Origin of the sequence: Methylorubrum sp. B1-46, from assembly GCF_021117295.1 — a bacterium.
GTDB lineage: Bacteria > Pseudomonadota > Alphaproteobacteria > Rhizobiales > Beijerinckiaceae > Methylobacterium.
This window is the reverse complement of sequence record NZ_CP088247.1, coordinates 5168062-5224043: the sequence shown is the minus strand read 5'-3', so window position 1 is coordinate 5224043 and position 55982 is coordinate 5168062. Positions and strand designations below refer to the sequence as shown.

The following is a 55982-nucleotide window of genomic DNA, read 5'->3' as shown; positions in this document are numbered from 1 at the left end:
GGGTCTGCTTGTCGGGCGAGCCGACCACCGCGACGAAGCGGCGCGTGACGGTGCCGTTCTCCACCGCCTCCACGGTGGCGGAGGGGATATTTACAGTGACGTAGCGCTCGCCGAAGCCGAAATTAGAGCCCATCAGCCGCTGCGCCGAGGCGCGCAGCTGCCGCTGGCGCACATCGGCCGGCACGTTGAGGGCGTTCAGCGTCAGGCGGCCGAGGATGCCGGCATCCGGCAGGCCGTGCCGGGCCTGGAACGCCTTCACCGCGGCCACCAACGGCGGATCGTAGCGGTCGGAGGGCGGCGCGTCGGCGGGGAGGTCGCCCGTCAGCGTCAGGTGGTGACGAAGCGAGGGAATGGCGGGGTGGCTGTCGCCGGGCTTCGGCGCGAAGTCGGCGGGCAGGGTCTTCCAGCCGCCGGCCTCGGCATAGATCTGATAGCGCTCGGCGGCGCGCATCGTGTCCATAACGGTCTGCGCCGTGTAGGTCGGCAGGGGATCCTCGGAGACGCGGGCGTAGACCACCGGCGGCAATTCGCGCGAGGCCTTCTTCGGCGGCGGCGCCTCGATCGGGACGGCCACCGTGTCGGCGGTCGGGCGCTCCAGCTTCGGATCGGCTTTGGGGTCGGGTTTGGCGTCCGCCTTCTCCGCCTTCTCCGCGCGCGGCTCCGCCTTGGGGTCGGCCCTCAGCTCGCGCTTCGGCTCGGCCGCCTTCTCGGCCTTCGGCTCGATCCGCAGGTTGATGCGGGAATCGGGCTGCGCATCGGGCACGGGGGTCGGCTCGGCCCGGAGCGGGGCGGCGAGCAGAAGGGCCAACGCCGCGCCGGTCCCGCCCAGGAGCCGGGCACGGCGGGGCCCGCGCGGGGCGAGGGAAACGTTCGGCATCGCGGTTCTCGACGGGAGCACGCGGCGATCATCGGCGGTGTTGGTTACCAACTCGCTGACACCCTCCCGCGTGGCGTGTGCCGCGGCACGTCGTCCCCGCTCTCCGGAGCCGATCAACCGCGGTGGCCCCGGCGCGCGGGATGTGCAAAACGCGAGGGCAGACGCCGCCCCGCGAGACCCCCGTGAGCGAAGACAGACCCTCGAAGCCCGGCAAGACCCTGTTGAACCCCGAGCGCAGGGCGGACGACGTCGATCAGTCGATCCGCCCCTTGAGCCTCGGCGAGTTCATCGGCCAGCGGGCGGCGCGCGCCAACATGAACATCTTCATCGAGGCGGCCAAGAAGACCGGCCAGGCCCTCGACCACGTCCTGTTCGTCGGCCCGCCGGGGCTAGGCAAGACGACGCTGGCGCAGATCGTCGCCCGCGAACTCGGCGTGAACTTCCGCTCGACCTCCGGTCCGGTCATCGCCAAGGCCGGAGACTTGGCGGCTCAGCTCACCAATCTGGAGGAGCGCGACGTCCTGTTCATCGACGAGATCCACCGCCTCAACCCGGCGGTGGAGGAGATCCTCTACCCGGCGATGGAGGATTACCAGCTCGACCTCATCATCGGCGAAGGGCCGGCCGCCCGCTCGGTGAAGATCGAGCTGCCGAAATTCACCCTCGTCGGCGCCACCACCCGCGCGGGTCTCCTCACCACGCCGCTACGCGACCGCTTCGGCATCCCGATCCGGCTCGAATTCTACGAGATCGACGAGCTCGAACTCATCGTCCGGCGCGGCGCGCGGGTGCTCGGCCTCGGCATGTCGGAGGAGGGCGCCAACGAGATCGCCAAGCGCGCCCGCGGCACGCCGCGCATTGCCGGACGCCTGCTGCGCCGGGTGCGCGACTTCGCCATCGTCGAGGACGCGCAGACGGTGAGCCGCGCCATCGCCGACCGGGCGCTGCAGATGCTCGACGTCGATCCCGTCGGCCTCGACGTGATGGACCGCAAGTATCTCACCCTGATCGCCGCCTCGTTCGGCGGCGGCCCGGTCGGCATCGAGACCATCGCCGCCGCACTCTCCGAGCCGCGCGACGCGATCGAGGACATCATCGAGCCCTATCTGATCCAGAAGGGCTTCGTGCAGCGTACCCCACGCGGCCGGGTGCTGACGCCGCACGCCTTCCGCCATATGGGCTTCGCCGAGCCTCGGCGCGACCCGAGCACCCAGTTCGGCCTATTCAGCGGCAGCGACGACCCGGATGCCTGAATCGGACGACCGCGCTCCTGCGCGGAGAAGGTCGCCCGTCTCCGTCACCCGCCGTACGGTGCTGCTCGGCCTCGGCGTGACGGCGCTGACCGGCGCTGGCACGGGCGCCTACGCGGTCGGCATCGAGCCGATGCGCCTCACGATCACCCGCTACCGGCTCCGGCCAAAGGGGCCCTGGCCGGAGGGCTTGCGCCTGCGGATCGTCGCGCTGTTCGACATCCATGCCTGCGAGCCGTGGATGTCGGCGGCGCGCATCGAGGGCATCGTCGCCGCCGCGAACGCCCTGAACGGCGACGTGACGGTGCTGCTCGGCGACTACGTCTCCGGCATGAACCTCGTCACCCGGTACGTCGATGCCGCCGAGTGGGGACTGGTTCTCGGCGGGCTGCGGGCGCCGCTCGGCACCTACGCCATCCTCGGCAATCACGACTGGTGGGAGGACCGTGCGGCCCAGGCGCGCGGCAGCGGACCGACGATCGCGGGCGAAGCCCTGCGGCGCAATGGGATTCGGGTGCTGCAGAACGAGGCGCTGCCGCTCTCGGTGCGCGGACATGAGGTCTGGCTCGCCAGCCTCGGCGACCAGCTCGCCTTCCTTCCGAGCCGGAAGACGAGCGGTCTCGCCCGGATCGGCGTCGATGACCTGCCGGGGACGCTCGCCCAGATCCCCGAGGGCGCGCCCGCGATCCTGCTGGCGCACGAGCCCGACATCTTCCCCGAAGTGCCGCCGCGGATCGCCCTCACGCTCTCGGGGCACACCCATGGCGGGCAGGTGCGTGTGTTCGGCTACGCGCCGGTCGTCCCGTCCCGCTACAAGAACCGCTTCGCCTACGGCCATGTGCGCGAGCAGGCGGATCTGATCGTCTCCGGCGGTCTCGGCATGAGCATCGCCCCGGTACGGCTCGGCATACCGCCGGAGATCGTCGTGATCGATCTCGGTGACGACCCAAACCCCGCCGCCTAGATATGCACTCGAAACATATCGGCCCGACGCGAGAATCAGCAAAGCGGTTGGTCGAGCCCGACGCCGCGATGTTCGCGACGGCCGCGCTGGATGTCGTTCATCCCTGATCCGTCAGGGTTTTCTCCACATCGCACACCTCTCGAAGGCACACGCGGCGCAGCTTGGAACCTGTGATCACAGGATTGTGCGGCGGCGGAACATGCATGGATCGCACAAGTTGGAGCCGCGAGCCTGCTCCTCGGGAGCGTCGGCCTCCGACAACGATCTTCGAACGTCCTTCAAGGAAATATCCGCCATGAAGTCGACCGTCCTGGCCGCCCTCGGCCTGTCCGTCACCCTTGCCGCGCCCGCTTTGGCTCAGGACGCATTGCCGCTGCGCATCGGTGCCGACGCGCCGATCGGCGCGGCCGCGACCGACACGCGGGAGTTCCGCGCCGAGGCCCTGCGCTCGGACGCATCCAGCATCGAGGCGAGCCGCATCGCCCTCGAACGCTCCCGTAACCCGCGGGTGCGCAACTACGCCAACCGCGTGCTGGTCGAGCGTGAGGCCACCACCCGGGCGCTGCTGCCCGAGGGCACCTCGCTCACCGCCTCCGGCCGCGTCGTCTCCGACAGCCAAGGCATTCCGACCCGCCTCGACAACCCGGTCGGCGTCGTGCTCGCCCCGGTGACGATTGCGGCCAACATCGGCACCGGCATCGTCGGCGGCGTGCTCGGCGGCGTCGGCCTGATCGACAACAGCCCCGGCGAGCCTGGGCGCCGCGTCGCCCTCGGCCCGAACGGCCAGCAGCGCCTTGAGCGCCTGCGCTCAGCCCGCTCCGCCCGCGAGTTCGACCGTGCCTACGTCAACGGGCAGGCCCGCTCGGACGCGCGCACGCTCGCGCTCTACAGCAGCTATGCCCGCAACGGCGACAGCGCCGCCGGCCGCACCTTCGCCAACCAAGCGCTGCCCTACATCGCCGACGAGCACGCCCATTCCGCGACGCTCGCCAACCGCATCGGCGGCTGATCGATCCGACCATGATGCGCCGGCAGGGGTGCCCTCCCAAGGGGCGGCCCTCGCCGTTTCAGGGCCTGCCCCTCGCCACCTCGGGCGGGAGCCGGTAAGAACCGGCACCCTCTCCATATCCGGATGCCCATGGATCCGATGACAGGCGCCGACGCGCATCGCCTCCCGCTGCGCGTCTATTACGAGGACACCGATTTCTCGGGCTTCGTCTATCACGCGAGCTATCTGCGCTTCATGGAGCGCGGGCGCACCGAGTTGCTGCGAACCCTGGCGGGCGATCAGTCGGATCTGCACGCCGAGGGGACTGGCCTCGTCTTCGTCGTGCGCAAGATGAACCTCGACTTCCTCAAGCCCGCCCGCATGGATGATCTGATCGAGGTGCACACGCGGTCGAGCGAATTGCGCGGCGCCTCCATGCATCTGGCTCAAGAGGTCCGCCGCGGCGAGGAGGTGCTGGTGCGCGCCGAGGTCGTGGTGGCCTGCGTCCGCAACGGGCGGGCGATCCGCCTGCCCGATGCCCTGCGCCGGGCGCTGACGCCGACGGAACTCAGATCCGCCTGACCTCGACCAGGAAGTCCTGTACCGCCCGCGTCACCTGCGCCGTCTGCTGGTCGAGGATCGTCGTCGCCGACAGGACCGCCTGAGCCGAGGCCGCGGAGGTCTCGGCGGTGGTGGCCACCGCACCGATGCTGCCGCTCACGCGGCCGGTGCGCTGCGCCGCCTCACGGGCGCTGCGGCTGATCTCGTCCGCCGTGGCCGCCTGCTTCTCGACCGCGGCGGCGATGGTGGTGGCGCCCTCGTCGAGCCCGCGGATCACGCCGGCGATCCGCTCGATGGCGCCGACCGTCTGCGAGGTCGCGGCCTGGATCATGCCGATCTGTTGCGCGATCTCGCTCGTGGCCTTCGCGGTCTGCCCCGCCAACGCCTTGACCTCGGTGGCGACGACCGCGAAACCGCGGCCCGCTGCGCCCGCCCGTGCCGCCTCGATCGTGGCGTTGAGGGCCAGCAGGTTGGTCTGGTTGGCGATCGACGAGATCAGACCAACGACCTCGCCGATGCGCTGCGAGGTCTCGACCAGCGCCCTGACGCTCTCCATCGCCGCCCCGGCCTCGGTCACCGCCTCGCCGGTCGCAGCGCTGGAGCGCGTGACCTGCCGGGTGATCTCGGCATTCGAGGCCGTCAGTTCCTCGACGGCGGCGGCGACGGACTGGACGTTCGCCGCCGTGTCCGACGCGCCGGTCGCGGCGGTCTCGGCCGCGGTCGAGGCCGCGCCGGTGGCGGACAGAACGCGCTCGGCCGCCCCGCGCATCGCCGTCGTAGCCTCGGCGGTCTCGCCGAGCGCGGTGCGGATCAGGGCGTCGAAACTGGCGATCGACTCGGTGAACGGCGTGACGTCGGCCCAGGACAGGACGGCTGCGACGTAGCGGCCATCCGCGTCGCGAACCGGAGAAACGTGGAGGTCGAGCGTCTTCGGTCCGAGTTTGATCTTGGTGCGCCAGGGCAGACGGGACGGATCGGCGACGATGCTGCGCTGGTGGGCCGGGTTCTTGTGAAACACATCCATGGAGAGGCCGACCATGGCATCCGGGTTCACGGAGGCCGGCAGGTGCTCGCGCAGGCTGCGCAGCGTCTCGACGCTTCGGCGATTGGCGAAGGTGATCGTCGCCTCGGTCGGGTGAAGAACCAAAACGTTGACCGGGAGGGAATCGAGGATCGCCTCGAAATCGACGGCGGTCGATTGCGTGGGTGCCGCGAAGGGCATGATGGAAGCGGGGACCTGCGCTGACGCGGACCGGAGGCTGCGACGGAAGATCAAGGGAGCATACTCGCCGATAAAACGGTTGAGGAGGCATTCGCCACCGCGTCAAAAAACAACATATGTATATTTATGAGCGGTAAACACGCTCAGCACTCGGGCGGTCCTGCGTACTCAAAATTGCAAAGTTATCGAACATCAGGGTCTTCGATTGTCGCTCAACACTATGCCGTATTGCCGCATCGCTGCCTCGGCATGCTGCGCCTCCCAGGGGCTGGAGATCGGCGCCCAAACGATTTCTTAACCCTATCGCACGCTTAGACTCGTGCGAGGGCGTCGCCGCGTCAGGCCGTTCGAGCCTGGGCTCCGACCCTTACTTTCGACAGATTCGCGAGTGATCTCAGGTCTCATCGCTCAAAGGATCAGTCGGCAGTCCGGTGCGCCCCAGCGCGGCCCTGACGACGCGAGGATCGTTCGATGACTCCAGCCGATGCCATGCAGGCCGCGCCCGTCGCAGACATGAGCCTGTTCGGCCTGTTCTGGCAGGCCCACTTCGTCGTGAAGATCGTGATGGTGGGCCTGCTCGGTGCCTCGGTCTGGTGCTGGTCGATCATCGTCGACAAGACACTGCTGTTCCGCCGCGTGGAAGCCGAGATGGATGCCTTCGAGGAGGCGTTCTGGTCCGGCCGCTCGCTGGAGGAACTCTACCGCTCCTTCAACGACCGCCAGCCGACCGGGCTCGGCGCCCTGTTCGTCGCCGCCATGCGGGAGTGGAAGCGCTCCTTCGAGGGCTCGGGCCGGCAGATCCACTCGCTGTCGCAGCGCATCGACAAGGTGCTCGACGTCACGATCCAGCGCGAGGTCGAGCGGCTCGACTCGCGCCTGCTGTTTCTCGCCTCGATCGGCTCGGCCGGCCCTTATATCGGCCTGTTCGGCACGGTCTGGGGTATCATGACCGCCTTCACCTCGATCGCGGCCTCGAAGAACACCTCGCTCGCCGTCGTCGCGCCGGGCATCGCGGAAGCGCTGTTCGCCACCGCCATCGGCCTGTTCGCCGCGATCCCGGCCGTGCTCGCCTACAACAAGCTCCAGGCCTCCGTCGCCAAGTCGCAGTCGCGGCTCGAGGGGTTCGCCGACGAGTTCTCGGCGATCCTCTCGCGCCAGATCGACGAGCGCCTCTCGGTCGCCGCCTGATCGATCGTTGCTGAAGCGGGAGCCGAGACTATGGGCATGACGCACGGCGCGGCGCAGGGCGGCGGCAAGCGCCGCCGCCGCGGACGGCGCGGGCACGGCGCCATCAACGAGATCAACATGACGCCGTTCATCGACGTCGTGCTGGTGCTCCTCATCGTGTTCATGGTGGCCGCGCCGATGATGACGGTGGGCGTGCCCCTCGATCTGCCGCAATCGAAGGCGAGCCCGCTCAACTCCGACGTCAAGCCGATCACGCTCTCGATCCGCCGCACCGGCGAGGTCTATCTCGGCGAGGTCGAGCTGAAGGATGACGACATCGTGCCCCAGCTCATGCAGACGGCCAAGACCGGCACCGAGGAGCGCGTGTTCGTGCGCGGCGACAAGCGCGTCGATTACGGGCGCGTGGCTCAGGTGATGGCGATCGTGACAGGCGGCGGCTTCAAGAAGGTCGCCCTCGTCACCGAGCCGGAATCGAATTAGCGGAGCAAGGCAGAAGTGGCTCTGCGCTGGCCCAACTCTCTCTCAGAGTCTCTCCGGAACCGTGAGCCGGGCGTCTGGATCTCCGCCGGGGCACACGCGGCCGTGCTGGGCCTCGCGCTGTTCGCGGTCGCAGCCCCGGCGCTGCCCGACGCGCAGGAGGGTGTGCCGGTCGAAGTGCTGACCGAGCAGCAATTCTCGGAGATGACCCGCGGCGAGCGCAATGCCGAGAAGCCGCAGAAGAATCCGAACCGGGCCGACCGTGTCTCCGAAAAGATGGAGGAGCGTGAGCCCGAGAACGCGAAGACCGACGCGCCGGCCGCGCCCACCCGCACCGCCGAGACCAAGCTCGCCGCCGTCGATGCGATGCCGCTGCGCGCCGACACCGCGGACCCGGTGAAGGAGGAGGCCGAGGCCGCCGCCGCCAAGGCGGAAGCCGCCAAAGCCGAGGCGGAGAAGGCCGCTGCCGCCAAGGCCGCCGAGACGAAGGCCAAGGCGGAGGCCAAGGCGAAAGCGGAGGCCGCGGCCAAGGCCGACGCTGCTAAGGCGGCCGAGGCAAAGGCGGCCGAAGCCAAGGCCGCCGCCGCGAAGGCGGAGGCCGAGAAGCGCGAGGAACTGCAGAAGCTGGTCGAGCGCGAGCAGGCGGAGGCCGAGGCCGCCGCCAAGGCTGCGGAGAAGGCCGCCGAGGCGAAGGCCAAGGCGCGCGCGGAAGCCAAGGCGAAGGCGGACGCCAAGGCCAAGGCCGAGGCCAAAGCGGAGGCAGAGGCGCAGGCCAAGGCGGAAGCCGAAGCGAAGGCGAAGGCTGAAGCGGCGGCGAAAGCCGCGGCGGAAGCTGAGCACCGCAAGCAGGTCGCCGAGGCCAAGGCCAAGGCGGAAGCCGAGGCGAAGGCCAAGGCCGAGGCCGCCGCGAAAGCCAAGGCGAAGGCAATGGCCGAAGCCAAAGCGAAGGCCGATGCCGAGGCCAAGGCGCGCCAGCAGGCCGAACTCGCCAACAGGACCAGCCCCGGCGACAGCCGCGAGACCCATACCCGTACGGCCTCGCAATCGACCGGCTCCACCGGCCGCGAAGTGCAGCGCACGGCCTCGCTCGGCACGTCGACCGGTACCGCGCAGAAGCTCTCGCCCTCTTTGCGCGACGCCCTGGTCGGCATGCTGCAGCAGCAGATCGAGCGGTGCTACTCGGCGCCGCCCGGCGCGACGCAGGGCGTGGTGCTGCCGATGCTCGACATCCGCCTCAACCCGGACGGTTCGCTCACGGCCGAGCCGCGGGTGATGCGCGCCGGAAACAACTCGGTCGATCAGTCAATCGCCCAGGCCGCGCTGCGGGCGGTGCGGCGCTGCGCGCCCTACAAGATCCCGGCCCAGTACGCGCCCTATTACAACGACTGGAAGGCTATCAACGCCGAGTTCGAGTTCTCGCCCGTGTGATCCGCCCGCGCCGATCACACCGCGTCATCGCGGCCTTCCCCTTCCGCATTCCCTGACCGACCTGGACTTGTCCCATGCCTGGAACAGCCTTCACCCGGCGCACCCTCCTGCCGGCGCTCACGGCCGCGCTCGGCGTCCTCGCCCTGGCGCTTCCCGCTGCGACTCCGGCGCAGGCGCAGCTCCAGCTCCGCATCGGCAGCGGCGCCTTCCAGCCGATGCCGATCGCGATCGCCGATTTCGCCGGTGACGCCAGCCTCGGCACGCTGGTGGCCAACGTCATCACCAACAACCTGCGCCGCTCCGGCTACTTCACGCCGCTGGAGAAGGGGCGTTTCCCTGAGAATCCGAGCTTCGACGCGGCGCCGAATTTCGAGGCCTGGAAGGGCGCGGGCGTCCAGGCGCTGGTGACCGGCCGGGTCGGACGCGACGCCTCGGGCCGGCTGACCGTCGCCTTCCGCCTGTGGGACGTAGCCTCGGGCCAGCAGATCACCGGACAGCAATACGGCACCGACGTCGCGAATGCTCGCCGCACCGGCCACCTCGTGTCAGACGCGGTCTACACCAAGGTCACCGGCCTCGGGCCCTGGTTCGACAGCCGCGTCGCCTATGTCGATGAATCCGGCCCGAAGGAGAACCGCCGCAAGCGCCTGATGGTGATGGATCAGGACGGGGCCAACGTGCGTGCACTGACCGGCGGCGGCGACGTTTCGGTGGTGGCGCCGCGCTACTCGCCGGCGGGGCAGGAGATCGCCTTCATGACCCAGGCGCAGGGCCAGCAGCCCAAGGTGCAGATGATAGACCTGGAAACCGGCAAGCGCCAGACGGTCGGCAACTTCGCTTCGATGAGCGCCAGCCCGCGCTTCTCGCCGGACGGGCGCCGCCTCGTGATGAGCGTGCAGCAGGGCGGCAATGCCGACATCGTCACCGTCGATCTCGCTTCAAAGGCGCAGACGCCGGTGACCCAGGGGCTCGCGATCGATACCTCGCCGAGCTATTCGCCCGACGGCAGCCAGATCGTGTTCGAATCCGACCGCGGCGGTTCGCAGCAGATCTACGTGATGGGCGCCGACGGCTCGAACCCGCGCCGGCTCTCCTTCGGCGAAGGCTCGGCCTCGCAGCCGGCCTGGTCGCCGCGCGGCGACCTCATCGCCTTTACCCGGCAGCGCAAGGGCGGCTTCGCCATCTGCGTGATGAAGCCCGACGGCTCGGGTGAGCGGGTGCTGACGGAGGGTTTCCACAACGAGAGCCCGACCTTTGCGCCGAACGGCCAGTACGTGATGTTCTTCCGCGATCCGGGCGGGCAGGGCGGCGGCAAGCTCTACATGGTCGACATCACCGGCAAGGTGGAGCAGCCGGTGCCGACCCCGTCCTTCGCCTCTGACCCGACCTGGTCGCCGCTTCTCTCGGGCAAGTGATCCGACCCGAAGCGGCCGGGCTCATCCCCACGAGGCCGGCCGCGAAACCCGTCGACGGATGACGCCGGCGCCGGCGACCCTGAATGCGCATCCGCTCCAGGCCTCTTTCGACCAGGCTGCTACGGACGGTCCGTCCCTCCGCAGGCTGAGGTGCAAAATGCTGAGGTGCCAAGCGCAAGCTCGGCCTCGAAACACGCCGGAACGGCGATCTCGTGATATCGATCGCTCGGGGAAGCGTCGCGGCGTGCTTCGAGGCTGCCGCCGCAGCACCTCAGCACGAGGAGCGTTGTGAAAGCCGCAACAGGTCGGCCGGCACGCCCCGATATCTCTTCGCCAGCACGATCGCCCGATCACCCATGGCGAAATTCGCGCGAGCCTCAACGGCCAGCACGGTGAAGGTCTTCCCGCTTGCAATAAAAACCGCGGCGGAAGCGGTCCAAAGGTGGGGCTGATGCGTGTTCGAAGTCGCGCCGTATAGGCCGCTTCTGCGCCCCTGGGGATCCGCTTCCGTCCGGTGTTCGTGGCGGGCCGCTAAGTCCGAGACCGAACGGGTTCTCAGGCTATCGTTGCGGCTTGACGCTGCGGTGGAGTCATCCCTGTCTCCTCCAGCTTTCGCCAACAAACCGTGCGCGGACCAGCGGTTTCTTGGCCGATGTGCTTGCGAATGCGAAGCACGCAGAGAGACTGCGTCCGTATTGGCAGGTCGTCAAGCGGAAATCTGCTGCCAAGCCGACTGTTTTTTGTCGGCACGAATGCTTGAATGGCAAAATCGTTCGCCGGCAACGGCTTACGTCGGGCGATGGCAAAAGTCCCGTGCGCATCGTGCAGGAAACAGGCCGTGCCGAAGCGGGAGTGTCTCAACGCACGTCTTCGCGGCGGAGCCGGACGATGCCCCGAGCAGCAGAAGGGCAGGGGCCCAGGCACAAAGCAGCATGGTTCGTCGGGGGAAACGGTGAGCCACGCCCTCGCTGCTGATCCCCCCGGCAGACGCGCCGGCCCGCGGTAGGACCCGTTCCGGTCCCGGCGCGTTCGGATCAGATCGCGGCGAGGTCGCGCTGCACCGCCGGACGGGCGAGGAGCGTTTCGAGCCAGCGCCGCACGTTCGGGTGCCCGTCGAGTTCGATGCCCTGCTTGCCGTGGAACTTGGCCCAGGTCAGAGCAGCGATGTCGGCGATCGAGTACGTGTCGGCGAGATATTCATGCGCCGAGAGCCGGCGGTCGAGGACGCCGTAGAGGCGCTTGGCCTCCTCCGTGAACCGGTCGATGGCGTAGGGGATCTTGTCCTGCGCGTAGATGCGAAAATGGTGGGCCTGCCCGAGCATCGGGCCGAGCCCGCCGACCTGCCAGAACAGCCACTCGTCCACCGCGGTGCGGGCGCGTTCGTCGCTCGGATAGAGGCAACCGGTCTTGCGCCCGAGATATTGCAGGATCGCGCCCGACTCGAACACCGAGATCGGCGTGCCGCCCGGCCCGTCCGGATCAACGATGGCTGGAATCTTGTTGTTGGGCGAGATCGCCAGGAAGTCGGGCGCCATCTGCTCGCCCTTGCCGATATTCACCGGAACGACCCGGTAGGGCAGCCCGCACTCTTCGAGCATGATCGGGATCTTCCACCCGTTCGGCGTGCTCCAGGTGTAGAGTTCGATCGGCTGCGCCGTCGTGACCGCCATGCTGGCATCCCGGGAAAGCGGGCCCGCGCCCATCCTCGGCTATGGAGGTAGCGCGGAACGGCCCGAAGGCTCAAGCCGAGGGCCAAGCTTGTCTGCAATCGTGCGCAAGTTGCAGAGAGAGCTTGCTCTTTGGCTGCCGATGCGGCTGTGATGCGGCCCACGGCGACGCTGCCGAATCCGATTCACCGGAGTTGCCTGATGCTCTCTCGTCTCCTCGCCGCCGCCGTGCTGGTTGCGCCGCTCCTTCTGGCTCAGGCCGCGTCGGCCCGAGAGGCATGGAGCGCGCCGAGCGCCAAGGAGACGACGAAGGAGCAGACGGCCAAGGAGCCGAGCGTGGCCCAATCCGCCGCGCGCGAGCGGCAGAAGAAGTGCGGTGCCGAATGGCGCGCGCTCTCGGCCACCGAGAAGGCGGCCCAGGGGCCGAAATGGCCGCAATATTACAGCAAGTGCGTCAAGCGCCTGAAGGAGCAGAAGGCCTGACGGGCTCAGAGGGCCTCTCAAAACTCCTGATCCCCAGCCGTTCTCGCTCTGGAGACGACAGCGCAGCGGGAGTTTTGTGAGAGGCATTCAAACGCCCGCTCGCATCGCTGGCGCCCGTGAACCGAACGGCGGCGGGCGTGTTGCCCCGCCGATCAGTTCTGAAACGCTCCCGAGCCGAAGCGGAGGCCGGTTCCGCACGGGAGCGCATCGAAGCGTGGACTCGAAGGCCTCACCGACATGGAGCGTGAACGCCGCATCCTGCAGCGCACGGTGGCGTTTGCCGCGGTCGTGCCGGTCCTGGCGGGCCTCTACGGCGTGCTGTTCGGCATCGACGGCATCGGTGGCGGCACACCGGTCAACGTCTCGGCCGACAGCCACTTCCGCTACCTGTCGGGCCTGCTGACCGGCATCGGCATCCTGTTCTTCACCTGCGTGCCGGGGATCGAGGACAAGTCGAGGTTGTTCCGCTTCCTCACCCTCGTCGTGGTGCTCGGCGGGCTGGCGCGGCTGCTCGGCCTCGCCCTCACGGGCGTGCCGTCATTGACCATGCTGGCGGCTCTCGCCCTCGAACTCGTCGTCACGCCGCTGCTCTGCCTGTGGCAGTTGCGGGTCGCGCGCCTCGCCCGGGATCAGAGGCAGGCTCTGGTGACGGGCACCGAGGTCGTCGGGTGAGGGGGGCGGCGCAGCGCGCCGGCGAGGCGGGTCCGGGCGAGCGCCTGCTCGATACCCTGGAGCGCTGGGTGCCGAAGCCCGCGGCCTTGGCCTTCGCCGTCCGGATCTGGCTGGCCATGATGCTGGCGCTCTATGCCGCCTTCTGGCTCCAGCTCGACAGCGCTTCCTCGGCGGCCGTCTGCGTGGCGATCCTGGCCCAGCCGAAGCGCGGCCAAGCGCTCTCGAAGGCCGGCTACCGCTTCCTCGGCACCGTCGTCGGCGGCATCGTCGGCATCGGCCTGATGGGTCTGTTCGGGCAGGATCGGGTGCTCCTGCTCCTCGGCTTCGCCTGTTGGCTCGGCCTCTGCGTCTTCGTCGCGCAGTTCCTGCAGGATACCCGCGCCTACGGGGCGATGCTCGCCGGCTACACCGTGGCGATCGTCGCGATCGCCCATATCGACGCGCCGCAGACGGTGTTCGATGCTGCCATCGGTCGCGTCGCCGCGATCGCCGTCGGCATCGTCGCGATCACCTTCATCAACGATGCGCTCGCCTCGCCGAGCACGTGGCAGGCCCTGCTGCCGCGCCTCGCCTACGCCCACGCGGCGGCCAGAGCCTTCGCCCGCGAGAGCCTGACCCAGGGCGATCCCGGCCCCGAACGCACCGCCGATCTGATCCGGCGGGTTGCGCCGATGCGGGCGGATGCGAGCGCCATCGCCGGCGAACTGGACGACGGCATCCACCGCGCCGCGGGGGCCCGCAGCGCCATCGCCGCGCTCTACGTCCTGGCCGCGGCCAGCCGCGCGCTGGCGGCGGCGCTGACGCGTGTCGACGAGACCGGCCCGCGGGTGCGCGAGGCACACGCGCTGGCTCTACGCTCGGTCTCGGAAGGCGAGGAGCCTCGTGCCGAGGCGCTCGCCCGCGACGGCGGCAGGCTGCGCGATCTCGTGGATGAGGCGATGCGCGATCCCGGCGCGTCGCTCAACGAGATTATGGCGCTTCAGCGCGCGCTGGACGTCGTTGAGGCCGCGACCTTCGCCGAAGACGGTGCGCGGGCACTGGCCGACGGCCACGCGCCTCTGCGCGATATCGCCCTGCCGACCCACCGCGACTTCCAGGTCGCCCTACGGGCGGCGTTGCGGGTGATGATCGCCTTCGGCCTCACGGCGGGGCTCTTCATCCTGCTCGGGCTGCCGCAAGCCACCTTCGCGCTCGTCCAAGTGGCGGCGACCTGCGCCCTGTCCTCGGTGACGCCCGATCCGCGCAAGTTCGCGCTCGGGGTGCTGATCGGGATGCCCCTCGCCGCCCTCTGTGCCGGGTTCGTCCTGTTCGTGATGCTCAACGGCAATCAGGGCTTTCCGCTGCTCGCGATCGCCATGGCCCCGGTCGTCTTCTTCGGCTGCCTCGTCTCTCTGCACCCACCGAGCTTCACCATCGGCTTCATCACTCTGGTGTTCACGCCGGTCCTGATGGCGCCGGACAACCCGCAATCCTACGATCCGCAAGCCTTTCTCATGAACGCGCTGCTGGTCGTCGCCGCGGCGGTGATCCTGTTCCTGACGATCCGGCTCGTCCTGCCGATCTCGGCCTCGCAGCACCGCGCCTTCGCCCTTGAGGAAGCCCGTCGCGACCTCGCCGGGGCGCTTGCGGGGGAGGGCGGCGACGCCACCACGCGCACCAGCCTCAATGCCGACCGGCTGTTCCAATTCTCGGCCTGGAATTCCGGCAGCGGTGCGGTGCGCCGGGCGAGCCTGCACCACGCCTTCGCCGTGGCGCAGTTGGAAGCTGCCGCGGCGCGGGCCCACGCGCACCTGCAGAGCTTGAGCGAGATCGGCGGCCTCGCCCCTCTGGTCGCTGAGGCACGAGAGGCGCTCGCCTCGGCCAACCCGGCGGACCTCGACCGCACGGCGCACGCCCTGATCGGCGAGGCGAAGCGCCATAACCGCCATGTACGCCTGCAACTCGCCCGCGCCGTAACCGACCTCGCGACCGCCTCGCGCGTTATGCGGCGGCACGGACGCTTCTTCCGCCGCCTCTTCCTTCCCGATTCCTGACCGCAGCCATGCAACACGACCTCACCATCGGCGGGATCCTGGTCTCGCCCTTCGTCGCCTACGCGCTGATCGCCTTCGCGCTGCTCGTGGGGCTGCGGGTCGTGTTTCGCCGGATCCGGTTCGGACGCTACGTCGCCAACGCGCCTTTGGCGGAAGCCGGGATCTATGTCTGCCTCCTCGCGATCGTGGTGGTGCTGCTGTGAAGCGCGCGGACGACGCAGGCGCCGACGACCGGAACCGGGATCAGTCCCCGCCCGACGACGTCTTCTCCGACGAGCCGCGGCGCGGGCCAGGGGCCGGCGCCAAGCGCGTTTCCGTCCGACGCCGCCACTGGGGCCGCCTGCTGCGGCTGGCCGTAACCGGCCTCATCCTCGCCTTCGCCGCAGTGGCGGCTTACGTGGTGTGGCAGTTCTACGTGACCGCCCCCTGGACCCGTGACGGGCGGGTGCGCGTGCAGGTGGTCAATCTCGCGCCGCAGGTGGCCGGCACCGTCGTCGAGCTGCGGGTCGCGGACAACCAGGAGGTCAAGAAGGGCGACGTCCTCTACGTCATCGATCCGTTCGACTATCAGGAGGCCGTGGTCTCGGCCGAGGCCGAGATCAAGAACCGCGAGGCCGACCTTTCGGTGAAGCAGGCGCAATCGGCGCGGCGCGCGGCGCTCTCCACCGTCTCGACCTCGGTCGAGGAGAAGCAGCAATTTGCCGGCACCGCCAAGATCGCTGAAGCCGCCCTGGAGACGGCCCGGTCGCAGCTCTCGCAGGCAAGGAAGAACCTGGAGCGCACGCAGGTGCGCTCGACGGTCAACGGCCGCGTGACCAACCTGCTCCTGCGGGTCGGCGACTACGCACAGACCGGCACCGCCAACATCCGGGTGATCGACACCGACTCCTTCTGGATCGATGGCTATTTCGAAGAGACCAAGATGGCCCATATCCGCCCCGGCGCCCCCGCCGAGATGGCGCTGATGGGCTACGGCGTGCCGCTGCGGGGCACGGTGGAGAGCCTGACGCTCGGCATCTCGACCGCCAATGCCGCGACGAGCACGCAGGGGCTGCCGAACGTCGATCCGGTCTATACCTGGGTACGGCTCGCCCAGCGGGTGCCGGTGCGCATCCGCATCGACCACGTGCCGCCGGAAGTGATCCTGGTCGCAGGCATGACGGCAACCGTCGTCGTCGGCGACGGGCGCGAGGGCCAACCGCTCTGGGTCGCGTCGCTGCGCGGCTGGCTCTTCGGCCGGCCGGATGGGACGCAGCCGGATAACGCGGGCAAGAACTGATGCCGCAGCGACGCGCGGACGGTGCGATGCCCACGAAAATTGGGTAAGGCGGCGGCATGGCCACTGCTCCTCTCGTCCGCTTCGCCCCCTCCCCGACCGGCTTCCTGCATATCGGCAATGCCCGGCCGGCGCTGCTGAATGCGCTGTTCGCTCGCCGCGAGGGCGGCCGCTTCCTGCTGCGGCTCGACGACACCGACCGGGAGCGCTCGACCGAGGAATTCGCGACTGCGGCGTCCGAGGATCTCGGCTGGCTCGGCATCGAACCGGACCTGTTCTTCCGCCAGAGCGATCGCACCGCCCTCTACGATGCGGCAGCGGAGCGGCTGAAGGCGGCGGGCCGGCTCTACCCCTGCTACGAGACGCCGGAGGAGCTGGACCGCCGCCGCAAGCGCCAGCTCGGCCGCGGTCTGCCGCCGCTCTACGACCGCGCGGCGCTTGCCCTGAGCGAGGCCGAGCGCGCCGCCCTGGAGGCCGAGGGCCGGCGCCCGCACTGGCGGTTCAAGCTCGATCACCGCGTCGTCGCCTGGAACGACCTCGTTCGCGGCGAGAGCCACGTCGATTGCGCGTCGCTCTCCGATCCCGTTCTGGTGCGCGCCGACGGCAGCTATCTCTACACACTCCCCTCCGTCGTGGACGATGCGGAGGTCGGCGTCACCCACGTGATCCGCGGCGAGGATCACGTCACGAATACCGGCGTGCAGGTGCAGCTCTTCGAGGCACTCGGCGCGCCGGCGCCCGCCTTCGGCCACCATAACCTGCTGACCACCGCCGACGGAGAGGGGCTGTCGAAGCGCCTCGGCCACCTCTCCCTGCGCTCCCTGCGCGAGGCCGGCTACGAGGCCGCCGCCGTGCGCTCGCTCGCGGTGCTCACCGGCTCGGCCGAGGCCGTGCGCCCGGTCGCCTCCCTCGACGAGTTGGCGAGCCTCGTCGATCTCGCCCACCTCTCGCGCGCCCCGGCCCGGTTCGACCCGGCCGAACTCGACGGGATGAATGCCCGCCTCGTCCACGATATGTCGTACGACAACGTCAGCGACCGGCTCGCTGCCCTCGGTGTCCCGACGGATCAGGCCGAAGCGTTCTGGCTCGCCGTGCGGGCCAATCTCGGCCGCGTCTCGGACGCCGCCGAATGGTGGCAGGTGGTGAACGGACCGGTCACGCCCGTGATCGCCGAGCCCGACTTCATCGCGACGGCTGCGCGCCTGCTGCCGGATGCGCCGTTCGGTGCCGACACGTGGAAGGCCTGGACCAACGCCGTGAAGGCAGCGACCGGCGCCAAGGGCCGCGCCCTGTTCATGCCGCTGCGCCTCGCGCTGACCGGCCTCGACCACGGGCCGGATCTCGCCGGATTGCTTCCGCTGATCGGGCGGGCGCGAGCGGTGCGACGGCTGGGCGGCGAGACCGCTTAATCCAAGACGCCATCGGGCTCGGCCTCGATCATCAACACGTCGAGGGTGAAACTGCCGTCGGCCTCGATTGCGAAATGCGACTGCACCGGCTCGGGGGCGCCGGACTGAAGTGTGCGGATCGCCGCGACGCTTGGCTCGGGCGTACCCATCCGCGCGACCCAGGACGGAAAGTCCATGCGCACCCGCCAGCGTTGGGCGGCGCCGGGCACGAAGCCGGCCTCCGCCAGCATCGCGCGCCACTCCGCCTCGCCATAATCGCGCACGTGGGAGGGATCGCGCAGCAGTTCCCAGGCTTGGAGATGGGTATCGAGCAGCGGAGGGCCCGGATGCACCACATCGACGAGGCCAAAGCGTCCGCCGGGTGCGAGCACCCGGTGCGCCTCCCGAAGGGCGGCGGGCACGTCGGCCCAATGGTGGGCGCTGTAGCGCGAGAGGACGCAGTCGAAACTCGCATCCGCGAAGGGCAGCGCCTCGACGCTGGCCTGCCGGGTGGTGACGTTTGTCAATCCGCGCCGCCGCGCCTCGGCCGAGACGGCGTCGAGCATGGACTGCGACAGGTCCAGGGCGGTGACGGAACGAACATGCGGGGCCACCGCGTAGGTGACGTGGCCGCCGCCGCAGCCGAGATCGAGCACGGCGGAGTGGGGGACGACACCGAAGCGGGCCAACGCCGCGAGGTCCTCGCCCGCCGCATGGACCGCGCTCGCGACATAATCGGCGGCGCGGGCGCCGAACTGACTTTCCGTGTGAGCGTCGTGGCTCAAAGTGGCGGTCACGGCGACGCTTCTCCCTCGGCGGCGCGTTCGAGGGCCGCAACATCGAGCTTCACCATGCCCTGCATGGCCGTGAAGACGCGGGCCGCCACATTCGGATCGGGATCGGCGAGGAGGCGCGGCAGCCTCTCCGGCACGATTTGCCAGGGCACGCCCCAGCGGTCGCGCAGCCAGCCGCAGGCGATCTCGGCACCGCCCTCGGCGGTGAGCGCCGACCACAGGCGATCGACCTCGGCCTGATCCCGGCAGGTGACCGAGATCGACGCCGCGGTCCCGTAATCAGCCGGCGCGCCGCCGTTCAGCGCCTGGAAACTCTGACCGCCGAGGGTGAAGACGATCAGAATCGGCTCACCGGCTTCGCCGCCTGGCCAGGGCCCCGGCGCAGACTGGACGTGAACGATGCGCGAATCGGGCACGAGGGACACATAAAGGCGCACAGCCGCCTCCGCATCCTTGGCGTACCAGAGGCAGGTGCTGACGTTGGCCATGGCGCGCTCTCCCTCTCCGCCGGCAGGATAACGGCTGCGGCCGCCGGAACTCAATCGGCGGCCTGCATGTTCGCGGGGCTCCGCACGCGGCCGGTCCCTTCTCGCCGCCCTTCCGGTTCGCTTACCGATGTCCGAAATGCCGGAGGCAGGATTGAACCGATCGCTCCGCCGGAAGCCGGATCACAGGGCCGACCCGCCGGCGGGCGGGAGCGGCGCGAGCCGCGTCAGGCGCAGCGCGATGAGGAGCGCCGCCACGTAGAGGCTGCCGAAGAACCCCGCGACGCCGGGCCAGCCGTAATGCAGGAAGAACCAGCCGCCCGCCGTGCCGAGCAGGGACGAGCCGAGATAGTACATGCAGAGATAGATCGCCGAGGCCTGCGCCCGGTCGCGGGAGGCCCGCCGCCCGACCCAGCTCGACGCCACCGAATGCGCGCCGAAGAAGCTGACCGTGACGACGACGATGCCGCCGATGATGAGGACGAGGTTGTCGGCGAGCGTGAGCGCGATCCCGCCGATGCCGAACAGGATCGCCAGCCACAGCACCTTGCGCCGCCCCAGCACCCCGGCGACATGGCCGGTGATGGCCGAACTCGCCGTACCCGCGAGGTAGACGACGAAGATCAGGCCGATCACCGTCTGGCTCAGCGAGAAGGGGGGATCGAGCAGGCGGAAGCCGATATAGTTGTAGACGCAGACGAAGCCGCCCATCAGCAGAAACGGCTCGACGAACAGCCAGGGCAGGCCGGCATCGCGGAAATGGTGGGTGAAGGTGCCGGGCACCTCGCGCCAGCGCATGCGGTGGGCGAGGAAGTGGCGGGAGGCGGGCAGGGCGAACTGAAAGGCGAGCGCGGCGAACAGCGCCAGCACGCCGATGATCCCGAGGCCCCAGCGCCAGGAGGCATGGTCGGCGATCACGCCCGCGAGCAGCCGCCCGACCATGCCGCCGAGCGCGTTGCCGCCGATAAGGAGCCCCATCGACAGGCCGATGGCGCGCCCGTGCATCTCCTCGCTGAGATAGGCCATGGCCACGGCCGGCAGGCCGCTCGCGGCGATGCCGGTGAGTGCCCGCAGCACAAGGAATCCGTGCCAGCTCGGCATCAGGACGGCGCCGATGGTGAGAAGCGCCGAGGCGAACAGCGAGGCCGCCATCACCCGCTTGCGCCCCCAGACCTCGGAGAGCGGGCTGACGATCAGCAGCGAGACCGCGAGCGTGGCGCAGGGCAGCGACAGCGCGAGGCTGCTCTCGGCCGGTGAGACGTCGAAGGTATCGTGAAAGACCGGCAGTAACGGCTGGACGCCGTAGAGCACGGCGAAGGTGGAAAACCCGGCCGCGAACAGGGCGAGCGTCGCTCGGCGGAAGGTCGGCGTCCCGGCCTCGATGAACCGGTCGCTGTCGTCCGCCATCGCCGTCCCGTGCTCTCAAGCCCACGCGTCACATCCCCCACCTGCGCCGCAGGTGGGGGAGGGTCAAGAGCGTCCGTTAACGCGGCGCCGCGGGCGGTTGTCCCTCTGCCTGCTGGAGCAGCGGGGTGATGCGGCGGACGGTGACGCGGCGGTTCTCGCGGTTCGCTTCCTGCGTGTTCACCTTCAGATATTGCTCGCCGTAGCCCTGGGTGGTGAGGTTCTCCGGCGGCACCTGGAAGTTCTGCGTGAGCACCGCGGCCACCGACTGCGCGCGGCGATCGGACAGCGAGAGGTTGTCGATGTCCGAGCCGACCGCGTCGGTGTAGCCCTCGATCAGGAAGACCTCCTGCGGGTTGTCCTTGATCGTCCGGTTGATCGCCTCCGCGATGGTCGAGAGGCGTTTGGCCTGATCGGGCGTGACCGTGAACGAGCCGGTGTCGAAGGTGATCGTGTTGATGTCCACCGAGGGCATGCGCGCGCGCAGCTGCGGGCTGTAGCGCACCTGATCCAGGGTGTAGCGCCGGTCGAGCTTCTGCACGGGCGGGGCGGAGAGCGCCTCGTAGACGGTGCGCTCGTCGGCCCCATCGTAATCGACCACATAGCGCTCGCGCGGAATGCGAATATCCGGCGGCGGCAGGTCCACCACGTCCTCGTAGATCGGCCGCGGCGCGCCGCCATAGGCGTTGTTGATGAGGATCACCTCCCGCCCGTCGCGGTAGCGACGGGACCGGCGCAGCAGCCGGCCGTCGTCGTCCACGACGGTGATGATCTGGCCGCCCGCCGGGCTATCGACGTAGCTGTAGATCTCGCCGCCGCGGCGTTCGCTGCGGTAGCCGCGCTCACCGTAGATCGTGCGGAAGCGCTCGTTCTCGTCGTGGCGGATATAGGTCGTGTCGCGGTCGCGCACGATGATGCGGCCGGGCTCGCGGTAGTAGGTGCGGCCATCGATGTCGTACTCACGGCGATCGCGGCGGATCGTGTCGTAGTCGCGCACGCGATCGTCGTCGGTGCGGAAGCCGCCGGGCACGTAGGCGGGTGTGCCGGGAACGTTGAAGCGGTCGCGGCGATCGGTCCGCCGGTCGTCGCGGCGATCGTCGTCACGGCGATCGAACCGGTCACCACGCCGGTCGTCGTCACGCCGATCACCGTCACGGCGATCATCGAGGCCGCGCTGATCCGAGCCTCTGTCGAGCTGGGTCGGCGCTGTCGAATCGGCGGGGGTGCCAGGGGGCTGAACCGGACGGCCCGGTACGCCAGGCTGCTGGTTCGGCGCCACCGGTCTGCCGGGCACGCCCGGCTGCTGGTTCGGCGCCGTGCGCCCGCCGGGAGCCTCGCGGGCGGCATCGGGCTGACCCGCCGTCGGCGGCGTCGGCTGATCCGGGCGGGCAGGCTGCTGCGCGTTCGGCGCCACCGGGCGTCCCGGAACGCCGGGCCGCTGGTTCGGCGCCGTCTCGGGCGCGGACGGATTCGGAACGGAAGGCGGCGTCGGACGGGTCGGACGCTCCGACGAAGGCGGCGTCGGCGCCTCCGGGGCTCGGCGTTGGCTCGGCGCGGCGTCGGGGCGGTCGGTGTCGCGATCGCGACCGGCGGGGCGGGCCGGACGGTCGGCGCCATCGCGGTCCGGCCGATCCGGCGCATCGCGACGGGCCGGTGCCTCGCGTTCGGGCGCTTCGCGGCGGGCGGGCGCCTCACGATCCGGGGCGCGCTCGCGGGCGGCGGGCGGGGTCGGGCGCTCGTCGGATCGATCCGGCCTCTGAGCGGGGGTCGGCGGGCGCTCGGGACGCTCCTGACGCTCGGGACGCTCTTGAGGGGCCGGCCGCTCGGGACGGGCCGGACGTTCCGCGGGCTCCGGTCGCTCGCGGCCGGCGGGCGCCTGACGCGGCTCCGGCCTCTCCGGCCGCTCAGGTCTATCTGGACGCTCGGGTCGATCCGGCCGCTCGCGTGCCGGCGGTCCGCCGCGCTCCGCGCCCCCCCGCTCGGCCGGACCAGCGCCGCCGGGCGCACCCGGACCGCCGGGGCCGCGCCCGCCGCCGCGCGGTCCCTCGCCGGCATCCTCGCGCTGTGCCAGCTCGACCCGCCCGCCATCGCCGAGCGACCGTGCTAGGGACAGATCGGACAGGACGAGCGCCGGCAAGATCGTGCCGGCCAAGAGCAGCGAGCGGGTTATCCGCATGAAGTCAGCCTCGTGAAACGCAATCGGCGGTTCCGAACACAACCGGACCGGATTGGTTCCCTATGCGCCCGCGCCGAAGATCGACGGAGACGGATCGAGACAGAGGGATCTTCTGCGCTTTTTCTCGGTCGGTGAGCGCGCCGGGCCGCAGCGGCGCTGCCTACGGGACGGGCGTCAGCGCCGGGGGCGGGAGGAGGCTCGGGACGATGACGCGGATGCCGCTGCGCGTCTCGCTGGTCGAGCCGGCCTGCTCGTCGGGCTCTTTCGAAAGCTGCACCGCGCCCTCACGGTTGGCCGCGTCGGCCGCGAGGCCCGCCGCCGTCCGGTCGGCCCGCCCGACCAGAGTGAGGCGTACCTTCGGCGCCCGCGAGAGCCTCTCGGCCGTCATCGGCGTGACGAAGATGTCGCCCTTGTGCCGCACCAGCATGCTCTCGGCCTTGGCGAGCGATTGCGCCCAGCTCTGGCCCTCCCGCTTGCAGGAGCAGTCCGCCGTGAAGCTCTTGCGGAACTTGAAGGCGGCCGGCAACGCCGTGTAGGCGCGGTTGCCCTTGATCGTGGCGGCGTATTTCAGCGCCTCGTCGCCGTGCGGCATCGAGTAGGCCACCGCCTCGGTGCCGGGGCAGAGCGCCTGGCACATCTCGTCGGCTCCCCCGCGACCGTCGGGCAGGTTCGCCATCGGGAAGTAGGATCCGTCGCAGGTCTTCACGCAGATCACCTGCGCGCCGCCGCGGGCGGTCTGGCTGCCGGCGACCTGTCCCTCCTGGCCCTCGCCGGGGATCAGGCCGGTGCAGGCGCTCGACACCGCTGCAATGAGCTGCCGCCGGCGGGCAGCCACCACCTCGCCATCGCCCCCGCCATAGGTGGCGTTGAGCGAGCGGATCCGCGCTTCGACGGCCCCGCATTGCGGGGGGCGCGTGTCGAAGAACAGGAACTTGCCGCCCTCGCAGTTGAGGCTGCGATAGTAGGTCTGCAGCCGCGCGACCTCGCTCTGCAGTGCGGAGGCGGTCGAGGCGCTCGCGTTGAGGTTCGCGAGCTCCGTGCGATAGCGCTGGCAGGCCCACACATCGGGCGCGGCCAGGGTCGGGGACGCCGTAGCCAGACTGAGCGCAGCGAGCGCGAGCACGCGGCGAAACTGCGTTCCGATCATCGGCATGGTGCGGATGCTGGGGATCTCGGGCAGGAGGTCGCGGGGGGATGACGGAGAGGATGCCGGGCCGCGCGTTGCGGCACAAGCGATCGTCGACATGTGTTAAAGCCCCTCGCCCTTTCGGGACAGAGACACCATGTCTCTGCGGCCAAGCTTTGAGGGGATTGCGTCGATGATGTGGCTCACGGGCACCAATGGGGATCGCGGTCGGAAGGCGGCGGCCGGATTGGCGGCAGGCATCATCCTCTGCCTCGGCTCGGCCGCGCCGGTCCTAGCCCAGGAGCCCGACCGGATCTTCGACAAGTCCACGGTGTGGCGGCCGCTGACCCCCAACGACAAGCTCGTGGTCTACGGCATCGACGACCCGGCGGTGGCCGGAATCGCCTGCTGGTACACACAGCCCGAGAAGGGCGGCATCAAGGGCACGCTCGGGATGGCGGAAGATGTCTCGGACATCTCGCTCGCCTGCCGGCAGGTCGGCCCGGTCCAGTTCAAGGACAAGTTCAAGCAGGGCGAGGTGGTGTTCAGCGAGCGCCGCTCGCTGATCTTCAAGTCGATGCAGATCGTGCGCGGCTGCGACGTCAAGCGCAACACGCTGATCTACATGGTCTATTCCGACAAGGTGATCCAGGGCTCGCCCAAGAACTCCACCTCCGCCGTCCCACTCGCCCCGTGGGGTACCGAGCCGCCGGCGAAATGCGCGGATTTCGTGAAGTAAGGGAAGACGCGACCCTCTTGTCTCACTCGTAGTGCCAGCGGCACTGGGCGATCTCGAGGGTCTGCTCGGTGCCCATCCCGCCAACGCGATACACAAGACGGTGCGAACCAGTGATCCGGCGCGACCACCATCCCTTCAGGTTCCCCTTCAAGGGCTCCGGCTTGCCGAGCCCGGTGAAGGGCGAACGGGAAGCATCCTTGATGAGCTCGTTGAGGCGCCTCAAAGTGCCCGGCTCGGTCGTTTGCCAGTAAAGGTAGTCCTCCCAGGCTTGATCGGACCAGAGCAGCCTCACTCTTCGATCAGAGAATGCTCCGCTCCTCCGCCCGCATCGAGTTGACGCACGCCCGCGATCAGACGGGCCGCATTGGCCGGCGTACCGAGCAGGTGCAGGGTCTCGCGCAGGCTCTCCAACTCGGCGAGAGGAATGATCGCGAGATCCTCGCGATTGCGACGCGACACGACGAGCTCCGCCCGATCGCTCTCGACCCGATCGAGATGCTCGGCCAGGTTACGTCGCAACTCCGTGTAACCGACATAGCCCATGTGACGCGCGCCACGCCTGTACCGTTTCCTGTACGCTTGAATAGCGATCCGGCGAACCAGCGACAAGCGGCGTGCGACGCTGATGAAGTGACCTCAGTCCTGGCAGGTGATGCGCAGCGGGCGCGGCGCGCTCTTCACCGGGGCGGCGTCGCCGATGGCGCCGGTATACTCGTCCTGTGCGGCGACACCGTAATTGGCGGCGCTGGCGAAGCCCTGCGACTCGCACCACGCGTTGGCGACGACCTGTCCGCACTCGCTCGGACCGCCGCTCAGGCACTCGCCGACGCCGTAGCCGTCCTCGGCCGGGATCAGGAACGTCTTCTCGACGGATTTGCGCGCGGCCGCTTCGGCACCGGCGCGCGCGGGCAGGGCAGCGGTGGCGACAATGAGGGCGAGAAGGACGGCGACCGGTCGGCGCATGGTGAAGACCTTGTGAACGGGTTCGTTCGAGTGCGGAGTGTTCGGACGGCGCGGTAAACAAACTCTTGCCGGTCCGGTCACAGTCGGTCGAGAAGCGGCAGGGCGGCCGTTCTTCTCGAATTCATCACCGTTTTGGGGTAGCTCAACCTCGTGGCGGCGGCCGTCGCGGCGGCGCAACAGCGGTGACCGGCGGCTTGGACGAGACTGTGGCAGCGCCACCGTTCGCGGCCGCAGACCGGCCGGTGGAAAGTGCTGCGCCGCAACGACAAATGACGAGGGCGGCAAGCGCCGCAGGGGAGGCCGGGTGAACCCGGCGGGAACGCAGTCGATGACGCCGATGTTGCGCCTCTACAACACGCTGACCCGCCAGAAGGCGGCCTTCGCGCCGATCGATCCGGCGAACGTGCGGATGTACGCCTGCGGACCGACGGTCTACGACGCGGCGCATATCGGCAACGCCCGACCGATCATCGTCTTCGACCTGCTGTTCCGGCTGCTGCGCCATCTCTACGGCGAGGCGCATGTCACCTACGCCCGCAACGTCACGGACGTGGACGACAAGATCAATGCCCGCGCGCTGGAACGCGGCATCTCCATCCGCGACCTCACCGACGGCACGCTGGCGCAGTTCCACCGGGATATCCGCGACCTCGGCGTGCTGATGGCCGAGGATGTGAACCGGGTGGGCGCGCCGGCGCGCTTCATCGAGCCACGGGCGACCGACCATATCGCCGAGATGCACCGGCTGATCGAGGGTCTGGTCGCGGCCGGCCATGCCTATGTGGCGGAAGGGCACGTGCTGTTCGACGTACCCTCCATGCCCGATTATGGCGCGCTCTCGAAGCGTCCTCTCGATGAGATGGAGGCGGGTGCGCGCGTCGAGGTCGCGCCCTACAAGCGCTCGCCGCTCGACTTCGTGCTGTGGAAGCCCTCGAAAGCGGGCGAGCCCTCCTGGCCTTCTCCTTGCGGGATCGATGCACCCGGCCGGCCCGGCTGGCACATCGAGTGCTCGGCCATGTCGTGGAAGCACCTGGGACAGACCTTCGACATCCATGCCGGCGGCATCGACCTGATCTTCCCCCACCACGAGAACGAGGTGGCGCAGTCCCGCTGCTGCTTCGGCACCGACGTGATGGCCAATGTCTGGCTCCACAACGGCTTCCTGCAAGTGGAGGGAGAGAAGATGTCGAAGTCGCTCGGCAACTTCATCACCATCCGCCAGGTGCTCGACGACTGGCCGGGCGAGGTCGTGCGCCTCAACATGCTGAAGACCCACTATCGCCAGCCGATCGACTGGACCCTGCGCGGGCTGGAGGAATCGAGCCGGATGCTGGACCGCTGGTACGAGGCGGCCGGCGAGGCTGCGCCCGATGCGCAGGCGCCTGCAGGCGTGGTCGAGGCGCTCAGCGACGACCTGAACACGCCGGCCGCCATCGGCGAGCTGCACCGTCTGGCTGGCACGGACGCGGGTGCGCTCAAGGCCGGCGCGGGGCTGATGGGCTTTCTTCCGGCGACGAGGGCGCAGCGCGAAGCGGAGCGGGTCGGCGCGGCGGGCATCGACGTGGCGCGGGTCGAGACGCTGATCGCCGAGCGCAAGGCGGCCCGAGCCGCCAAGGACTGGGCCGCCTCCGACCGGGTGCGCGATGCACTCTCGGCCATGGGCGTGATCGTGAAGGACAACAAGGACGGCAGCACCACCTGGACGGTCGCGGGGTAGAGCCCTACCCGACCTGATCGTTCAGGCCGGGCAGGTCTCGACGGACCCGACCCCGTCGGCTCGACCCTGGGGAACTCGGCGAAGGGTCGGCGACAGAACTTCGGTGCTCATTCCAAAACGGACGTTCGGTCTTCGACCCATCAGAGTCCCGCGCACGGCCGCCGTCTTCGCTGATACCGCGACTTCTCGTGCCGAAAGCCGTAGGCTTAACCGGTCAATGGAGTGCCGCGCGTCCCGCGAACGACACTCCGAAACCGGCACGCTTGTCCAAAAACGACCTTTTTTGCGCAAAAAGCAACTATCGGCTCGACTTAATAATTTCCCAGCCCACTGCGCTTTTACACAAACTTAATCTCAATCGTCAAATTTCCAGATGTGAATTTCGCTCCTAGGGCAAATTTGGTGATGCCGAATATTATAACTCGCCGCCTATCCAACAAACTTATGACGATCGCAGGATCTGCCGTCAGTCTGACGCTCATCGGCTTTACAGGCTTCGCCGGATGGAAAGCAGCTGAACGCACGAACACGGAAATCTTGACGCTCGCGAGCGAGAAGGCCGCAAGTACAGCCGGGCAGGTTTCGGTCCACCTCACCGAGGCGATGTCGGCCGGCCGATCGCTGGCAGCCACGCTCGCGGGTTATGCAGAAGGCGGCAACGCCAAAAGGTCCGATGTCGTCGTGGCGACCAAGGCGCTCCTCGCTGACTATCCCAATTTGTTCGGGGCCTGGATCTCCGACACCGTCGATGGTCACGCCGGAAAGCGGTTTTCCGGAACGGACAACAATAACGACAAAGGTCTCTTCACCCCGTACTGGACCCGAACGGACACAGGAAACTTGGAGCTATCGACGTTCTCCATCGACCCAACCAAGCAATGGTATGCAGCGTCGATCACATCCGGCATCAGTTTGCTCATCGAGCCCTATGTAACCGGCAAGGGTGATGTCGTGACCTCGGTCACGGTGCCGCTCAAAACCAAGGGCGCAATCGTCGGTGCCGCAGGTGTCGATATCAGCCTGCAGAAGATGTCCGACATGGTCGCGGCGCTGCGCCCCTTCGAAGGCGGGCGGGTGATGCTCCTTTCGAACGCCGGCAGATGGATCGTCCCTCCTCAATCCGACCTGCTGATGAAGACCTATGCCGGCGCCGGCGAGCAAGAGATCCAGGCGGCCATGGGCGACGGCCGGATGCGGGTGCTGACCGACCGCTCGGACGGTGCGGTCCGGTTGGTGTATCCCTTTGCCGCCCCCGGCATGAACACGACCTGGGCCCTTCTGCTCGACGTGCCGGCCAAGGCGTTCTCTCAGCCGATCTTTGCCCGTGTTCTGGAAACAGCTCTCGGGGGCGTCGCCATTCTCGTTGTCGTGCTGGGCGTGATCTTCGCATCGGCCAAGGTTCTGCTCACGCGCCCGCTCGGACGTCTGGTCGGCGCACTCCAACGGATGGCCGAGGGCCAGACCGACGCGGACATTAAGGAAGCGTCCCGCAGCGACGAGATCGGCGCGGTCGGAAAGGCGGTCGAGGGCATCAAGACCATGGTGGCGCGGAAGGCCGCCGAGGAGGCCGAGGTCAAGCGGATCGCCGAAGCCGCCGCTGCGCAGGAACGCAGGCGCACGATGATCGAGCTCGCCGACGGCTTCGAGCGTGCGGTCGGCGGGATCGTCGGGATGGTCTCGTCCGCGGCCACCGAGCTGCAGGCCACCGCCCAGCAGATGACGGCCACGGCCACCGAGACCGCCTCGCAATCCATCACCGTGGCTGTCGCCGCCGAGGAGGCCGCCGCCAACGTGCAGACCGTCGCAGCCGCGGCCGAGGAGTTGGGATCATCCGTCGAAGAGATCGGGCGACAGGTCTCCGGCTCGGCCCAACTCGCCCAGTCGGCGGTCGGCGAGGCCCGCGAGACCGCCAGCTTGGTTCGGGCGCTGAGCCAGAACGCGTCGCGCATCGGCGACATGGTCGGGATGATCTCCTCCATCGCCAGCCAAACCAACCTGCTGGCGCTCAACGCGACGATCGAGGCGGCGCGCGCCGGCAGCGCCGGTCGCGGCTTTGCCGTGGTGGCATCGGAAGTGAAAGCCTTGGCCGAGCAAACCGCCAAGGCCACCGAGGAAATCGCCCGTCAGATCGGCGAGGTGCAGGGTGTCACCGGGCAGGCCGTGACGGCGATCGGCGACATCACCACCCGAATTCGCGAGATCGACAACGTAGCCACGTCGATCGCCGCGGCGGTGGAGCAACAGGGCGCGGCGACCCAGGAGATCGTCCGCAATGTGAGCCAAGCCTCGACTGGGACGAACGCCGTGACCGGCAGCATCACCAGCGTCGCGCAGGCGTCCGAGGAGACGGGGGCGGCGGCCAGCCAAGTCCTGTCGGCGGCTTCCGAACTGTCACGCCAGTCCGAACATCTCGGCGTGGAGGTCGCCCGTTTCCTCGCGACCGTCCGAGCCGCCTGACCTGCGCTTCTCGAACCTATCGCTCGCGATAGAAGCCGATCGCCGCCCACAGGTCCGCTTCTTGCTCGATCGCGAGCGGAAGCGGATCTTCCCGAAAGTCGCGTCGGGTGGCACGCGGCCTTTTCACAAAGCCAAGATGAGTGGGCTTTGGCCCTGGGCCTCAGCCCCTCAATCGCTGCAGCCAACCGCCGCCATGGGCGAAGGAGCGCCCGCCCAGCCGGCGCAACGCCTCCTCCGTCGAGGTGAGCGGGTGCTCGGCATAGACCTGCGCGATCTCCTCCGCCGTATTGGGCAGCCGCGAGAACTCCTCGACGATCGCGTCGTAGTGGGTCTTCAGCGTGCGCGAGGACGGATCGAGCCCGGTGACGATGACGAGACCGGTGGGCGCGGCGTCCACGAGCATCACGTCGAGATCCGGCCGGTAGCGCTTCAGGATCGGGATCACCTTCCAGACATCGCCGGTCCACCAGTTCTCGAACGGCGTGCCGCGCCCGCGGATGCCGGCCTGCATCGGGTCGCGGTCGGCCATCGGTGCGGCCACCGGCAGGCAGTCGTGCATCACGATGATCGAGTCGCGCCGGCAGATCGCTTCCGTGTTGAAGAAATCCCGCAGCAGGAACTCGAACAGGTGCATGCCGTCGAGGAAGGCGAGATCGATGCGGCCACCGACATGGCGGCGCAGATTCAGGTTCGCGAAGAAGACGTCGCTCATCACCTGGAACAGCGAAACCCGCGCCTTGTTGGCCGCGATGTTGGTCTTGAGCTGAAACCCCGGATCGACGGCGATGCCATGCCGACAGGCGATGCCGGAGAAGATGTCGCCGAAGGCGACGCCGACCTCCAGATAGCGCTGGACGGCGGCATTGCGTGAGAGGCGGGCCAGCACCGACCCGTAATGCTCGCCCCGGTGCTCGCCGGCGATGGTGTGTCCGGGCTCGGTCAATGCCGTCATCAGAAGCGCTTCTCGATCAGTTCGTCCGCCAGCGGCGCCGGCTCAGACCGGGCCAGAACTTCGCTCAGCGTCTCCACCACGCGGTCGGGATCTTCGCCGACGAGGTAGTTCAGGTCGAGGCCCTCGCGGATGAAACCGTGGGCGCGCATATGGTCGATCAGGGTGATCAGCGGGTCCCAGAAGCCGTTCACCGAGAGCAGCAGGATCGGCTTGCGGTGCTGGCCGAGCTGCGCCCAGGTGAGCTGCTCGACCAGCTCCTCCAGCGTGCCGATGCCGCCGGGGAGGGCGACGAAGGCATCGGCCCGGTCGAACATCAGCCGCTTGCGGGTGTGCATATCGGAGACGACGATGGTCTCCTGCACCGCGTCGAGCATGCGCTCGCGCGATTTCAGGAAGTCGGGGATGATGCCGGTGACGGTGCCGCCCGCATCGAGCGTCGCGCCCGCGACGGTGCCCATCAGGCCGACATTGCCACCGCCATAGACGAGCTTGATGCCCGCGCGGGCGAGCGCGGTGCCGAGCCGGCGCGCGGCGTCGGCGAAGGCCGGATCGCCGCCGAAGCCGGATCCGCAATAGACGCAGACGGAGGTCAGCTGGGCCATCACGCGTCTCCCCGACGGGGATCGAGGGATGCGTCCAGCCCCGACTTCCTGCGCCCGTCCAAGCGAAAGACTGCTGAGGTCCTGCGGGAAAAATGGGTAGGCGCGTGATCGAGCTTTGGTGTTCTTCTCATGTTCGTTAATATGTCACCGGATTTAGACGGGTTGTCGACAATCGGCGGCGCAGTGGTCTCGCCCGCGGCAGCCCGAGGCGTACGGGAGTGACCGGCCATGACGGCTGAGGTGCGGCGAAGCATCGTCCTCGCGGCGGCGGGGCTGCTCGGCGGCTTCGCCATGGTGGTCGCGCTGTTCGGGACCGGGGAGCTTCTCAAGCGCAACGCGGCGGTCAATCCTTCTGCCGAAACACCGGCCAAGCCGGGAGAACCTTCGGCCGGAACGGAGACCGGCGACCGTGCGGGCGAGGGACCGGCGAAGGCCCCTGCCAGGGACACCCCTCATGCCGCCCTCGGAGCCCTATCGCAAGAGGGCGCAAGGGCGGACGCGTTCCCGGCACGCGAGGCCCAACCGCGTACGGAAGACGGAACGCCGAGCTTCGACATCGTGCGGGTCGAGCCGGACGGGGCGAGCGTCATCGCGGGGCGCGCCGCTCCCAACAGCCGCGTCGAGCTCCTGCGCGACGGGAAAGTCTTCGCCACGGCGGAAGCAGATGCCGCCGGTCAGTTTGCCCTGACGCCGCCGGACCTGCCGACGGGCACGAGCGAGATCGCCCTGCGCACCACCGGCGCGGACGGAAAGCCGCTGCCGGGACGCGAGAGCGTCACGATCGTGGTAGCCGAGAAGCGCGATACCAAGCCGCTGATCGCCTTGAGTGCCCCCGATGCGCCGACCCGGGTGCTGTCCCAGCCGGACGCCCCCGAGGCCGCCCGCGAGCAGTCCGTGACCGCCCTGGCGGGAACGCCCGGCCCGGCGAAATCTGCACCGGTCGCTGGGGCGACTGAGGGTGGCAAGGCGGCGGGACCCGTCCGCATCGTCAGCGTGGACGCGCAGGAGGGCGGGCGCCTTCACGTTACCGGTCAGGCGACGGCGTGGAGCAGCCTGCGTCTCTATCTCAACGACACCATGGTGGCCTCGGGGCAGTCAGGGGCCGACGGGCGGGTCGCGTTCACCATCGGGCGTGGGGTGAAGCCGGGCGCCTACCGGATCCGCGTCGATTCCGTCGATCCGGCAGGCGGGAAGGTGAAGGCCCGCGCCGAAGTCGCCTTCGCCTATCCCGACAGCGTGCCGCCGACGCGCTATGCGGATGCGGGCTCAGCCGGCACCGCCAAGACCGAAGGTGTGCCGGCGGCTCCAAACCGAGAGCAGGCGGCGGCCGAACCGCGCTCCAGGGCACCGGAGCCTGACGGCGCAAACCGCCCGGCGGCGCCGGCAGCGAAAACCAAGACGGCGGAGGTCAGTCCCGCGCCGAGCCTCGCGGGCACCTCGCCCATGGCGGCCCGCACCGCGCCGGATCGTCCCACGGCACCGGGCACGCCGTCGCTGGCCGCGTCCTCTGGGGCCACGGCGCCGACACTGGGGGCGGATCGCAGGGCCGCCACCGAACTCGCGCCGAGCCTTCCGGGGGGAACGCCCCCCGCAGCTGAAGCAGGCGCCGTGTTCGTGCCCGAGGTCAACACCGCCCGGATCACCCGCGGCGACAGCCTGTGGCAGATCAGCCGGCGCGCTTATGGTCGCGGCAACCGCTACACCGTGATCTACGACGCGAACCAGGATCAGATCCGCGACCCGAACCGGATCTATCCCGGCCAGATGTTCGTGTTGCCGAAAGACGGACCCGCGAAGGAGGCGCCTTCAGCGCGAAGCGGCGCGGATCGCCGCACCTGACGGGAGGAACGGCGGCTCCGGCGCCGGGAGGGTGCGCGAACCTTCGCGAGCGCCTATATGCGCCACGCGACGGCCGCCTGGCGCCGAGAGAATTTTTCCGAACCTCACGATGGCAAAAGCACCTGCGCCGGCGGGGGAGGGTGCGTCCGCGCCCCTCGAACGCCCCGGCCTCCTGACGACCTATCGCCGGCTCTGGCCCTATCTCTGGCCGCACGGCCGCGCCGACCTCCAGCGGCGGGTGTTCATCGCCTTCGGGCTGCTCTTCGTCGCCAAGGCCGCGACGATGGTGATGCCGTTCACCTTTAAATGGGCGACCGACGCGCTGGTCGCGGCAGTGGGCGAGAAGGGTGCCGCGGCCGCCGTGCCGGCGGGCCTCGTCTCGGCGCCCTTCCTCTTGATCGGGCTCTACGGCCTGTCGCGCATTGCCATGGCCGGGCTGACGCAGGTGCGCGACGGCCTGTTCGCCAAGGTGGCGATGCATGCCGTGCGCAAGCTCGCGCTCCAGACCTTCGAGCACATGCACCGGCTGTCGCTCCGCTTCCATCTCGAGCGCAAGACCGGCGGCCTCACCCGCGTGCTGGAGCGCGGCCGTTCGGGCATCGAGGAATTGTCGCGCCTGATGGTGCTGACCCTGGTGCCGACCATCGTCGAACTGGTCCTCGTGCTCGGTATCCTCGCCTACGAGTTCGACTGGCTCTACTCGGTGGTCGTGGCGAGCATGATCGCCGCCTATCTCGGCTTCACCTGGAAGGCGACCGAGTGGCGCATCGGCATCCGACGCCGGATGAACAACTCCGACACCGAGGCCAACACCAAGGCGGTCGACTCGCTGCTGAATTTCGAGACGGTGAAGTATTTCGGCGCGGAGAATCGTGAGACCGCCCGCTACGACGCCTCGATGGAGCGCTACGAGAAGGCCTCGACCCAGACCTACGTCTCGCTCGCCGTGCTGAATGCTGGCCAGGCGGTGATCTTCACCCTCGGCATGACGGCGGTGATGTGGCTCGCCGCCCGCGACATCATGGCCGGACGCACCACGATCGGCGGCTTCGTGCTCGTCAACACGATGCTGGTGCAGCTCTCGATGCCGCTCAACTTCATGGGGATGATCTACCGCGAGATCAAACAGGCGCTGATCGACATCGACGACATGTTCCTGATCCTCCAGCGCAATCCCGAGATCGCCGACCGGCCGGGCGCAAAGCCGCTGAAGGTCGAGGCCGGCACCGTCCGCTTCGAGGACGTGCGCTTCGCCTACATCCCGGAGCGGCCGATCCTTCGCGGCATCTCATTCGAGGTGCCCGCGGGCCGCACGGTAGCCATTGTCGGTCCTTCGGGGGCGGGAAAATCGACACTGTCGCGCCTGCTGTTCCGCTTCTACGAGCCGAATGCGGGCTGCATCACCATCGACGGTCAGAACATCGCCAGCGTGCGGCAGGACAGCTTGCGGGCGGCCATCGGCATGGTCCCGCAGGACACGGTGCTGTTCAACGACACCATCGGCTACAACATCCGCTACGGCCGCTGGGACGCGAGCGAGGCCGAGGTGCGCGAGGCCGCGCGCCTCGCTCAGATCGACCGCTTCATCGAGAGCCTGCCGGAGGGCTACGACACGCCGGTAGGCGAGCGCGGCCTGAAGCTCTCGGGCGGCGAGAAGCAGCGCGTGGCGATCGCCCGCACCATCCTGAAGGGGCCGCCGATCCTCGTCCTTGATGAAGCGACCTCGGCGCTCGACTCGTTCACCGAGCGCGAGATCCAGGCAGCCCTCGACCGGGTCAGCCAGGGCCGCACCACGCTCGTGATCGCCCACCGGCTCTCGACCGTGATCAACGCCGACGAGATCCTGGTGCTCGATCAGGGCCGCGTGGTCGAGCGCGGCGACCATACCAGCCTGCTCGCCCGCGGCGGCGTCTACGCCGCCCTGTGGAACCGCCAGCGCGAGGCGGACGCCGCCCGCGAGGCGCTCAAGCGCGCCGAAGACGAGCGCTCGCTGGCCGAATCCGTCCGTCCGGTGCCGGAGACGGTGACCTGACGACCGGTTGACGGAACCGCGCCCCCCTGCCATCCGGCGGGGACGATTCGCCCCGCCGGAGTCCAACGGGAGCCCATGACCGACCTCATCGAGACGATCCGCCGGACGCTCGTGCCGATCCATAAGGAGGGCTACCCCTTCATCCTGATCGGCATCGTGCTCACCGTTGTGCTCGGCTACTTCTCGCAGTTCTTCGGCTGGATCTTCCTGATCCTGACCCTCTGGGTCTGCTACTTCTTCCGCGATCCCGAGCGGGTGGTGCCGGTCGGCGACGGGCTCATCGTCTCACCCGCCGACGGGCGTGTGAATCTGATCTCGACCGTGCTGCCGCCGCCGGAACTCGACCTCTCGCACGAGCCGATGCTGCGCATCTCGGTGTTCATGAACGTGTTCGACTGCCACGTGAACCGGGTGCCGGTCTCGGGCAAGATCGGCCAGATCCACTACACACCCGGCCTGTTCCTCAATGCCGAGCTCGACAAGGCGAGCGAGGACAACGAGCGCAACGGCCTCGTCATGGAGACGACCCATCGCGGCCAGCCTGTGCGCATCGGCGTGGTGCAGATCGCCGGACTCGTGGCGCGGCGCATCGTCGGATTCGTCTCGGCAGGCGACACCAAGCAGGTCGGCGAGCGCTTCGGCCTCATCCGTTTCGGCTCGCGGGTCGATGTCTACCTGCCGGTCGGCACCCGCGTGATGGTCGGTCTCGGCCAGAAGGCGGTGGCCGGCGAGACGGTGCTGGCCGATCTCGGCGGCGGGGCCGAGCGGGCCTTCCGCCGCATCTGATCTTTCGTGCAGAAGGGCGCCATGGGCAGAAGCGACGAGCCGAGAGACACGTCGAAAGACGAGTCGAGAGACGACATGGACGATCTGTTCCCGCCCTTCGCACCGGACGCGAACGATCGGCCGCGCCGGTTCCGGCCGGTGCCGTTCCGCCTGATCGCGCCGAACATGATCACCCTGCTTGCGCTCTGCCTCGGGCTGACCGCGATTCGGCTCGCTTTCGAGGGACGGTTCGAGCCGGCGGTGATCGCGGTTATCGTCGCCGCCGGCCTCGACGGCATCGACGGCCGCGTGGCGCGCCTGCTGAAGGGGACCTCGCGCTTCGGTGCCGAACTCGATTCCCTGGCCGACTTCGTCAATTTCGGCTGCGCCCCGGCGCTGATCCTCTACAGCTTCACCCTGCACAACCTGAAATCCGTCGGCTGGATCGTCGCGCTGGTCTTCGCCATCGCCATGTGCCTGCGGCTCGCGCGCTTCAACGCGATGCTCGACGATCCCAACCGCCCCGAGTGGAAGAAGGACTTCTTCGTCGGCATGCCGGCGCCGGCCGGCGCCATCACCGGCATGCTGCCGCTCTACCTGCATTTCCTCGGCCTCGATTTCAGCGCCTGGGGTCGGCCGGTGATCCTCGTCTACGTGCTGGTCATCGCGCTCCTCGTCGTCTCGACCGTGCCGACCTTCTCCGGCAAGACGTGGGGCAAGCGTGTGCCGCGCGACCTCGTGGTGCCGATCTTCCTCGTCGTGGTGGTCGGCTTCGGCCTCGTCATCAGCTTCCCGTTCGAGGCGATGGCGGCGGTCAGCGTCGCTTATCTCGCCGGCCTTCCCTTCGGCGCCGCGCAGTACCGCAAGCGGCTGAAGCAGGAGGCGAGCGCGCCGGTCGCCCCGGCCCAGGATAGCCCGACCGCTCCGAAGATTTAACACCGTCCCAAAAAGGGGCTGCCGGCTTTCGAAGCTCGTGAAATCCAAGCCATAGCTCGGAGTATCCAGGATCCGCCCTCCACGGCTGATCCAAGGATCGGGCTGGAGCCGCTGGCGCATCGGTCGCGGCTTTCCCGCACGCACCCACAGGATCGAGGAGGCCGCCGTGACCGGATCGACAGCGGGGCCGAGCATTGTCGCGGGTCTCTTCGGCATCGCCGTACCGATCATCCAGGCGCCGATGGTCGGGCCGAAAACGGGGCTCGCTGCCGCCGTCAGCGCCGCGGGGGGCCTGGGCTCGCTTGCCTGCGCCGCGCTCACGCCCGACCAGATCCGCACCGAGGTCGCGCAGATCCGAGCCGCGACGGCCGCGCCGTTCAACCTGAACTTCTTCTGCCACGCGCCCGCCGCGCCCGATCCGGGGCGCGACGCGGCGTGGCGTTCGGCGCTGGCCTCCTTCTACGAAGAGCTCGGTCTCGATCCGGCGGCGCCGGTCACGATGGCCAACCGTACTCCCTTCGATGACGCCATGGCGGAGGTGGTGGCGGAGCTGCGCCCGCGCGTGGTCAGCTTCCATTTCGGCCTGCCGGCCGAGCCGTTGCTGCGGCGGGTGCGCGAGGCGGGCTGCCTGATCCTGTCCTCGGCCACCACCGTCCGAGAGGCGCGCTGGCTCGCCGAGCGCGGCGTCGATGCGGTGATCGCACAGGGCGCGGAGGCCGGCGGTCACCGCGGCATGTTCCTCACCGACGCGCCCGCCTCGCAGGTCGGCACGATCGCCCTGGTTCCGCAGATCGTGGACGCCGTGGACGTGCCGGTGATTGCGGCCGGCGGCATCGCCGATCCCCGCGGCGTGGCGGCGGCCTTCGCCCTCGGTGCCGGCGCGGTCCAGGTCGGCACCGCCTATCTGCGTTGCCCCGAGGCCGGCATTGCCGCCCCCTATCGCGCCGCCCTGAACGCCGCGCGGGACGAGGATACGGCGCTCACCAACGTACTCACCGGCCGCCCGGCCCGCGGCCTACTGAACCGGGTGGTGCGTGAAATGGGCCCTCTCAGCGCGGCGGCTCCGGCCTTTCCCGGCGCCGCGGTCGCGCTCCAGCCCTTGCGTACGGCCGCCGAGGCGCGGGGCTCGGGCGATTTCTCACCGCTCTGGTCCGGCCAGGCCGTCGGACTCTCGCGGGAACGGCCGGCGGCCGAACTGACCCGCCTGCTGGCGAGCGGCGTTCCGGGTGTCTGACAACAAAAAAAGGCCGCCCCGAGGGGCGGCCCCTTCCGTTTCCGGAGAGGCTCCGGAAAGAAATCAGCGCGAGTAGAACTCGATGACGAGGTTCGGCTCCATCTGCACCGGATAGGGCACCTCGGAGAGGCCCGGGATCCGGGTGACGCGGGCGGTCATCTTCTGATGATCGACCTCGATGTAGTCCGGCACGTCGCGCTCGGCGAGCTGCGAGGCCACGACCACGATCTCGAGCTGGCGGGAGGCTTCCTTCACCTCGATCACGTCGCCGGCCTTGACCTGGTAGCTCGGGATGTTGACCCGACGGCCGTTGACCTTGATGTGCCCGTGGTTGACGAACTGGCGCGCGGCGAACGGGGTCGCGACGAACTTCGAACGGTACACCACGGCATCGAGGCGGCGCTCGAGCAGGCCGATCAGGTTCTCGCCGGAGTCACCGCGCAGACGGATCGCCTCGGCGTAATAGCGGCGGAACTGCTTCTCGGTGATGTTGCCGTAGTAGCCCTTGAGCTTCTGCTTGGCGCGCAGCTGCGTGCCGAAGTCGCTCATCTTGCCCTTGCGGCGCTGGCCGTGCTGGCCGGGGCCGTATTCACGGCGGTTCACGGGGCTCTTCGGGCGGCCCCAGATGTTCTGGCCCATGCGGCGATCGAGCTTGTGCTTCGCCTGGACGCGTTTTGACATCGCTGTTCCTCTGGAACAAATTTTTGAGGAACGCGCCCTCCTCTCCCTCTTCGCCGGAGCGGTGAGGGCGACAGGGCGGCTGTTACCGCCCACGGGTGCGCATGAAATGCGACGGGGCCCCAAACCGGAGCCCCGTACACGAGCGGGTGCCTAGACGAGAACGCCGGGACCGTCAATGCCGCGCGCGGACCGCGACGCGACCGCACCCCGAGGCTCAACCCTTCATTAACCCTGGTATCGCCTGAATCGCGCGAGAGAATCCCCCTGATTTCGACGGAGCGCCGACCCATGCCGACGCCAACGACCCGTGCCAGCCTTCTCGCACTTGCCATGACCGGCAGCCTTCTCGCCGGCCCGGCCCGCGCGAATTTCCAGTCCTGCCTCGCCGGCATCCAGGCGCAGGCCGCTGCTGCCGGCGTCTCGGCGCAGACCTTCCGGTCGGCGACGGCCAACATCGCCTACGACGACAAGGTGATCGAGCTGTCCCAGGCGCAGCCCGAGTTCAAGACGCCGATCTGGGACTACATGTCGGCGCTGGTGGACGAAGAGCGGGTCGAGGACGGGCGCGCGGCCATGCGCCAGCACGCCCAGGCGCTGGCGAATGCCGAGGCGCGCTACGGCGTCGATCGCCACACCATCGCCGCGGTGTGGGGCGTCGAGTCGAATTTCGGCAAGAACCTCGGCAAGATGCCGCTGGTGCAATCGCTGGCCACGCTCGCCTGCTCGAACAACCGCCGCCGCGACTTCTTCCGCACCGAGCTGATCGCCACCTTGAAGATCATCGAGCGCGGCGACATCGAGGCCTCGCGCCTCACCGGCTCCTGGGCCGGCGCCTTCGGCCAGACGCAGTTCATGCCCACCACCTATCAGCGCCTCGCCGTGGACGGCGACGGCGACGGTCGGCGCGACGTGGTCGATTCGGTCGCCGACGCGGTCGCCTCCACCGCCAACTTCCTGCGCGCCGCCAAATGGTCGAACGGCCAGCCCTGGGGCTACGAGGTGCGGCTGCCGCGCGGCTTCAACGTCGCGGCCGCGGGTCGCAAGAACAAGCACGCCGTCGGCCACTGGGCCTCGCTCGGCGTCACCCGCGTCGACGGCCGGCCGCTGACGGGGGAGGGACCCGCCGGCATCCTGGCCCCCGCCGGCATCAACGGCCCGGCCTTCCTCGTCACCAAGAACTTCGACGCGATCTACTCCTACAACGCCGCCGAATCCTACGGCCTCGCCATCGCCGTCCTCTCGGACCGGCTGCGCGGGCGCCCCGGCGTACAGGCCGACTGGCCGACCGACGACCCGCCGCTCTCGCGCGCCGAGCGCCGCGACCTCCAGAGCCGCCTGATCGCCCGCGGCTACGATGTCGGCGAGCCGGACGGCAAGGTCGGCTCCAAGACGCGCGAGGCGATCAAGGACGTCGAGCGCCAACTCGGCATGCCGGCCACGGGGCGGCCGGGGGGGAAGGTGCTGGAGGCGCTGCGGCGGGGATAGCGCTGCGCTTCATCGCTCGATCGCGGGCCGCGTGGTGTCCGTGCGCTCCGTCGCACGGGTCATCCGCGGCCTTTTCAATTTGCGAGATTCGACCAACGGACGCGCTTTGCTGCCGTCTGCAAGGACGGCACGGCCGAGACAACAAAAAACCCGCCCCGAGCATCTCGGGACGGGCGCGTGGGCGAAAGCGGCTCCGCGGAGCCGCCCTCAGCCAAAAATCACTCGGCGGCGGCGGGAGCCTTCTCGGCCTTGGCCGGACGGTCGTTGCGCTCGACGATACGGGCCGACTTACCGCGACGGTCGCGCAGGTAGTAGAGCTTGGCGCGGCGGACCTTGCCGCGGCGGGCCACCTTGATCGAATCGATCATCGGGGAGTGCACGGGGAAGACGCGCTCCACGCCCTCGCCGTAGGAGATCTTGCGGACGGTGAAGCTCTCGTTGAGGCCGCCGCCGTTGCGGGCGATGCAGACGCCCTCGTAAGCCTGGACGCGGGTGCGCTCGCCTTCCTTGACGCGGACATTGACGATGACCGTGTCGCCCGGCTGGAAATCCGGGATCGTCTTGGCGAGGCGGGCGACTTCTTCCCGCTCGAGCTGCTCGATGATGTTCATTGGAAACGCTCCGGCCGTTAGCGCCCGTCCGGTAAAGTCCGGGCGTCAGGATTTCGGCATCCTGTTGTGAGTTGGCCGGGCCTGTACCCGATGCGCGCAGCTTTGTCGATGGGTTCGACGGGCCGGAGGCCTCAGTAGCGGGAGGGAACGATCATCGCGGGCGAGATCGGCGCGCGGATGTAGTCGGCATGCCGCACGCGGTCCGGCAGCACCACCGGCGGATGCTCGACGGGGCCGTAGGGGATCTGCTCCAGCAGATGGCTGATGCAGTTGAGGCGGGCGCGGCGCTTGTTGTCCGCCTCGACCACCCACCACGGCGCCTCCGGGATATGGGTGCGCGCCAGCATCTCCTCCTTGGCGCGGGTGTAGTCCTCCCAGCGGCGGCGCGACTCGACGTCCATCGGCGAGAGCTTCCACTGCTTGAGCGGATCGGCAATGCGCATCCGAAAGCGCAGGGCCTGCTCGGCATCGGTGATCGAGAACCAATACTTCACCAGCCGGATGCCTGAGCGCACCAGCATGCGCTCGAACTCGGACACCGAGCGGAAGAACTCCTCGACTTCGGCCTCGGTGCAGAAACCCATGACGCGCTCGACGCCGGCGCGGTTGTACCAGGAGCGGTCGAACAGCAGGAGCTCGCCGGCGGCCGGCAGATGGGCGACGTAGCGCTGGAAATACCACTGCGTGCGCTCGCGCTCGTTCGGGGCGGGAAGAGCCGCCACGCGGCAGATGCGTGGATTGAGGCGCTGGGTGATGCGCTTGATCACGCCGCCCTTGCCGGCCGAATCGCGGCCCTCGAAGATCACGACGACCCGCAGGCCCTCGGTCTTCACCCACTCCTGGAGCCGGACCAGTTCGTGCTGGAGCCGGAGCAACTCGCGAAAATAGGTGCGGCGGGAGGGCGCTTCACCGTCGTCATGGTCCTCGTCGAAGCTGAGCTCCAGCTCCTCGTCGTAGCTGTCGGCCAGTTCCCGGCGGATCGCCTCGAAATCGCTGGGGTTCGGGCGGCTGTCGTCGCGCATGGAGGCTCAGTCCGGTCGTCGGGTCGTACCCGACGCCTTAGAGCATCCTCATGTGACACAGCGGCGAAGGAGGCCGGTCTGCCGTCGAGCCGCGCCCGCGCAAAAGCGCCGATCGGCGCCATACCCGATCACCCTTCTACAGGAAGCGCTTCGACCCGACCCGTCACAGGATCTCGGGTTCGAGCGGTCCGCCTCAGTTGCGGACGGAGCCCGTGGTGGTCACCGAGGCATGGGACTTGGCGGTGCCGGCGGTCGCAGGCTTGGGCTTCGAGGCCTCGGCGCTCTTCTCGTCCTTGCCCGGCTTCTCATCCTTGCCCGGCTTCTTGGCGAGCACCTTGCTGAAGGCGCTCACATCACCGTCGGCATCGGCAACCGCGATGCGATTGGCCTTGGTGGAACCCGGCTTGGCTTCACCCGCCTTGGTCGTTTCACGCACCGCGACCACCGTCGCCGGCTTCTCCCGCTCCTTGCGGGCGGCCGCGGCCTTGGTCGGGCCGGGTGCGTCGCTGGAGGCCGCCGCGACGAGGACGGGCTTGCCCTTGGTGTCGACCTCGAACTCGTTCGGCCCGAGCGCGAGGCTCTCCGGCCGGCTGACCTCGCCGAGATGGTAGCGGCCATACTCCTTGGCGGTGTAGGCCAGCTCCTTCTCCTTGTCCTTCTCGTTCTCGATCAGGCTGGCGAAGGTCGGGTTCTCCGGCTTCTGCGGACGGAAGACCGGGTTCTGGCCGCCGTCGTCGTAGACGACGCGGGTCGCGGGCGTGCCCTTGGCGATCAGCTCGGCGACCTCGTGGCTGTCGCGGTCGCGCTTCTCGGCGACCAGCGGATCGACCCGCGGCGTGCAATTGCCCGCCGCCACGTCGGCCCCGCCGAACACATACCGGGTGCCGCAGGCCGCGACCCGCGGCTCCTCCTTGAGGGTCTCGAAATAGTCCGAGCCCTCCTTGAGGTTCTTCCAGAACGGCGCGTTGGGATCGTTGCGGAACTTGGCGATGTTCGAAGCCGTCATCCGAAACGGGTAGGACTGAAACTGGAAGGCGCGCTGGCCGCCGTTGAAGGCCTCGCGGGCGATCGCGTAGATCTCCGACATCGAGGCGTCGGTCATGGCAAAGCAGCCCGACGACGAGCAGGTGCCGTGCACCATGATGTAATTGCCGGTGCTGCCCTTGGCCCGGTCGATGGCGTTCGGGTAGCCGACGTCGAACGACAGGTAGTAGCTGGAGTTCGGGTTCATCTGGCCCGGCGTGATCGTGTAGAATCCCTCCGGGGCCTGGCGGTCGCCCTGCTTCAGCTTGGGCCCGAGCTGGCCCGACCAGCGGCAGATCGGGAAGGTCTTCAGGAGCGCGTACTGGCCGTTCGCGCCGCGCTTCCACACCTCCATCTCCGCTTCCTTCTTGAAGGCGCGGATCAGGATCGGGTCGGACTGGGTCATGCCCTTGGTCTGCATGAGCGCGAGCGTCTGCGGCGGGATCGGCGTCAGGCTGCGCGTCGAGGCACCGCCGAGCATGGCGCTGTCCTGACAGGCGCCGAGGGTCATCGCCAGGGCAACGGCAGCAGCCGCCACAAACGGACGCACAGCCATGGGGAACCCGTCCTTACGTGTCCTTGCCCGCAGGGCGCCTTCCGGCCCTTTTGCGGACGTCACTCCCCGAACCCAATAGCCTCGCTAAGCTTACCCGGAGCTTACCGCAATCCAGTCATCCACTTTGTGGACAGGCGTTGCAGGGCGGTCACGGTTCCCCGGAAACGTGCCCGGACGCCCGCAGCAGATCCTTCACGAAGGCGTCATCGGCTGGATCGGCAAAGCGGAGGCCGACCGAGGCCGAACGGACCTCAACCTTGAGCCAGTCCAAATGCGAATCCTGTTCGAGCACGCTCGCGGCCCGACCGTCTCCCGGATGGAGTTGAAGCACCGTGAGGTGATTGTCCGCACCCCACGCCTGCGCCCTCTCGACGAGCGCGTCGCGGATGGAATGCACCGTCGCCGCCTCGGTGGGGAGAGCGGTCATCAGATAGAAGCGGTTTCGGGCGCCGGGCCGGTCCAGAGCCGCGCGCAGCCGCCGCACGCCGGCTTGCAGGAAGCGGTAATCCTCGTCGCTGGTTGCCGGGTCGTGGTGGTTGAACACGAATGGGATCGCGTGGCGGTCCCGGTAGAGGAGATGGCGGCAGCGGGTTTCATTCGGCGCCTGCCGCTCGGCGAGGGGCGTGCTCTCGTAGTGTCGCCGGTCGAGAAGCGCCGAAAAATCGTCGGCGAGGCAGTCGCGGACCATGCCCGGCGACGAGAAAATCCAGTCGAACGGGGCCGACCAGGTGCGCAGGCCGAGCCCCTTCAGAATCTGCGCGGTATGGCAGTGGCTGCCGAGCGAGATGTGGTTGACGGGGCCGGGCTCTCGGGTGTCGCGTCGGCCGAGGCGGCGCAGGCCGTCGAGCAAGCCCGCGCCGAAGCCGCGCGTCACAGCTTGCGGCCGATCTCGAGAAACTTCTGCGCCCGCCGATCGCGAATCTCGTCGCGGCTCAGGCCCTCGAACTCCGCGAGCGAGCGGGCGATGGCCTCGCCGGTCGCGTCGAGCGCCGCCTGACGGTCCCGGTGGGCGCCGCCGGTGGCTTCCGGCACGATCGCGTCGATGATGCCGAGGCGCAGCAGGTCCTGCGCGGTGATCTTCATGGCGGTGGCGGCGTCGTGCGCGCGGCCCTGGTCGCGCCACAGGATCGAGGCGGCGCCCTCGGGCGAGATCACGCTGTAGATGGCGTGCTCCAGCATCAGCACCATGTTGGCGGTGGCGATCGCGATGGCCCCGCCCGAGCCGCCCTCGCCGATGACGACGGCGACGTTCGGCACGCCGAGCGCGAGGCAGGCTTCGGTGGAGCGGGCGATGGCCTCGGCCTGGCCGCGCTCCTCCGCCTCGATGCCGGGGAAAGCGCCGGCCGTATCGACAAAGGCGAGAACCGGCAGCCCGAAGCGGTCGGCGGTTTCCATCAGGCGCACCGCCTTGCGGTAGCCCTCTGGGCGGGCCATGCCGAAATTATGCCGCAGGCGCGCCTCGGTGGTCGCGCCCTTTTCCTGGCCGATCACGCAGACCGGGCGGCCGCGGAAGCGCCCGAAGCCGCCGATGATCGCCTCGTCCTCGCCGAAGCTGCGGTCACCGGCCAGCGGCGTGAATTCCTCGATCAGGCCCGCGCAGTAATCGACGAAGTGCGGCCGCTGCGGGTGGCGGGCGACCTGAGTCTTCTGCCAGGGGGTGAGCGCGGCGTAGATCTCGACGAGCGCCTGGGCCGCCTTGCCCTCGAGCCGGCCGACTTCCTCGCTGATCGAGACGGCGCCGTCGCGCTGGCCCAGGGCCTTGAGTTCCTCGAGCTTCGCTTCGAGTTCCGCCACGGGCTTCTCGAAGTCGAGATAGGAGCGCATCACCGCCATCGATCGTCGGTCCAACTCTTGTTCGGCAGCCGTGCATCCGCCCGGCATCCTGCGGCGGGCTGGCGCGCGGTGTTCGGGGAAGCGGGCATGGGTGTCAACCGCCGCTTAGCGTCAGGGCGTGCGACGCAGCAAGATCGACTTCGCGCAGGCGTTGGGGCAAGCCATGAGCGAGAGGGTCCGCGCGGCCCGCGCACCGGAGGGAATTCATGAGCCTGAAAGGGAAAGCTGCCGTCGTCACCGGCTCGACGAGCGGCATCGGCCTCGCCATCGCGCGCAGCTTCGCGAAAGAGGGCGCGAACGTCGTCCTCAACGGCTTCGGCAAGCCCGAGGAGATCGAGCGGACGCGCAGCGGCATCGAGAGCGAGTTCGGCGTCAAGGCTGCCTACTCACCCGCCGACCTCACCAAGCCCGACGCGATCGGCGGACTGATCGAACTCTCGGTCGAGACGTTCGGCAGCGTCGACATCCTCGTGAACAACGCGGGCGTGCAGTACGTCTCGCCGATTGAGGAATTTCCGGTCGAGAAGTGGGACCAGATCATCGCGCTCAATCTCTCCTCGGCCTTCCACACCCTGCGCGCGGCCGTGCCGCACATGAAGGCGAAGGGCTGGGGCCGGGTCATCAACACGGCCTCGGCGCACTCGATGGTCGCCTCGCCCTTCAAGTCCGCCTATGTCGCGGCAAAGCACGGCATCGTCGGGCTGACCAAGACCGCCGCCCTCGAACTCGCCACCCACGGCATCACCGTGAACTGCATCTCGCCCGGCTATGTCTGGACGCCGCTGGTCGAGAGTCAGATCCCGGACACGATGAAGGCGCGCGGCCTGACCAAGGAACAGGTGATCGAGGACGTGCTGCTCAAGGCGCAGCCGACCAAGGAATTCGTGACCGTCGATCAGGTGGCGGCGCTTGCCGTATTCCTGTGCTCGGACGGCGCCAGCCAGATCACCGGCGCCAACATCGCCATGGACGGCGGCTGGACGGCGCAGTAGCGCCGCCTGAGACCGGAGCGCGGCCAATGCCGCGCTCCGATGCGTCGTTCAGCGGCGCGAATGCAGCAGCAGAGCGAGGCCGTAGCCGACAGCGCCGGCGATCAGCAGCGCGAGGAACGGGTTCTCGCCGACCTGGGTCTGAACCCGCTCGCGCCCGTCGCGCAGATAGGTGCCGCCGTGGCGGCTGACGCGGTCGTAGGCGTCCTCGGCATAGCCGCCGACATCGTCGGCGATGTCGCGCACCGTATCCTTCGCCTGACCGTAGATGCGCTGCGCCCGACCCTCGGCCTCCCGATAGCGGCCTTCCAGCGAGTCCCGGTCCGAGCCGAGCGCGTCGCCCACCGCACCCTGCGCCCGGCCACCGAAATCCTTCGCAGCGCCGACGACGCGATCCGTGTCAACCATGGCGAAACTCCTCGTTGTCCAAACCCGGCCCGCCACCTTGAGAGTTTTGAGCGGGCGTCGGTCAGGAGAACGTGCGAGGACGGAAACGGTCCCGCGCCGCAGCGAAAAAGCGGGGCTCGACGCCTTGAGCCGGCCGCTGGCTACCCTGCTTCGGCGAGCGCGACCGCCCGCGGGGGCGGCAGGTTCGAGCGCAGCTCGCGGCTTACCGCCGAGGAGGCCGCGACGGTGCCGAGATTGACGTAGGTCTCGTGGTTCTTCTCGATCGCCGAGAGATCGTAGAGGTAGTTCACCATCAGCCCGTAGGACTGCTTGAGACCCTTCTTCGAGGTGTCGCCGAGGAAGTTCACCCGCTCCAGCCGGGCGCCGTTGCCGAGATGGAAGCGGGCGACCGGATCGAGCGGGCGGCCCCGCTCGTTCTTGGCGCGCAGGAAATAGGCCGCCGCCGCCGGAAGCATCGCCCGCCGCACGGCCTCGCACTTGGCCTTGTCGGTTCGCCAATCCTCGGTGTCGAGCAGGCGCAGCGTCTCGACGTCCTCTCGGGTCAGGCCCTGCGGCGCGTCCGCGCCGCGCTCGCGGTCGAGCCAGGTGCGGAAGCCCGGCACCGGCGAGAGCGTCACGAAGGTCTTCAGCGAGGGAATCTCGCGGGCGAGATCCTCGACCACCTGCTTGATGAGGAAGTTGCCGAAGGTGACGCCGGCCAAACCCTTCTGGCAGTTCGAGATCGAGTAGAAGATCGCGGTCGTGGCTCCCCGCGCCGGCACCGGCTCACGGCCGTCGGCGAGGATCGGCTGGATCGCCGGCGCGATCGCATTGGTGAGCGCCACCTCGACGAAGATCAGCGGCTCATCGAGCAGGGCCGGGTGGAAGAAAGCGAAGCAGCGCCGGTCCGTCGGCTGGATGCGGCGGCGCAGCTCGTCCCAATCGGCGATTTCATGGACCGCCTCGTAGCGGATGATCTTTTCGAGGATGTGCGCCGGCGTTGACCAGTCGATCGGGCGCAGCACCAGGAAGCCGCGGTTGAACCAGGAAGCGAACAGATGCTCGAAATCGCTGTCGAGGCTCGCTGCCGCGTCGATGATGTCCGGCGCAGCCTCGCGCTCCTTCAGGTGCTTGCGCAGGGCGAACAGATCCTCGCGCATGCGCACCAGCGCCAGGGTGCCGCCGCGGGCAAGGTTCAGGCGCCGGATCAGTTCCTGAGAACGGGGCTCGGCCGCCACGTGAAGCATTCCGAGGCGGGCCCGCGTCGGCTCGGCGCGGTAGGACGCGATGGCTGCATCGACCGCATCGTGGTCGGCGCCGAACTCGGTCGCGATATGTTCGAGGAAGGCAAGCCGCTCTTCCAACGGAAAGACGGCGTAGCGGTCGAGGATCAGCCGGGCCAGCGCCACCCCGGAGGCCTCGCCCCTTCGGGAGATCAGATCCTCGCAGAGTCGCGCAAGGTCGGCCGGGTTGGCCGTCCGCGCAAGGTCGGTGCGCGCCAGGCCGATGAGATCGCGGCCCCGATCGCTGATGGTCTGGATGAGATCACCGAGGAACGAGATCGCCGCCATGACCGAACAAGCCCCTGGATCTGTCGAGCCGCCCCGTCACAGGCTCGGCTGTTTCCGGAACCTAGGGCCTGCATCGCGTCGACGCCAGACGTACGGGGTGTGGCAACCCCGCTTCGCTACGCCGACGATGCGAGCCCGCTGGACGTGACGAGTCTCGACGCGTTCCCCAACGGAACGGCAGGCGCTGCTAGAGTTCCGCCTCCGCAGGGGCCGCAAGATCCACCGTATCGGCCCGCTCACGCCAGTCGGTCACGCCGCGCGCGCGGGCAAAGCGGATCTCCGCTGCCTTCAGTGCGCGCTCCGGATCGCGTGCACGGGCGATCTCCACGAAGCCGACCGTGAAGGGCACTCCGAGGATCTGCTTCGCGAAGTGGACGCGGTAGTTCGGCATACACGACTCCTTCTGTTGAAGCGGCTGCCAGGCGCTTGCAGAAGATGTGCGCCATTGCGCGCCCATCCGCAACTGCCTGCCCGGCCAAGCCGCTGCAAAGGCTGTGCCTTTTCCATACAACCCTTCATATGGGTGTGACGGCGCGGGCATGCTACCACTGGATATCTGAACGGGGGTGGACACTCTGCCGCGCGGCAAGTGCAGAGCTGTCCGACGGTCAGGGGCTGGTCTTACGGCCGCGGCCTGCCGTATGGGGCGATCCATGCAGACCGTTTCGCCTCTCAGCGCCCCACGGGGCCGTTCCCCCGTGCCGGCGGCCCCGCGCCGATGAGCGGCGGCGCGAGCGACGGGCGCGCCCTGTCGACCACGACGCGAATCGGACTGACCCTGATCGCAGGCGGTGCGGTCGCCAACATCTACTACAATCAGCCGCTGCTCGCGGTCCTCGTCACCGAGCTCGGCGAGCGAGCGGCGCTGCTCGTGCCGACCGCCAGCCTCGTCGGCTACGGCCTCGGCATCCTGTTTCTCGTGCCGCTGGGCGACGCCTTGCCGCGGCGCGACCTCATCGTCTGGCAATTGCTCGGTCTCGCCGCAGCGCTGGTCGTCGCCGCACTCAGCCCGAATCTTGCGGTGCTCGCGGCGTCGAGCCTCGTCATCGGCGTGCTCGCCTGCGCGGCGCAGCAGGCGGTGCCCTTCGCCGCCGAACTCGCGCCCGATGCGAGCCGGGGTCGGATCGTCGGCGGCGTGATGACGGGCCTGCTCTCCGGCATCCTGCTTGCCCGCACCGTGAGCGGCTTCGTCGGCGCGCAGTTCGGCTGGCGCGCGGTGTTCTTCGCCGCCGCCGGCCTTGCCGTGGTAATGGCCGGGGTGGCGCTGCGCACCCTCCCGCGCAGCGCGCCGACCCGGCGCCTGCGCTACCGCGCGCTGATGACCTCGCTTCTGCATCTCGTGCGCAGTCAGCCGGTCCTTCGCAACGCCAGCCTGTCGCAGGCGCTGCTGTTTGCCAGTTTCAACGCCTTCTGGGCGACGCTGGCCCTCCTCGTCGAGGCGCCGCCCTTCGACCTCACCGCGGCCGGCGCGGGGCTGTTCGGCGTCATCGGCGTCGCGGGGGCGCTGATCGCCCCCTATTCCGGCCGCTACAGCGACCGCCGCGGCGCCCGGCCGGTGGTGATCGCCGGCAGCGCCTTCGTCGCGGCGGCCTTCGTCGTGCTGGCGCTCGCCGGACAGGTCTCGCTCGTCGCCATTGGTGCGGGCGTGCTGCTCCTCGACATCGGCATCAACGGCGCGCTGATCGCCAACCAGACCCGCGCCTACGCCCTTGCGCCGGGCGCGCGCGGGCGGATCAACACTGTGCTGTTCACCGCAATCTTCATCGGTGGGGCGGCCGGCGCCTTCCTCGGCTCGCGGGCCTTCCTGCTGGCGGGCTGGCCCGGCGTCTGCGCCGTCGGCGGGGCCTTCGCGCTGGCCGCCCTGGCCGTGTCCTGGCTCGGCGGCCGATCGCGGCCTACCTGAGCACCCGAGAGAGGCGGCACCACGCCGCCTTATCGGGGGGCAGACCGAAGCGCAGCCGCGCCGGCGCCTCCGTGAACCGCCGCACATAGATCCCGGCCGCGCCGAGCGCCCGGAACAGGCCGGGTCCGTCGGGAAAATCCGCCGTGCGGAACAGGGCGGTGCCGCCGACGATGCGCCCCCCGGCCCGCGCGATCATCCGGTCGAGGCGGGCCGCGTCCTGCGACCGCGCCGCGGCGGCCTCGCAGCGCCATGCAGCGTCCGGCAGCGCCGCGAGACCGGCGGCGATGGCCGGCCCCGAGACGGCCCACGGCCCCAAGGCGGTCTCGATGCGCCGCGCCAAGTCCGGCTCGGCAAGCGCGAAACCGAGCCGCAAACCGGCGAGCCCGTAGGTCTTGCCGAACGAGCGCAGCACCACGAGGCCGGGCCGCGGAGAGGCCGCCTCCACCGTCTCCAAGTCGGCGAAGGCCTGATCGAGCACCACGAGGCCCGTGCAGGCCTGTGCCAGCGCCTCGACCGAGAACACACGCCCGTCGGGATTGTTGGGGCTCACCGCGACCAGAATGTCGGCCTCCGCGGCCTCGGCCGGATCGTCCACCATCCGCACATCATGGCCGGAGCGGGTCCAGGCGGCGGCGTGCTCGGCATAGGTCGGCCCGACCACGGCAACGCGGGCGGGTGGCAGGAGCCGCGGAAGGGTCTCGATCAGGATCTGCGTGCCGGGCGCGGCTGCGACATGGTCGGGCCCCGGCGCGCCGTAGGCCGCCGCCGCCGCAGCCTTGAGCCGGGCAAGGTCGCCGGGGGAGGGCAGGCGGTGCAGGACACTGGCTTCGAGCGGCGGCAGCGGATAGGGCACCGGGTTGATGCCGGTCGACAGGTCGAGCCACGGCTCGGGCGCGTCCGGGAACAGCCGGCGGGCGGCGTCGAGATCGCCACCATGCGCGATTGCTTCCTTTGCACCGTCCTCCCGCACCTCGCCTCCGTCCCTTCCGCCCCGCACCGACCCCGCCCACGATGTCCTGGATCGCCCTGACCCATCCGCCCGACACCCTCGGCATCCTGGCGCTCGCCTTGCTGATCGAGGCCTTGGCCGGCTATCCCGACCGCCTCTACAGGGCGCTCGGCCACCCTGTCACCTGGATCGGCCGGCTGATCGCCGGGCTGGAGCGCGGGCTGAACCGGGGCAGCCCTGCCGCGCGCCGGCTCGGCGGTGTTCTGGCGCTCATGCTCCTGCTCACGGTCACGGCCGCCGTTTCCCTGGCCCTGACCGCACTCGCCGCGCTCGCGGGCCAAGGTGCCGGCGTGATCCTCCTGGCCCTTCTCGCCGCGAGCCTGCCGGCGCAGCGCAGCCTGTTCGTCCATGTCCGGCGCGTCTCCGCCGCCCTGCGGACGGAGGGACTTTCCGGCGGTCGCACAGCCGTCTCGATGATCGTCGGGCGCAATCCCGACAGCCTCGACGAGGCAGCGGTGTGCCGGGCGGCGATCGAGAGCCTGGCGGAAAATTTTTCCGACGGCATCGTCGCGCCGGCCGTCTGGATCGGCGCGGGCGGCCTGACCGGCGGCGCGCTCTACAAGGCCATCAACACGGCCGACAGCATGATCGGTCATCGCACCCCACGCTACGAGGCCTTCGGCTGGGCTTCCGCCCGCCTGGACGACCTCGTCAACCTGCCGGCCTCGCGGCTCACGGCGCTGCTGCTGGTCGTGTCCGCGGCCCTGAGCCGGGACGTCTCCGCCAAGGGTGCGTGGCGGGCGATCCGCCGCGATGCGGGCCATCACCGCTCGCCGAATGCCGGCTGGCCGGAGGCGGCGATGGCTGGCGCGCTCGGCCTGCGGCTCGCCGGCCCGCGCATCTACGGCGCCACCCGCGTCGAGGACGCCTGGATGGGCGACGGACGGGCGGAGGCCAACGCCGACGACATCGTGCGCGCGTTGAAGCTCTACCGAACCGCCTGCGCGCTGCAATTCACACTGGTCGTTGCCGGAACCGGGATCTGGCTCACCTTCGGCCGGTAGCCGTGCTCAGCGCAACTGCAGCAGCCCGTTGCAGTCGAGATGCGCCTCCAGATGGTCGGCGAAGGCGTCGAGCACCGCTTCGATGCCCGCCTCGTAGCGGGTGAGGCCCGGCGCGGCGCCGAGCCGGGCGAGCCAGGCGGCGCGCTGGCGGTCGTCGGCGAACAGGCCGTGGACATAGGTGCCGGCGACGAGCCCGTCGGGGGAGACCGCCCCGTCGGCCCGGCCGTCGGAAAAGTGCAGCAGGGGCCGGGCGGTGTCCGGCCCGGCGGTGTCGCCGACATGCATCTCGTAGCCGGAGAACGGCACGCCGTCCGCGAGCGTCGTGCCGGTGACGGCGAGAAGGCGCTTGGCGTCCGTCATCACCGTCTCAATGTCGAGCAGGCCGAGGCCCGGCAAGTTGCGCGGTGCCCCCTCGATGCCCTGCGGATCGGCAATGGAGCGACCGAGCATCTGATAGCCGCCGCACAGTCCCAGTACCCGCCGCCCGCGGCGCAGATGCGCGCGGATGTCGATGTCCCACCCTTGCGCGCGCAGGCAATCGAGATCGTCGATCGTGGTCTTCGAGCCGGGCAGAATGATGAGGTCGGCTTCCGCCGGAACCGCCTTGCCGGGCGGCACGAAGACCACGCCGACGCCGGGTTCCTGCCGCAGCGGGTCGAGGTCGTCGAAATTGGCGATGTGGGGAAAGCGCAGCACCGCGATCAGCGGCCCGGCGCCGTCGCGGTGGGCCTGCGGCGCTTCGAGCGCCACCGCATCCTCCGGCGGGAGGCGGGCGGCGTCGGGAAAGAACGGCACGAGGCCGAACGGCGACCAACCGGTGCGCGCGGCAATCAGGGCCATGCCGTCGGCAAACAGCGTCGGGTCGCCGCGAAAGCGGTTGACGATGAAGCCGCGGATCATCGCCGCGTCGTCCGGCTCCAGCACGGCCTGCGTGCCGACGAGGCTGGCGATGACGCCGCCCCGGTCGATGTCGCCGACGAGCACCACCGGCGTCCCCGTGGCGCGGGCAAAGCCCATATTGGCGATGTCGCCCTGGCGCAGGTTCACCTCGGCCGGCGAGCCGGCGCCCTCCACGAGCACGATGTCGGCCTCGGCGCGCAGCCGCTCGAAGCTGTCGAGCACCGATTCCATCAGCCGCGGCTTCCAGGCCTGATACTCGCGCGCCTTGGCGGTGCCGATCATGCGGCCCTGTACCACCACCTGTGCGCCGACCTCGCTCTGCGGCTTGAGCAGCACCGGGTTCATATGGACGGACGGCGCCGCTCGCGCGGCGCGGGCCTGGAGCGCCTGGGCGCGTCCGATCTCGCCGCCATCCGCGGTGACAGCGGCGTTGTTCGACATGTTCTGCGGCTTGAACGGACGCACCGTCAGGCCGCGCCGGGTGAAGGCGCGGGCGAGCCCCGCCACCAGCAGCGATTTGCCGACATCGGACCCGGTCCCCTGGATCATCAGGGCGCGGGTCATGGGCGGTTCTTCGTGTCGAGCGCGGGCATGCGCCTGCCATGGCACCGGCGGCGGCCAGCGTCGAGCCGGATCTATGCGAGCCGGGGTCGCCCGCGTTCGCTCCTCAGCCAGCCCAGCGCGCCCGCAGGGTCGGAGACGGCGGGAACGTCGGGCAGGGCAGGGCGGGCGACGATCACCACCGGCAAGCCCAGCCGGCGCGCCGCCTCGATCTTCGGATAGGTCGCCGCGCCACCGGAATTCTTCGTTACCAGCACCTCGATCCGCGACTCGCGCATGAAGCGGATCTCGTCCGCGAGCGCGAAGGGGCCGCGGGCGCTCACCGTCACGAGGTTCGGCACCGGCAGCGCATCGCCGACCGGCTCGATGGTGCGCACGACGTAGGCGTGCTGCGGGGCGGGAGCAAAGGCGGACAGCTCCTGCCGGCCAATGGTGAGGAACACCGTTCGCGGCGCCGGCCCGAGCGCATCGAGGCAGGCCGGTACGCTCGCGGCCTCGGTCCAGTCGTCGCCGGGCTGCCGCTCCCAGGCCGGGCGGCGCAGGGCGAGCAGCGGAACGGCGGCGGCCCGGCAGGCCGCAGCGGCATTGGCCGAGATCCGCGCGGCGAAGGGATGGGTCGCGTCGATCACTGCCTCAATGCCGTTCTCGGTCAGCCATCTTGCCAACCCCTCGGCACCGCCGAACCCGCCGACGCGCATCGGCACCGGCTCAGGCCGCGGCGCCGCGGTGCGGCCGGCGAGGGAGAGCGTCACCGCGAAGTCCGTCTCGGGAGCGAGCCGGGCGACGAGCGCGCTCGCCTCGGTCGTGCCGCCGAGCACGAGCACCCGCATTGGGCGTGGACCGGGATTCGGCTTTGGATGGCCGGCGGAAGAACCCTGGTCGGCGGCCCCGGACATTCGTACAACCTGTCTCGCCCGCGATCAGCCCGGCACAGGTCGGGCAAGGTTTTCGACGTGAGACCCTTCTGCCGCGATTGCCTGACGATGCAAGCCGTGGGCGCCCTGCGCTGCCGCGGCTGCGGCTCACCGCGGCTGCTCACCCACCCGGCCCGCGACGGGCTCACCATCGCCCATGTCGATTGCGATGCCTTCTACGCCGCGATCGAAAAGCGCGACGACCCGTCGCTGCGGGACAGGCCGCTCATCATCGGCGGGGGCAAGCGCGGCGTCGTCTCCACCGCCTGCTACCTTGCGCGGATCTCCGGCGTGCGCTCGGCCATGCCGATGTTCGAGGCGTTGAAGCGCTGCCCCGACGCCACCGTGCTGCGGCCCGACATGGAGAAGTATGCCCGCGTCGGGCGCGAGGTGCGGGCGATGATGCTGGCGCTGACGCCGCTGGTCGAGCCCGTCTCCATCGACGAAGCGTTTCTCGATCTGTCTGGGACCGAACGCTTGCACGGCACGAGCCCGGCCCTGACGCTCGCCCGCTTCGCCGCGCGGGTCGAGGCGGAGGTCGGCATCACCGTCTCGGTGGGCCTGTCCGCCAACAAGTTCCTGGCCAAGATCGCCTCGGACCTCGACAAGCCCCGCGGCTTCTCGATTGTCAGTGGCGAAGAGGCCGCCGCCTTCCTCGCCGACAAGCCCGTCGGCATCTTGCCCGGCATCGGCGAGAGCGCCCGCAACCGGCTCGCCGCGCTCAACATCCACCGGGTCGGCGACATCCTGCGCGCCGATCCGGTGCGCCTGCAGGCCTCACTCGGCCGTGACGGCCTGCGTCTGATCGATCTCGCGGCCGGCCGCGACCGGCGGCCGGTGCGCCCGACCCGCGAGGCCAAGAGCGTCTCGGCCGAGACGACCTTCTCGACCGATCTCACCCGGTTCGAGGATCTGCGGCCGATCCTGTGGCAGTTGTGCGAGAAGGTCTCGGCCCGGCTGAAGCGGGCGGAACTCGCCGCCGGCAGCGTCACGCTGAAGCTGAAGGATGCGCGGTTCCGGCTGCGCACCCGCACCCGCGGCGGCCTCAAACCGACGCAGCTCGCCGACCGGCTGTTTCACGAGGGCGAACCGATGCTCCGGGCGGCCTGCGACGGCACTGCCTTTCGGCTGATCGGCATCGGCGGCGGCGATCTCTGCGGCGCGATCCACGCCGACCGCGGCGACCTCGCCGATCAGGGCATCGAGCGCGTCGCCCGCCGGGAGGCGGCCCTCGACCGGCTGCGCGAGAAGTTCGGCAGCGGGGCGATCCAACGCGGCCTCGTCTTCACCGGCGAACCGGAGCGGCGACGGACGGAGCCGGCAAAGCCCAGGGCTTGAGGTCGCGGGGCTCAGGCCGGCTCCCGGCGGTCCTGCGGCCCGGGCGCGGTCTCCTCGCCGTCGCAGCGGATCACGCTGATGCTGC

At 69.3% G+C, this 55982-nt stretch carries 53 protein-coding genes (2 of these 53 only partly in view); 27 read left to right on the top strand and 26 right to left on the bottom strand.

Annotated features, from left to right (window positions below):
- On the bottom strand, positions 1 to 877 hold the 5' end (the start) of the coding sequence (locus tag LPC10_RS24225) for a murein L,D-transpeptidase (RefSeq protein WP_231344789.1). It extends 902 nt beyond the left edge of the window; the window shows 877 of its 1779 coding nt (coding positions 1–877); its start codon is at positions 875 to 877; its stop codon lies off the left edge, out of view.
- 182 nt (positions 878 to 1059) lie between these two features.
- Between LPC10_RS24225 and ruvB the strand changes: the two genes are divergently transcribed.
- The 4 genes from ruvB to ybgC all read left to right on the top strand — a co-directional run bounded on the left by ruvB (position 1060) and on the right by ybgC (position 4661).
- A complete protein-coding gene (ruvB, locus tag LPC10_RS24220; RefSeq protein ID WP_305080619.1) occupies positions 1060 to 2130 on the top strand; it encodes a Holliday junction branch migration DNA helicase RuvB in 1071 nt (356 codons plus the stop codon).
- Positions 2123 to 3091, top strand: a complete 969-nt coding sequence (locus LPC10_RS24215) for a metallophosphoesterase (RefSeq protein ID WP_231344787.1) — start codon at positions 2123 to 2125, stop codon at positions 3089 to 3091. Before ruvB ends, LPC10_RS24215 begins: the two co-directional genes overlap by 8 nt.
- Before the next feature lie 295 nt (positions 3092 to 3386).
- Positions 3387 to 4100 (top strand): DUF4142 domain-containing protein, encoded by a 714-nt coding sequence (locus LPC10_RS24210; RefSeq protein ID WP_231344786.1) that lies wholly within the window; start codon positions 3387 to 3389, stop codon positions 4098 to 4100.
- Between the two features lie 129 nt (positions 4101 to 4229).
- Complete coding sequence (gene ybgC, locus LPC10_RS24205) at positions 4230 to 4661, top strand: tol-pal system-associated acyl-CoA thioesterase (RefSeq protein WP_231344785.1); 432 nt, start codon at positions 4230 to 4232, stop codon at positions 4659 to 4661.
- Here ybgC and LPC10_RS24200 read toward each other — a convergent pair.
- Positions 4648 to 5862: a methyl-accepting chemotaxis protein gene (locus LPC10_RS24200; protein ID WP_305080618.1), complete on the bottom strand. Its 1215-nt coding sequence runs from the start codon at positions 5860 to 5862 to the stop codon at positions 4648 to 4650. The two genes, ybgC and LPC10_RS24200, sit on opposite strands and share 14 nt — an antisense overlap.
- Positions 5863 to 6333: 471 nt before the next feature.
- Between LPC10_RS24200 and tolQ the strand changes: the two genes are divergently transcribed.
- The 4 genes from tolQ (at position 6334) to tolB (ending at position 10370) form a co-directional block, all read left to right on the top strand.
- On the top strand, positions 6334 to 7050 hold the full coding sequence (gene tolQ / locus LPC10_RS24195) for a protein TolQ (protein ID WP_108942626.1): 717 nt from the start codon (positions 6334 to 6336) through the stop codon (positions 7048 to 7050).
- A 30-nt stretch (positions 7051 to 7080) separates the two neighbouring features.
- Positions 7081 to 7530, top strand: coding sequence for a biopolymer transporter ExbD (locus tag LPC10_RS24190; protein ID WP_012456993.1), 450 nt, complete (start codon positions 7081 to 7083; stop codon positions 7528 to 7530).
- A gap of 15 nt (positions 7531 to 7545) precedes the next feature.
- On the top strand, positions 7546 to 8955 hold the full coding sequence (gene tolA, locus LPC10_RS24185; protein ID WP_231344784.1) for a cell envelope integrity protein TolA: 1410 nt from the start codon (positions 7546 to 7548) through the stop codon (positions 8953 to 8955).
- Positions 8956 to 9029: 74 nt separating this feature from the next.
- On the top strand, positions 9030 to 10370 hold the full coding sequence (tolB, locus tag LPC10_RS24180; protein WP_231344783.1) for a Tol-Pal system beta propeller repeat protein TolB: 1341 nt from the start codon (positions 9030 to 9032) through the stop codon (positions 10368 to 10370).
- Between the two features lie 1034 nt (positions 10371 to 11404).
- On the opposite strand, the gene LPC10_RS24175 is transcribed toward tolB, so the two are convergent.
- On the bottom strand, positions 11405 to 12040 hold the full coding sequence (locus LPC10_RS24175) for a glutathione S-transferase N-terminal domain-containing protein (RefSeq protein WP_231344782.1): 636 nt from the start codon (positions 12038 to 12040) through the stop codon (positions 11405 to 11407).
- 198 nt (positions 12041 to 12238) lie between these two features.
- Between LPC10_RS24175 and LPC10_RS24170 the strand changes: the two genes are divergently transcribed.
- The 6 genes from LPC10_RS24170 to gltX all read left to right on the top strand — a co-directional run bounded on the left by LPC10_RS24170 (position 12239) and on the right by gltX (position 17910).
- The gene (locus LPC10_RS24170) at positions 12239 to 12520 is read left to right on the top strand and encodes a hypothetical protein (RefSeq protein ID WP_231344781.1); all 282 of its coding nucleotides are present in this window, start codon (positions 12239 to 12241) and stop codon (positions 12518 to 12520) included.
- A 237-nt stretch (positions 12521 to 12757) separates the two neighbouring features.
- Positions 12758 to 13192: a DUF4345 domain-containing protein gene (locus LPC10_RS24165; protein WP_231344779.1), complete on the top strand. Its 435-nt coding sequence runs from the start codon at positions 12758 to 12760 to the stop codon at positions 13190 to 13192.
- Positions 13189 to 15225, top strand: coding sequence for an FUSC family protein (locus LPC10_RS24160; RefSeq protein ID WP_231344778.1), 2037 nt, complete (start codon positions 13189 to 13191; stop codon positions 15223 to 15225). Before LPC10_RS24165 ends, LPC10_RS24160 begins: the two co-directional genes overlap by 4 nt.
- A gap of 8 nt (positions 15226 to 15233) precedes the next feature.
- Positions 15234 to 15428, top strand: a complete 195-nt coding sequence (locus LPC10_RS24155) for a DUF1656 domain-containing protein (RefSeq protein WP_231344777.1) — start codon at positions 15234 to 15236, stop codon at positions 15426 to 15428.
- On the top strand, positions 15425 to 16504 hold the full coding sequence (locus LPC10_RS24150) for an HlyD family secretion protein (RefSeq protein WP_231344776.1): 1080 nt from the start codon (positions 15425 to 15427) through the stop codon (positions 16502 to 16504). Before LPC10_RS24155 ends, LPC10_RS24150 begins: the two co-directional genes overlap by 4 nt.
- A gap of 56 nt (positions 16505 to 16560) precedes the next feature.
- Positions 16561 to 17910 carry a glutamate--tRNA ligase gene (gene gltX / locus LPC10_RS24145; RefSeq protein WP_231344775.1) on the top strand — a complete coding sequence of 450 codons (1350 nt, stop codon included), beginning with the start codon at positions 16561 to 16563 and terminating at the stop codon, positions 17908 to 17910.
- Here the strand turns inward: gltX and LPC10_RS24140 are convergent.
- From LPC10_RS24140 to LPC10_RS24120, 5 genes are all read right to left on the bottom strand, one after another.
- Positions 17907 to 18686: a class I SAM-dependent methyltransferase gene (locus tag LPC10_RS24140; RefSeq protein ID WP_231344774.1), complete on the bottom strand. Its 780-nt coding sequence runs from the start codon at positions 18684 to 18686 to the stop codon at positions 17907 to 17909. The genes gltX and LPC10_RS24140 overlap by 4 nt on opposite strands.
- Positions 18683 to 19171, bottom strand: coding sequence for a VOC family protein (locus LPC10_RS24135; protein WP_231344773.1), 489 nt, complete (start codon positions 19169 to 19171; stop codon positions 18683 to 18685). Before LPC10_RS24135 ends, LPC10_RS24140 begins: the two co-directional genes overlap by 4 nt.
- A gap of 180 nt (positions 19172 to 19351) precedes the next feature.
- On the bottom strand, positions 19352 to 20575 hold the full coding sequence (locus tag LPC10_RS24130; RefSeq protein ID WP_231344772.1) for an MFS transporter: 1224 nt from the start codon (positions 20573 to 20575) through the stop codon (positions 19352 to 19354).
- Between the two features lie 76 nt (positions 20576 to 20651).
- Positions 20652 to 22748 (bottom strand): OmpA family protein, encoded by a 2097-nt coding sequence (locus tag LPC10_RS24125; protein WP_231344771.1) that lies wholly within the window; start codon positions 22746 to 22748, stop codon positions 20652 to 20654.
- A 160-nt stretch (positions 22749 to 22908) separates the two neighbouring features.
- Positions 22909 to 23994 carry a DUF2865 domain-containing protein gene (locus LPC10_RS24120; protein WP_231344770.1) on the bottom strand — a complete coding sequence of 362 codons (1086 nt, stop codon included), beginning with the start codon at positions 23992 to 23994 and terminating at the stop codon, positions 22909 to 22911.
- A gap of 73 nt (positions 23995 to 24067) precedes the next feature.
- On the opposite strand from LPC10_RS24120, the gene LPC10_RS24115 reads away from it, so the two are divergent.
- Positions 24068 to 24613 carry a CreA family protein gene (locus LPC10_RS24115; protein WP_231344769.1) on the top strand — a complete coding sequence of 182 codons (546 nt, stop codon included), beginning with the start codon at positions 24068 to 24070 and terminating at the stop codon, positions 24611 to 24613.
- A 22-nt stretch (positions 24614 to 24635) separates the two neighbouring features.
- On the opposite strand, the gene LPC10_RS24110 is transcribed toward LPC10_RS24115, so the two are convergent.
- From LPC10_RS24110 to LPC10_RS24100, 3 genes are all read right to left on the bottom strand, one after another.
- Positions 24636 to 24905 (bottom strand): Txe/YoeB family addiction module toxin, encoded by a 270-nt coding sequence (locus tag LPC10_RS24110; RefSeq protein ID WP_231344767.1) that lies wholly within the window; start codon positions 24903 to 24905, stop codon positions 24636 to 24638.
- Positions 24902 to 25156 carry a type II toxin-antitoxin system Phd/YefM family antitoxin gene (locus tag LPC10_RS24105; RefSeq protein WP_231347138.1) on the bottom strand — a complete coding sequence of 85 codons (255 nt, stop codon included), beginning with the start codon at positions 25154 to 25156 and terminating at the stop codon, positions 24902 to 24904. The genes LPC10_RS24110 and LPC10_RS24105 overlap by 4 nt, the downstream gene beginning before the upstream one ends.
- 93 nt (positions 25157 to 25249) lie before the next feature.
- Complete coding sequence (locus tag LPC10_RS24100; RefSeq protein ID WP_231344766.1) at positions 25250 to 25576, bottom strand: hypothetical protein; 327 nt, start codon at positions 25574 to 25576, stop codon at positions 25250 to 25252.
- 328 nt (positions 25577 to 25904) lie between these two features.
- Here LPC10_RS24100 and cysS point away from each other — a divergent pair, with 328 nt between their 5' ends.
- Entirely contained in the window at positions 25905 to 27293 is a 1389-nt protein-coding gene (cysS, locus tag LPC10_RS24095) for a cysteine--tRNA ligase (protein WP_231344764.1), read from the top strand.
- Between the two features lie 444 nt (positions 27294 to 27737).
- Positions 27738 to 29750, top strand: coding sequence for a methyl-accepting chemotaxis protein (locus tag LPC10_RS24090; RefSeq protein WP_231344763.1), 2013 nt, complete (start codon positions 27738 to 27740; stop codon positions 29748 to 29750).
- Positions 29751 to 29910: 160 nt separating this feature from the next.
- Here LPC10_RS24090 and LPC10_RS24085 read toward each other — a convergent pair whose 3' ends face one another.
- Positions 29911 to 30702, bottom strand: coding sequence for a class I SAM-dependent methyltransferase (locus tag LPC10_RS24085; protein WP_231344762.1), 792 nt, complete (start codon positions 30700 to 30702; stop codon positions 29911 to 29913).
- Positions 30702 to 31304, bottom strand: a complete 603-nt coding sequence (locus tag LPC10_RS24080) for a TIGR00730 family Rossman fold protein (RefSeq protein ID WP_231344761.1) — start codon at positions 31302 to 31304, stop codon at positions 30702 to 30704. The genes LPC10_RS24085 and LPC10_RS24080 overlap by 1 nt, the downstream gene beginning before the upstream one ends.
- A 228-nt stretch (positions 31305 to 31532) precedes the next feature.
- Here LPC10_RS24080 and LPC10_RS24075 point away from each other — a divergent pair, with 228 nt between their 5' ends.
- From LPC10_RS24075 to LPC10_RS24055, 5 genes are all read left to right on the top strand, one after another.
- Positions 31533 to 33143 carry a LysM peptidoglycan-binding domain-containing protein gene (locus tag LPC10_RS24075; RefSeq protein ID WP_231344760.1) on the top strand — a complete coding sequence of 537 codons (1611 nt, stop codon included), beginning with the start codon at positions 31533 to 31535 and terminating at the stop codon, positions 33141 to 33143.
- 109 nt (positions 33144 to 33252) lie between these two features.
- Entirely contained in the window at positions 33253 to 35175 is a 1923-nt protein-coding gene (locus LPC10_RS24070) for an ABC transporter ATP-binding protein/permease (RefSeq protein ID WP_231344759.1), read from the top strand.
- A 75-nt stretch (positions 35176 to 35250) separates the two neighbouring features.
- Positions 35251 to 35961 carry a phosphatidylserine decarboxylase gene (locus tag LPC10_RS24065; protein ID WP_108942605.1) on the top strand — a complete coding sequence of 237 codons (711 nt, stop codon included), beginning with the start codon at positions 35251 to 35253 and terminating at the stop codon, positions 35959 to 35961.
- Between the two features lie 75 nt (positions 35962 to 36036).
- The gene (locus tag LPC10_RS24060) at positions 36037 to 36876 is read left to right on the top strand and encodes a phosphatidylcholine/phosphatidylserine synthase (protein ID WP_231344758.1); all 840 of its coding nucleotides are present in this window, start codon (positions 36037 to 36039) and stop codon (positions 36874 to 36876) included.
- Positions 36877 to 37042: 166 nt separating this feature from the next.
- On the top strand, positions 37043 to 38110 hold the full coding sequence (locus LPC10_RS24055) for a nitronate monooxygenase family protein (RefSeq protein ID WP_231344757.1): 1068 nt from the start codon (positions 37043 to 37045) through the stop codon (positions 38108 to 38110).
- A gap of 63 nt (positions 38111 to 38173) precedes the next feature.
- Here the strand turns inward: LPC10_RS24055 and rpsD are convergent, their stop codons facing one another.
- The gene (rpsD, locus tag LPC10_RS24050) at positions 38174 to 38791 is read right to left on the bottom strand and encodes a 30S ribosomal protein S4 (protein WP_017483343.1); all 618 of its coding nucleotides are present in this window, start codon (positions 38789 to 38791) and stop codon (positions 38174 to 38176) included.
- Between the two features lie 288 nt (positions 38792 to 39079).
- On the opposite strand from rpsD, the gene LPC10_RS24045 reads away from it, so the two are divergent.
- Positions 39080 to 40276 carry a lytic murein transglycosylase gene (locus LPC10_RS24045; RefSeq protein ID WP_231344756.1) on the top strand — a complete coding sequence of 399 codons (1197 nt, stop codon included), beginning with the start codon at positions 39080 to 39082 and terminating at the stop codon, positions 40274 to 40276.
- A gap of 218 nt (positions 40277 to 40494) precedes the next feature.
- Here the strand turns inward: LPC10_RS24045 and rplS are convergent, their stop codons facing one another.
- From rplS to LPC10_RS24020, 5 genes are all read right to left on the bottom strand, one after another.
- The gene (gene rplS / locus LPC10_RS24040; protein WP_108942602.1) at positions 40495 to 40887 is read right to left on the bottom strand and encodes a 50S ribosomal protein L19; all 393 of its coding nucleotides are present in this window, start codon (positions 40885 to 40887) and stop codon (positions 40495 to 40497) included.
- Positions 40888 to 41018: 131 nt separating this feature from the next.
- On the bottom strand, positions 41019 to 41909 hold the full coding sequence (gene ppk2, locus LPC10_RS24035; RefSeq protein ID WP_231344755.1) for a polyphosphate kinase 2: 891 nt from the start codon (positions 41907 to 41909) through the stop codon (positions 41019 to 41021).
- A 193-nt stretch (positions 41910 to 42102) separates the two neighbouring features.
- Positions 42103 to 43488 (bottom strand): murein L,D-transpeptidase family protein, encoded by a 1386-nt coding sequence (locus LPC10_RS24030; protein ID WP_231344753.1) that lies wholly within the window; start codon positions 43486 to 43488, stop codon positions 42103 to 42105.
- 148 nt (positions 43489 to 43636) lie between these two features.
- Positions 43637 to 44362 (bottom strand): DUF1796 family putative cysteine peptidase, encoded by a 726-nt coding sequence (locus tag LPC10_RS24025; RefSeq protein ID WP_231344751.1) that lies wholly within the window; start codon positions 44360 to 44362, stop codon positions 43637 to 43639.
- On the bottom strand, positions 44359 to 45312 hold the full coding sequence (locus LPC10_RS24020; RefSeq protein ID WP_231347137.1) for an acetyl-CoA carboxylase carboxyltransferase subunit alpha: 954 nt from the start codon (positions 45310 to 45312) through the stop codon (positions 44359 to 44361). The genes LPC10_RS24025 and LPC10_RS24020 overlap by 4 nt, the downstream gene beginning before the upstream one ends.
- Positions 45313 to 45527: 215 nt before the next feature.
- On the opposite strand from LPC10_RS24020, the gene LPC10_RS24015 reads away from it, so the two are divergent.
- A complete protein-coding gene (locus LPC10_RS24015) occupies positions 45528 to 46313 on the top strand; it encodes a 3-hydroxybutyrate dehydrogenase (RefSeq protein ID WP_231344750.1) in 786 nt (261 codons plus the stop codon).
- 48 nt (positions 46314 to 46361) lie between these two features.
- Here LPC10_RS24015 and LPC10_RS24010 read toward each other — a convergent pair whose 3' ends face one another.
- From LPC10_RS24010 to LPC10_RS24000, 3 genes are all read right to left on the bottom strand, one after another.
- Positions 46362 to 46718, bottom strand: a complete 357-nt coding sequence (locus LPC10_RS24010; protein WP_108942596.1) for a CsbD family protein — start codon at positions 46716 to 46718, stop codon at positions 46362 to 46364.
- Positions 46719 to 46858: 140 nt separating this feature from the next.
- Positions 46859 to 48268 carry a malonyl-CoA decarboxylase gene (locus tag LPC10_RS24005; RefSeq protein WP_231344749.1) on the bottom strand — a complete coding sequence of 470 codons (1410 nt, stop codon included), beginning with the start codon at positions 48266 to 48268 and terminating at the stop codon, positions 46859 to 46861.
- A 187-nt stretch (positions 48269 to 48455) separates the two neighbouring features.
- Complete coding sequence (locus LPC10_RS24000; protein WP_108942594.1) at positions 48456 to 48659, bottom strand: hypothetical protein; 204 nt, start codon at positions 48657 to 48659, stop codon at positions 48456 to 48458.
- A 327-nt stretch (positions 48660 to 48986) separates the two neighbouring features.
- On the opposite strand from LPC10_RS24000, the gene LPC10_RS23995 reads away from it, so the two are divergent.
- Positions 48987 to 50171, top strand: a complete 1185-nt coding sequence (locus LPC10_RS23995) for an MFS transporter (RefSeq protein ID WP_231344747.1) — start codon at positions 48987 to 48989, stop codon at positions 50169 to 50171.
- On the opposite strand, the gene cobD is transcribed toward LPC10_RS23995, so the two are convergent.
- A complete protein-coding gene (gene cobD, locus LPC10_RS23990; protein WP_231344745.1) occupies positions 50164 to 51141 on the bottom strand; it encodes a threonine-phosphate decarboxylase CobD in 978 nt (325 codons plus the stop codon). The genes LPC10_RS23995 and cobD overlap by 8 nt on opposite strands.
- A 41-nt stretch (positions 51142 to 51182) precedes the next feature.
- On the opposite strand from cobD, the gene cbiB reads away from it, so the two are divergent.
- A complete protein-coding gene (gene cbiB / locus LPC10_RS23985) occupies positions 51183 to 52184 on the top strand; it encodes an adenosylcobinamide-phosphate synthase CbiB (RefSeq protein WP_231344744.1) in 1002 nt (333 codons plus the stop codon).
- Positions 52185 to 52190: 6 nt separating this feature from the next.
- Here cbiB and LPC10_RS23980 read toward each other — a convergent pair whose 3' ends face one another.
- On the bottom strand, positions 52191 to 53648 hold the full coding sequence (locus LPC10_RS23980) for a cobyric acid synthase (protein ID WP_231344743.1): 1458 nt from the start codon (positions 53646 to 53648) through the stop codon (positions 52191 to 52193).
- A 71-nt stretch (positions 53649 to 53719) separates the two neighbouring features.
- Positions 53720 to 54541 (bottom strand): cobalt-precorrin-6A reductase, encoded by an 822-nt coding sequence (locus LPC10_RS23975; protein WP_231344742.1) that lies wholly within the window; start codon positions 54539 to 54541, stop codon positions 53720 to 53722.
- Between the two features lie 87 nt (positions 54542 to 54628).
- Here LPC10_RS23975 and LPC10_RS23970 point away from each other — a divergent pair, with 87 nt between their 5' ends.
- Entirely contained in the window at positions 54629 to 55897 is a 1269-nt protein-coding gene (locus LPC10_RS23970) for a DNA polymerase IV (protein WP_231344741.1), read from the top strand.
- A gap of 11 nt (positions 55898 to 55908) precedes the next feature.
- Here the strand turns inward: LPC10_RS23970 and LPC10_RS23965 are convergent, their stop codons facing one another.
- Positions 55909 to 55982, bottom strand: partial view of a DUF421 domain-containing protein gene (locus LPC10_RS23965; RefSeq protein WP_231344740.1) — the 3' portion only. Its footprint extends 454 nt past the window's final position; the window shows 74 of its 528 coding nt (coding positions 455–528); its start codon lies off the right edge, out of view — the gene reads right to left on this strand; the stop codon is at positions 55909 to 55911.

Bases quoted from the DNA above. Each gene is read 5' to 3' on its own strand.
- LPC10_RS24215 (WP_231344787.1), top strand. From the start codon at position 2,123: ATGCCTGAATCGGACGACCGCGCTCCTGCGCGGAGAAGGTCGCCCGTC.
- LPC10_RS24210 (WP_231344786.1), top strand. From the start codon at position 3,387: ATGAAGTCGACCGTCCTGGCCGCCCTCGGCCTGTCCGTCACCCTTGCC.
- ybgC (WP_231344785.1), top strand. From the start codon at position 4,230: ATGGATCCGATGACAGGCGCCGACGCGCATCGCCTCCCGCTGCGCGTC.
- LPC10_RS24200 (WP_305080618.1), bottom strand. From the start codon at position 5,862: ATGCCCTTCGCGGCACCCACGCAATCGACCGCCGTCGATTTCGAGGCG.
- tolQ (WP_108942626.1), top strand. From the start codon at position 6,334: ATGACTCCAGCCGATGCCATGCAGGCCGCGCCCGTCGCAGACATGAGC.
- LPC10_RS24190 (WP_012456993.1), top strand. From the start codon at position 7,081: ATGGGCATGACGCACGGCGCGGCGCAGGGCGGCGGCAAGCGCCGCCGC.
- tolB (WP_231344783.1), top strand. From the start codon at position 9,030: ATGCCTGGAACAGCCTTCACCCGGCGCACCCTCCTGCCGGCGCTCACG.
- LPC10_RS24175 (WP_231344782.1), bottom strand. From the start codon at position 12,040: ATGGCGGTCACGACGGCGCAGCCGATCGAACTCTACACCTGGAGCACG.
- LPC10_RS24170 (WP_231344781.1), top strand. From the start codon at position 12,239: ATGCTCTCTCGTCTCCTCGCCGCCGCCGTGCTGGTTGCGCCGCTCCTT.
- LPC10_RS24165 (WP_231344779.1), top strand. From the start codon at position 12,758: ATGGAGCGTGAACGCCGCATCCTGCAGCGCACGGTGGCGTTTGCCGCG.
- LPC10_RS24155 (WP_231344777.1), top strand. From the start codon at position 15,234: ATGCAACACGACCTCACCATCGGCGGGATCCTGGTCTCGCCCTTCGTC.
- gltX (WP_231344775.1), top strand. From the start codon at position 16,561: ATGGCCACTGCTCCTCTCGTCCGCTTCGCCCCCTCCCCGACCGGCTTC.
- LPC10_RS24135 (WP_231344773.1), bottom strand. From the start codon at position 19,171: ATGGCCAACGTCAGCACCTGCCTCTGGTACGCCAAGGATGCGGAGGCG.
- LPC10_RS24130 (WP_231344772.1), bottom strand. From the start codon at position 20,575: ATGGCGGACGACAGCGACCGGTTCATCGAGGCCGGGACGCCGACCTTC.
- LPC10_RS24125 (WP_231344771.1), bottom strand. From the start codon at position 22,748: ATGCGGATAACCCGCTCGCTGCTCTTGGCCGGCACGATCTTGCCGGCG.
- LPC10_RS24120 (WP_231344770.1), bottom strand. From the start codon at position 23,994: ATGTCGACGATCGCTTGTGCCGCAACGCGCGGCCCGGCATCCTCTCCG.
- LPC10_RS24115 (WP_231344769.1), top strand. From the start codon at position 24,068: ATGATGTGGCTCACGGGCACCAATGGGGATCGCGGTCGGAAGGCGGCG.
- LPC10_RS24105 (WP_231347138.1), bottom strand. From the start codon at position 25,156: ATGGGCTATGTCGGTTACACGGAGTTGCGACGTAACCTGGCCGAGCAT.
- LPC10_RS24100 (WP_231344766.1), bottom strand. From the start codon at position 25,576: ATGCGCCGACCGGTCGCCGTCCTTCTCGCCCTCATTGTCGCCACCGCT.
- cysS (WP_231344764.1), top strand. From the start codon at position 25,905: ATGACGCCGATGTTGCGCCTCTACAACACGCTGACCCGCCAGAAGGCG.
- LPC10_RS24090 (WP_231344763.1), top strand. From the start codon at position 27,738: ATGACGATCGCAGGATCTGCCGTCAGTCTGACGCTCATCGGCTTTACA.
- LPC10_RS24085 (WP_231344762.1), bottom strand. From the start codon at position 30,702: ATGACGGCATTGACCGAGCCCGGACACACCATCGCCGGCGAGCACCGG.
- LPC10_RS24080 (WP_231344761.1), bottom strand. From the start codon at position 31,304: ATGGCCCAGCTGACCTCCGTCTGCGTCTATTGCGGATCCGGCTTCGGC.
- LPC10_RS24075 (WP_231344760.1), top strand. From the start codon at position 31,533: ATGACGGCTGAGGTGCGGCGAAGCATCGTCCTCGCGGCGGCGGGGCTG.
- LPC10_RS24070 (WP_231344759.1), top strand. From the start codon at position 33,253: ATGGCAAAAGCACCTGCGCCGGCGGGGGAGGGTGCGTCCGCGCCCCTC.
- LPC10_RS24065 (WP_108942605.1), top strand. From the start codon at position 35,251: ATGACCGACCTCATCGAGACGATCCGCCGGACGCTCGTGCCGATCCAT.
- LPC10_RS24060 (WP_231344758.1), top strand. From the start codon at position 36,037: ATGGACGATCTGTTCCCGCCCTTCGCACCGGACGCGAACGATCGGCCG.
- rpsD (WP_017483343.1), bottom strand. From the start codon at position 38,791: ATGTCAAAACGCGTCCAGGCGAAGCACAAGCTCGATCGCCGCATGGGC.
- LPC10_RS24045 (WP_231344756.1), top strand. From the start codon at position 39,080: ATGCCGACGCCAACGACCCGTGCCAGCCTTCTCGCACTTGCCATGACC.
- rplS (WP_108942602.1), bottom strand. From the start codon at position 40,887: ATGAACATCATCGAGCAGCTCGAGCGGGAAGAAGTCGCCCGCCTCGCC.
- ppk2 (WP_231344755.1), bottom strand. From the start codon at position 41,909: ATGCGCGACGACAGCCGCCCGAACCCCAGCGATTTCGAGGCGATCCGC.
- LPC10_RS24030 (WP_231344753.1), bottom strand. From the start codon at position 43,488: ATGGCTGTGCGTCCGTTTGTGGCGGCTGCTGCCGTTGCCCTGGCGATG.
- LPC10_RS24020 (WP_231347137.1), bottom strand. From the start codon at position 45,312: ATGCGCTCCTATCTCGACTTCGAGAAGCCCGTGGCGGAACTCGAAGCG.
- LPC10_RS24015 (WP_231344750.1), top strand. From the start codon at position 45,528: ATGAGCCTGAAAGGGAAAGCTGCCGTCGTCACCGGCTCGACGAGCGGC.
- LPC10_RS24010 (WP_108942596.1), bottom strand. From the start codon at position 46,718: ATGGTTGACACGGATCGCGTCGTCGGCGCTGCGAAGGATTTCGGTGGC.
- LPC10_RS24005 (WP_231344749.1), bottom strand. From the start codon at position 48,268: ATGGCGGCGATCTCGTTCCTCGGTGATCTCATCCAGACCATCAGCGAT.
- LPC10_RS24000 (WP_108942594.1), bottom strand. From the start codon at position 48,659: ATGCCGAACTACCGCGTCCACTTCGCGAAGCAGATCCTCGGAGTGCCC.
- LPC10_RS23995 (WP_231344747.1), top strand. From the start codon at position 48,987: ATGAGCGGCGGCGCGAGCGACGGGCGCGCCCTGTCGACCACGACGCGA.
- cbiB (WP_231344744.1), top strand. From the start codon at position 51,183: ATGTCCTGGATCGCCCTGACCCATCCGCCCGACACCCTCGGCATCCTG.
- LPC10_RS23980 (WP_231344743.1), bottom strand. From the start codon at position 53,648: ATGACCCGCGCCCTGATGATCCAGGGGACCGGGTCCGATGTCGGCAAA.
- LPC10_RS23975 (WP_231344742.1), bottom strand. From the start codon at position 54,541: ATGTCCGGGGCCGCCGACCAGGGTTCTTCCGCCGGCCATCCAAAGCCG.
- LPC10_RS23970 (WP_231344741.1), top strand. From the start codon at position 54,629: ATGCAAGCCGTGGGCGCCCTGCGCTGCCGCGGCTGCGGCTCACCGCGG.